The sequence below is a fragment of the Kurthia sibirica genome (assembly GCF_003143975.1).
Lineage (GTDB): Bacteria > Bacillota > Bacilli > Bacillales_A > Planococcaceae > Kurthia > Kurthia sibirica.
This window is the reverse complement of sequence record NZ_QFVR01000010.1, coordinates 1-57,671: the sequence shown is the minus strand read 5'-3', so window position 1 is coordinate 57,671 and position 57,671 is coordinate 1. Positions and strand designations below refer to the sequence as shown.

Sequence of the window (57,671 nt, the reverse complement as noted above, 5' to 3'; positions counted from 1 at the left end):
GTTCTTCTTTATTTTTAATAATCAATTCAACATAATCATCGCCACAACCCATTAATAGAAGGTTTTGCCCTTCATATTTTTTAGCTGTTTTCTTCATAATTGCGAGAAAATCCTTTTTCAGTTCAGGCTCCTCAAAGAAATGAAGGATGCTACTATTTTGTGTTGGCGTTAAATGTGCACGGCCTATTACTACTGCTTTAATACCGTATGCTTCATAAAAAGCTCGCGCCATACCGTATGCGTTCATATCTGAACCAATCAATATTGGTAAGAAAGATTGTTCTTCCACTTTCATCATCTGCCTTCAATTTATTTTTCAAGCACGATTGCTTGAGATTTCATGTCTGTAAAACTAGTAAAGAATTTTTTATCATCATGTGCTACATAGCCTTTTAGCGGATCCATTACGATTACTTTGCCGTCTTGGTAACCAGTCATAACAACGACATGCAAATTGCGATACATACGTATTGGTTTTTGTTGTCCATAAATTGTCCAACCTGTTTTCATTTTTGGTGCTGATAAATCTAATGTCACCCACATAATGACGGGGATTCCTTTTTGCACTTTAGCGATGATTTTTTCTTGTGAAGCACCTGTGAGGTTTTTCACTTTTAAGGCTGATTTTTCTGACGCTATATATTTTTTGGCGGCTGCTTCAATAACAGGTGCAAAAGCATACATACCATCATGCTCGTCTGCAGGATCACCCGCGTATTTTTTACTCGGGTCTGGGCCGAGCCACTTCCCATTTGTACGTTTGAATTCCCCTCGAGGTAAATAGCTTGCTGCCATCGTTTCCTTTGATACTTCTCGACCATAAAAATTCAAAACGGCTGTTAGCGCTGTGATTTCACAACCATGAGGAAATGCTGGATTTTGAAGAACGACCGGTATATTCGCACCTTTATGATCTCGTACATAGTACGTTTCTAAAACGATATATGTTGTCGTATCTGCAATTTTTACTAGCTGTGCAACCCCGTCAGCACTACCCGTTCCATCATCATAAATTGAAGATGGGACAAATAAATACTCCTTGTCACTTGTCAGCCGACTAATCGATACTTCACCTTCATCATTTGCTAATTGTTCATCTATAATCTGACCGCTTTCACTATCTTTAATTGTCACTTTCATATCAGGAATAGGGGTGCGACTCCCAAACTCAACAATCAGTATTTTTATTACACGTTCCGATTGCCCATCTTTTGCGGGTAAAATGCTCGCGCAACCACCTAATAGACCTACAAGCACTAAAATGCAAAAGAGGAGCAAAGACAATTTCGCTTTACTACTCTTATACACTGCTATTTATCCCTTCAATTCGGTTTAGCCGAAATATTTTTTATACCAAACTAAGAATACGTAAATAGTCCAAACCTTACGTTGGTTTTTAGCTTTACCTTCATAGTGATCTGTCAATAATTTTACGATTGCTTGTTGATCAAAGAATTTCGCTGCATAATCCGACTCAAACGTTTCTTTAATTTGGTTATAGTATTTTTCTTCTTGCATCCACAGACGAATTGGTACTGGGAAGCCGATTTTTTTACGTTTAGACCATTCCTCTGGTAAGGCACGTTCAGATGCTTTTCGGAAAGCATATTTTGTATTCTCAGGATGGATACGGTAGCGTGAAGGTACTTTAGAAGCTACTTTCATTACTTCACGATCCAAGAATGGTACGCGCAACTCAATTGAGTGAGCCATTGACATTTTATCTGCTTTAAGTAAAATATCGTCCACTAACCAAAGATTTAAATCGAGTAATTGTTTTTTCGTTAAATCATCTTCATTTGGATTTTTACGATAAACAGGCATAACGATTTCCTCAACCGAAGGTGCATCATTAAACGCTGGTTTTAAAATACTTGCTGATTCGTGTTCCTCGAAAATATGGGCTTGACCGATGAATGTTTTTTCAACTGGTAAACCACCCTTCATTAGGAAGTGTTTACCACGAACTTCTGGTAATGCCGATGCTACTGACGCTACTGGGCGACGTAGGAAACTCGGTACTTTTTTATATTTTTTCATAGATGGTGATTCATCATATTCTTCGTAGCCACCAAATAATTCATCAGCGCCTTCACCTGACAATACGACTGTTACATGTTTACGAGCAAGCTCTGCTAGGAAGTAAAGCGGTACGATTGACGGATTTGAATGTGGTTCATCCATCATATATTGGATTTCTTCTATTTTATTGAAACATTCTTCTGGATCTAATACTTCACTAATGTTCTCGATACCTAATTCAGCAGATAATTCTTTAGCATTGTCCACCTCAGAAAATTTCTTCGCTGCAAAACCGACTGAAAAAGTTTTATCTGGTTTTAGAACAGATGCCACATAACTTGAATCAACACCTGAAGATAGGAATGATCCTACTTGAACCGCTTTATCAGAGAATTCATGTGCTTTAATTGATTCGCGAACAGTTGAATCGATTTCTTCTACGATTTCATCCAATGGGCGTTCTTCTGGATTGAATTTTGGTTCCCAATAACGAGTCATTTCGATTTTACCATTTTCATATGTCATATAATGGGCTGCTGGCATTTTGAAAACACCCTTAAAGAATGTTTCATTAAGTACAGGGAATTGGAAAGTTAAGTATGGTTTTAACGCTTTTTCATTTAATTCTTTTTTGAAGTCTGGATGTGGTAAAAAGCTTTTAATTTCAGAACCGAACATTAATGTGCCATTCATCTCAGCATAATAAAGTGGTTTGATACCAAATTGATCACGTGCAGCAAATAGTTTTTTGTTGTTTTTATCCCAGATAACAAATGCAAACATTCCACGTAATTTTTGGACTAATTGTGTACCATATTCTTCATAACCATGGATTAATACTTCACTATCTGTATGTGTAGTAAACACATGCCCCTTCGCTACTAAATCAACACGAATTTCTTCAAAGTTGTAAATTTCACCATTGAAGATTAACACAAGCGAGCGATCTTCATTGTATAACGGTTGGCTACCGTGAGCCACATCGATAATACTTAAACGACGGAAACCAAGTGCTGCCTGCCCATCTGTATACGCGCCAGCTGAATCTGGACCGCGGTGAATAATTTGGTTCATCATATTTTCTAATACTGTATCCGGGTTCGATACTTCTCCTACAAATCCTGTAAATCCACACATAAATTTATATTCTCCTATCTCTTACGTTCATTGTTATATTCAATCTATAATTCTATCACTTTTTCTGTATTTCTTCTCGTTTTTTATTATACTATTTATGAATATTAGCTCTTTTGTTTTTTATACTCCAAAAGTAGCTCACTTAAAGGTACTTGATAAAGTTGCAAATCATTAATTTTATAAATACCTAACTCCATTAAATGGTCAATAACATCTGTTTTTACTGCCTCTTGTTGTTTATAATTATTTTCTGTCATGTTGAGAAACTCCTTCATACTAATAAATACTCAACAAATAAATACCCTCATATTCACTTTATGAAACGAAAATATAGAAGACTTTACCAGTTATCAGCTAGAATATCCTGCCATACACGCTGACTATCTAATAGGACAATCTGTTTTACTTGAGGTTGCACTTTTATTCAATATTTTACTGAGTTCTCTCTACTATTTTATGCTCCAAGCCCTTTCAGTACAACCTTTTATGTAGATTATTACCGATATAGGTATTTAAACCTATTTTTTAATGAAGATAATTCCTTTTTGTTGTCTTATTTCCTCCATTATTTTGGTAATAATCTTTTTATCATAACCGGTTTATATAAGATCAATAAGAGAAAGGGTAGGCATCATTTATAGATGCCTACCCTTTAAACTTCTATATTTAGTTTTTGACGAGTAAATAGACAAAGTAAGGTGCACCAATAATTGCAACGACAATCCCAACAGGAATTTCTAATGGGGACATGACGACGCGACCAAGCATATCTGCCATAACCAAAATAATTGCACCAAATAATGCGCTAAGTGGTAAAACTTTTTTATGATTAGCACCAATCAATTTACGGACAATATGCGGCGCAATTAGACCAAGAAAGGTTATACCACCACCGACTGCAACACAAACACCAGCTAATGTAACCGCAATTAGTAAAAAATTACGGCGCTCTCGATTAATATGCAAACCAACTGAAATAGCGGAGGCTTCACTCAATGTCATAATATCTAAAACCTTCGCTTTGTAGACCGCTAAAGGAATTAACACAACTAACCAGGGTGTCAAAGCCCAGACGAATGTCCAATTTGAACCCCAAATCGTTCCCGCTAACCAGACAAGTGCCTTCGTGAAATCCATTGGATCCATTTTCAGTTGGAAAACGATGAGTAATGCACCACAAAATGCGTTGATACCAATACCGACAAGTAACATACGAGTTGGATTAACCGCATTCTTTTTCCATGCGAGTACATAAATAACCGTTGCTGCCAAAAAAGCACCGCATAACGCAACAATTGGCATAAGAAAAATAGAAAGAAAACCTTGTGCCATAAATGCACTTCCTTGTAGGAAGAACATATATAACACTACACCTAAACCTGCTCCTGCGTTAATGCCTAATACACCGGGATCTGCTAGAGGATTTCGTGTAATCCCCTGTAAAATCGCACCTGACACCGCAATTCCCATACCAACTAATGCTGCCATGAAAATACGGGGTAATCGGAAATCAAAAATTGTCAAAATATTATCTTCCGTACCATTACCAAACAGTACATCTATTACTTCATCAAAGGGAATTTTAATAAAACCTGCATTGATACTTAAAAACATCATCATGAGCAAAAGAAGGAAACCACCAACGATGAGCCCAAAAAATTTGCGATCTTTCATCATCAAAACCCCCTCCCTTCTTTACGTGCTAAATAGAGGAAGAATGGTACGCCAACAAGCGCAGTAATCGCACCAACTGGCGTTTCAAATGGTGAATTAATCGTCCGAGCTACAATATCAGCTAAGAGTAGTAGTATGCCACCAAAGACAGCTGATACAGGAATAATCCAACGATAGTCAACACCCACAATCAAGCGGACAATATGTGGGATGACTAAACCTACGAAACCAATTGTACCCGCTACGGATACTGCAGCTCCCGTTAATAGCAATACTGCAATCGTTCCTATAATTTGGATGGTCAACGTATTTTGCCCGAGTCCCTTTGCAACATCCTGCCCTAAACTCATGACAGAAATCGAACGGCTTAGTAAAATTGCAATGACTAAACCAACTAAAATAACAGGAACAATATATTTTAATTGCTCATCCTGCATGGTAGATAATCCACCTGCATACCAAAAACTTAAGCTTCTTGACACATCAAACTTCATACCAACACCTGTCGTAAGTGCTGTTAAAAAGGCCGTAATTGCTGAACCTGCCAACGCTAGTTTTACTGGTGTCATACCACCTTTAGAAATCGTCGTTAAGGTAAACACTAACGCGACACCTAGACCCGCACCGATAAATGAGGCAATCATCGTTACCCACATCGAACCATCTGGAATAAAGGCTAATGACAGGACGACGAAAAAGGCTGCGCCTGCTGTTACCCCTAATATAGAAGGTTCTCCTAATGGATTTCTAGTCATCCCCTGCATAATGGCACCAGATACGGCTAGTGCCGCACCGATTAACATCGCTGCAAATGCTCTTGGAAAGCGTAAACTCATAATGATAATATGTTCTGGATTTTCATCATCAGTATGAATAATGGCTTCCCCTATTAATTTGAAATTTAAATTAGTTGCCCCTAATCGAATCGATGCAAATAAAAGCAATACGAGGACGATTGATCCAATTACAAGCATCAATGTAGGTATGTTACTATTCTTTTTTTCTATATAGTTGGATAATTTTTTCTTTGCCACAACACGTGCTCCTTTTTTATGAGTTGTATTTAGTATACTCTGAAATTTTAAGTACTGTTGACAAATTGCTCATAAAAGAGTAAATTGTATTGAGAATGATAATCATTAACAATATATCACAATTTCAGGAGGATCAACATGTCTAAATCGAAATACGCTTCATCTTTTTTAAAAATTGCTGGGGCTAGTTTTTTAGCTCTATCGTTAGCTGCATGTGGAAATAATGACTCAACTAAAGACACGAATAAAGCTGAGCAAGCAACTAAAGACACACGTACAGTTACAGATGCGATGGGTAACAAAGTTGAAGTACCAGTAAACCCTAAACGTGTACTCGCTTCTTATTTAGAAGATAATTTAGTAGCGCTTGATGTTAAACCAATTGCACAATGGAGTGTCAATGATGGGGCTAGCATCCAAGACTATCTACAAGGTTCACTTGAAGGCGTTGAAACTATTAACTATGACCTTCCTCTTGAAGCCGTACAAAAACTAAAACCAGACTTGATCATCATGGACTCAGCAACCATGGTCGAGGGTGATAAATATAATCAATACAAAAAAATTGCACCGACTTATGTCATTGGTAAAGAAGTGAATAATGACTGGCGTGATGAATTACTACGCGTTGGTGAAGTGTTCGATAAAAAAGCTGTGGCTCAAGAAAAATTAGACGCATATGATGCAAAAGCAAAAGCTGCTAAAGAAGAAATAGCGACTAAATATAATGATCCTTCAGCAGCAGCGATTTGGATTGTTGGCGGTAAAGCATTTATTGTAGGCGATAATCTTTCGGCCGGTGCTGTCATGTATGGCGATCTAGGTATGAAAGTTCCTGCTCTAGTAAAAGAAGTTTCTGCTAAAGCAACAGGTAACTGGAGTGAAATTTCTTTAGAAAAACTTGCTGCTCTTGATGCAGATCAACTTTACGTTATTAATAGCGATGGTAAAAATGATAAGGTGACATCAAGTAAAATTTGGAAAACGATTCCTGCTGTAAAAGCTGGTAATGTTCATAACTACGGTCCAGAAACAAGTTGGTTATACACAGGTACAATTGCAAATACACAAATGATTGATGCTATTTTGAAGTCATTATCTAAATAGGACTTCTCTAAAAATGTTTACCCTATGAGCCTGAGACAAACATATTTTCAACAGAGAACATCCCGTATGATTTTTCAAAATCATACGGGATTTTTCATTTCAATCAATTTCCGCTTCGAAAAACACTTTCCTCGGACAGGGCTTCAAACGCTTCGTCACCGCCTTCCTGTGGGGTTTTCTGCGCGTTCAATTGATTTGATTATTTGTATGGGAGACATACTATTTTGTTCTGTCCAGGCTCTTTTTTATTTTAATTCTAGTCGTTTAGTAATGAACTAGTACTAAAGACAAAAAAGCATAACTTCACCTAATCAACTGTACTTAAAATACAAAGTAGTCAGTCTAAAGGTCAGCTACGCTATAGGAATGGTAAAATATGCCACTAAGGCATTCTATCTATCAGAATTTCTCTTCAACACATCTAAAAGTAGATTACTGGTATTAATAACGAACCATTAATCTTCTTTTTTCTGCGGTTTTCTATATTGCTCCGTTAATCCACGGATAAAGTTGCGCGCAAAGCGATCGCCACATGCCATATAATTACGATGTGATGGATTACGGAAAATCGCACCTAACTCTGCTTTTGATACTTTTACGCCACCATCAAATAATGTTGCGAGTACATCATCGCTCGTCATGGATAAAGCAATTTTCACTTTTTTCAGCAACATATTATTCGGGTGGTCTTTTTCTGTTTGTACAGGTGCTGCTTCTTGCCCTGGACGTGGTTTTTGTGGCCCACGTTTGAAGGTAATGAGACCATTTAAAAATGCTTCAAACATGTCATTTGTTACTTCAATATATCCTGCTGGAGGTGTTTCATCTTCAGCTACTTTTATCAACATATTGAGTACATCTTCTTTTGTGTACTTCATACCACCAAGTTTGAACATTTCTACAACGTCCATATTTTTAATATCGAGTGCGTAGCGCAAACGAAGAATCATATCGTTATTTGTCATCGTATCCTCCTATAGTTGATGTCTATTTTATAGCGCTTAATTGATCGAAATCACGAAACTATATAGTTCATTTTAACATATTATCACGATGATGTTGAGTTGTTTACAAATTGGCAATTTAGTCAAGGACAAGTAGCAGACAGCCAGTAATCTATAGAATGCTACTATATTCTGTTAACGTATCTTCCCAGGCTCTTATTCCATAAAAAACAATATTCTTTTTCATAAAGGAAGAGCCTGGTCTAACTACCGCTCTCTACTAAAGAGAGGGATGTCACTTTTCGTAAGTTCCTTTTATATGGTATGATGTAATTAAATATTTAGAATTATTAGAAAAGAGGGAGATCATGAATAAAAAAATGTTAGGGCTATTACTGATTATCCTTGCCTCCATGATTATTTTGAGTACCTTCTCCACTTTTTTCAATACGTATACCTACATCAAAATTACCATCACTTTGTTACTGATCCTCTTTACAGCTTACTTCATTTATCATAATGTAAACGAAGCTGACTCCAAATAAAAACGTCTAGTGCACCGATTCACTCTGTGTACTAGACGTTTTTTATTAAGCTAAAATTTTTCGGAATGTATCTAGATTTGCTGCCATTTGTGCTTTAATTTCAGCATCTGTCATAGCCGCCAAATCAGCAGTGAGAAGATCTTTTACGAGTATAGCAATAATGCCCTCATAATAGTCCGGTTGCTCTTTTTCTAACGTAGGGAAAATACTTTGCATAACGTCATCCGCGATTGGGAATAACTTATTTAAATCTTGTTCATTCAAGTTGAAAACCTCCTATTTATGATCTTGCTCTTTTTACAAAAGTTAATATGCTCATGACTAAAATAGTGGCGTAAATAGATACGAAAACAATAACACTATTTCTGAATTGGTAGGGTTCTTGCCTGTTGAAACCACTGCTTGCAAAATAATTGCCTCCCATGCCTTCTAAAGCATACATCACACCCGACATTAATACAAAAGTTGAATTTAAAAATAAGCTGTATTTATACTTTAAATTTACGTATTTCATCTTGTAATTGTTGTGCATTTTCGCTTAATGATACAGCGACATCACTTACTTGTTCCATGGTAGATGATTGCTCTACAATAGATTCTGCAATCAATCGTAAATGTTCACCCGAATCGTTCGCCCCGTGTGCTATTTCGGTCACAGAAGCTGTCACTTCTTCAGCACTAGCTGATATTTCTTGTGATGTAGCTGATACTTCTTCAATCTGCCTTGTAATATAGTTAACTGATTTGGAAATCCCCGCAAATGATTCACCTGCATCACCAATAATTTTGACTCCATCTATTACAGATTGCATAGACATGGTAACCGCTTTTTCTACGTTAACTGTATCTGCCTTTATATCATTTGTTAGCTGGACAATTGAGTTCGCTGATTTCTTCGATTCTTCTGCAAGTTTACGCACTTCATCCGCGACAACAGCAAAACCTTTACCATTCTCACCAGCACGTGCTGCTTCAATTGCGGCATTTAATGCCAATAGATTCGTTTGATCCGAAATAGCTGTAATTACTTGTGTAATATGACTAATTTCCTCAGTTTGCTGTGCAAGTTTTTGCACAAGTGTATTGACGCTATTCGTCGAAGTATTGATATCCTGCATTTGCGTTTTTGCCTCATCAATTATTTGACCGCCAGACATCGCAGAATGATTTGCATCGACTGCTTTCGACAACAGATCTTGAGTAGATTCTGCTATACGTTGTACACCAACAGCCGTTTCTTCCATCGCATGAACACTTTCGTTCGCTGCTACACCTGAATTCGTCGCTGCCGTTGATGTTTGATTTACGCGCATCGAAATATCTGTTGAAGTGGCTGTCACTTCCTCTGTACTTGCAGATAATTCCTCAGCCGATGCACTTAGCTGCTCTACATTACTTTGAATATTTCGGATGAGGAATGCTAAATTATTTTTCATCGTATTAAATTCTTTGCTTAACTGACCAATTTCATCATTTGTTTTCACAAGAAGGTCTGCTTGTGATAAATCACCATTTGCAATAACTCCGGCTTCTAACACTAATTTTTTAATCGGCGCCGTTAACGTTCTTCTCAGATACATACTCAACCAAAGCACTTCGACTATGCTGATTACGAGTATAATAATAGCGATTGTTTTTGAAGATTTTATTTTTGATTTTGTATCTTTACTAATTATTTTCAGTTGTGCCTGTTGATATTGGTCAATACTTGTTGTCGTATCTAAAATACCTACATTTGCATCTTTTATAGCGGTATTAACAATGTGAATAGCTTCTTTTTTCTTATCTGCTTCTACACTTTCCAATACTTGGTCCACTGCACTATTAAAGTTTGTCTTATACTTTTCTAGCTCTAACATATGTTTTTTCATCGTATCGCTACGTACTAAAGTGCCTAAATATGTAATTTGATCATGTAAATCTTTTTGATAAAATGCAAGCTTTTCTTTATTATAATTCGTTTCATCAATCATAATTGCGCGTGCATATAATCCTTGCATCCCGACATCAAAGCGAATGGTATCTACGACACCAATTTGTTTCACTCTATTATCTAATGCTTCATCTGTTTTCTTTTCTATACTATTCAGATTTAAAAATGTTACGCCTACGATCACACATAGTAGTAACCCCATAGCCATAAAACCCAAAGTTAATTTTCTTCCTATACTCATGATATACCTCTTTCTAATGAACTACTTTTCTCATTAAATATTTTTAATATGTATTACATTAGACATAAAATACATATAAAACAAGGGATAAAATACCTATTAATATAGAAAAAATCATACTATATACTTATTATGTATCGTACACTAGCTATTTTCTTTAAAAATATATATTTTTAGCTTTCCTAATTAATATAAACTAAAAAACTGCACCTCCATTTGTTAGATTATGTCTAACCACTGGGGTGCAGTTCAAATTATACGCTTTTTTGTATTCACATTTGTATGATTACAATAAAATTATACGCGGAATTTACGTATTTCATCTTGTAATTCTTGTGCATTATCGCTTAAACTCACAGCAACATCACTTACTTGTTCCATGGTTGTAGTTTGTTCATCCATTGAAGAGGCAATCATTTTCAAATTGGTAGCAGCATTGGCAGCTCCACTAGCAATTTCACTAACTGAGGCAGTTACTTCTTCTGCACTTGCTGATAATTCTTCAGAAGTGGCAGAAATCTCTTCAATTTGTGTTGTCATTTTACTAACTGCATAAGCAATTGTGGAGAATGATGAACCTGCTTCTCCAATAATCTGTACCCCATCTGTTACCGATGCCAGTGATTCTGTCACTGCACGCTCTACATTGACTGTATCTGCTTGAATTTCCAGCGTCAAACTTACAATTGAATTAGCTGAACGCTTCGACTCTTCTGCAAGTTTGCGTACTTCATCTGCGACAACGGCAAAACCTTTGCCATGTTCACCTGCACGTGCCGCCTCTATTGCCGCATTTAACGCTAGTAGATTCGTTTGATCTGTTATAGCTGTTATTACTTGCGTAATATTGCCAATTTCATCTGTTTGTTGGGCTAATTTTTTTACAAGTTCATTAACTGTCATTGTCGAATCATTAATTATTTTCATTTGTGTTTTAGCATGTCCAATAATTTCATCGCCATGTTTAGCAGAATCACTGGCATCGACAGCATTTGATAATAATACTTGTGTTGATTCAGCAATTCTTTGCACACCAATAGCCGTTTCTTCCATTGCAGAAGCGCTTTCTGCGGATGAATCTGTTGAATTTTGAGCAACTTGAGCTGTTTCTTCTACATTAGAAGCAATTTCTTGTGTCGTTGCAGTAATTTCTTCTGTACTCGCTGACAATTCTTCTGCTGATGCGCTTAGATGTTCTACATTTGACTGTACATTACGTATTAAGGATGCTAAATTGTTTTTCATCGTGTTAAATACTATTCCTAGTTTTCCAATTTCATCCTTTGTTTTAACAAGTACATCTTCCTGTGTCAAATCTCCATTAGCAATATTTTCTGCCACATTAACTATTTGATTTAATGGTTTTATAATCGTTTTTCGAATATATAAAATAATTAATACGACAATTACTACACTTACTATTAAAATAATAATAGCTGAAATTTTAGAAATACTAATTGTATCGGCCGTTTCTTCATTTATCAATTTTAGTTGTTCTTCTTGATAGTGAATAATCTTCGTAGACGTATCTAAAATACCAGCATTAGCTGCTTTTATTGTCGAGTTCACAATCGCAATAGCTGCTTTTTTTCCTTTTTCATCATATACTGCTAACATTTCTTTTGTACTTGCATTAAAGTCATCATTAAATTTTGCTAAATCAGTCACAAATTTTTTCATTTCATCACTTCTTGATCGCGATGCTAAAAGCTCCACTTGATGATCCAAATCTGAACTATATTTCACTAAATTTTCTTTGTTGGATGCTTGCTCCTCCAACATCAAAGCACGCGAGTAAAGTCCCTGCATACCAACGTCAAAGCGAATTTGATCAATTATCCTTATTTGCTCCACTCTATTATTTAGTGCTTCATCTGTTTTCGTTTCAATTTTTTTAAGGTTAATAAATGTTGTAGCAACCACAATACACAACAGAAAAATTATTCCAAAAAACGATAAATTCAACTTTTTACCTATCCCCATAAACCATACCTCTTCCTATAGAACTATTTTTAACGGTAAACCGCTCTATTAAACACATTAATCATAATGTAAAATAAGAACAAGTTACTTATTACCTATATAATAAAAAATACATTAAAATTTAGCTATTTACATCCAAATAATAGATACTTTTACCTTATATTAACAAATAAATGATTATTTTTTCATTAAAATAAATAAATAGCTATGCCAATTCACACTTGTGACTAGCATAGCTATTTTTTATACTTCTAGAAATATTTGTGTATCTTTTTTTAAACTCATTAATTGTTTTGCTTCATCTACTAAGCTATCCATTGTCCGTAATTCCTCATCACTTATTTCAACTAGTTCTTCAAACATTTCGACAGATTCACGCGAGATAAACGAAATATCTTTCATTGCAGCCATTATTTGAATAGCACTTGAAGATAATTCCTCCGTACTAGCTGATGAGTTAGAATTATTCTCTGCAATTACACGCGTTGTCTCTAAAATTTGACCAAACATTTGGCCAACCTCTAAAATAGTTGCATTTGTTTGAGCAAATTCTGAGGTCCCCTGTTCCATAGATACGATTACACGGCTTGTTTCTTCTTGAATATTTTTGACAATACTTGAAACTTCTGAAGCCGACTGGCGTGATTGTTCCGCTAGTTTACGTACTTCATCAGCAACTACAGCAAAACCTTTACCATGTTCGCCTGCGCGTGCTGCTTCAATAGCAGCATTTAATGCTAACAAATTTATTTGTCCAGAAATTCCTGTAATTACTTTTACGATCATACCAATTTCATCGGATTTTTTCCCGAGTACATGAATAGCATCAAAGGTTGTATTAATCGTATCATTAAATTGTTTCATTTTCCCCATTGAATCTTTAATTTTTTCGTCACCATCTAGCGTTAATTCTAATGTTGTATTAGACTGCTCTGAAATCTGATGCGAGCGAATGGATAATTCTTCAATTGCTTCCGTTATATCTTCAATAGATAATGTACTCTCTTCTGTTGCAATCAGTTGTTTTTTTAAACCTTTACCTACTTCATCAATAGCTGCACGTACAATATCAGCTTTTTCAGCTGCATATTCTCCATGCATATGTAAATTTTCACCCTTTTCATTCACTTTATGCGCAAAAACACGAATTTTATCACGAATCGTTTTGAAAAATGTCGCTAGTTTATTAAATACTTCTTTATCTTTACTAGTACCTTTAATGGCTGTAACGGCTGTCCCTTCAGATAGGGCATGCATACCATCTACAACAGTCTTATTTATATGATCAGATTTTTTTATTGAAAAATAACGATAACCAAAATAAATAGTCGTTCCCAATAAAATTAAAATTATGAGTACCATAGTGCTAATCATTAACAAATTCCTCTCTTCCTATCATTTTATAGTTCTTTTAGAATAATATACGTACCATCTGCTACTGTTGTCGGTATAGCTTTTAAACACGCATTTTCAGCATATGCATGCATAATATATTGACCTTCCATATCTCTATACTTTGTCAAACCATGAAATTTCTCCAATAAACGCATTGATTTAGGATTTGTTGCTTCTGCTAGTATATGTTTAAGACCTGCTTCTCGTGCTTTTGAAATAAGCATATCCCCTAATTCTTGAACAATTTCATGACGCCCCTCTTCAGCCATCACGCCTAATAAAAATAAATGTAAAATTTCTCCATCATTCATTTTTTTAGCGTATTTTTTTTCAAAATCAATCACAAATTTTTTATCAACATCCTCTAATACCTGTGAAATAATGTTCATATCTTTAAATGAACCTTCGAATAATTCACCTTCGATTACTTCCAACTTATTGGTATCACCACAAAAAACGCCTACTACATGATCATCATCATTTAAAGCGACTGCACTGTAACCTTGTTTAACGGTTGCTATTAAATATTCTTTAGCAAACTGATAAAAATCTTCGTATTCTAAATGCAAGTAACCAACCATCGGTTCTTGAATGAATTTATCTCCTACTTTAATACCAACGAATGTGTGGCCCAAACAAGCGGCCGCCTCCGCTATCAATTCATGTTGATCTTCTGTTAAAAAAACATATTTATAAGTAGTGGCTGTCTGCATAATTTACTCCCTTTTGAATGAAAAATTAGTATTCTAAACTAGCTCTTAGTTCTTCAATTGTGTTAAATACGGTTCCTGGAAAATCAACATTTTCTAAAGCATTGCGCACTTGTACATAGGCAATTTTAGATTTGGGGTTAATGATATATAAATCTTTAAATCCTAATGTTGCATAGAGCATAATTGTTGGTCCTAACTCTGCAGTTACTCTAGATGGTACTGGTGATTGATAAGTCGCATCAACTACAAAAACATAATTTCTTGGTATTACTGTAGCAACAGTTGTCTCTAAATCCGCAATATAGCCGGCAACCATATCTTCTTTAATAAAGCCATGTACTTGTACATGCACCTCTTTTTGAGTTTCAAAAACCGACATTTTGTATTTTTCTCTATCAATAACTATCATCTAATTTCTCCTTTTCTCACAAGTCAATTTCACATTAAAAAAGCTATCCAACTTCTAAAAGAAGGACAGCAAAATAATTGCTTTTCATTCATAATTTAATACGTATAATGATAATTTTTTCACTATCTACCTTTATATCATTATTTTCAAATAATTTTCCCTACCATGTTCCCTCATAAAGGTAAGTATATACTCACAATAAAACCGATATATTAATAGTATAAAATACTTACTAGCTTTTTTCTACAATAGTATTGATTTTTAAAGAAAAAACTAATAAATAAAGAGAATATATTTCAACTATCTGCTTTTCTGGTTTAAAAAAGATAGTATACAATCACAAAATGGTTTCATATTTTTCCGAATCAGTGCAAGAATATTCTACTTTTGGTGGCATTTAATGGTCATGACAACATTAATAGTCTTTGGTGAAGTCTTCTGAATTCATTAAATCCTTTAATATCTGACATTACATGGTCTAAAATTAAACCTTTCCACTTCCCACCAATACCCTCTATCATGATTTCCACCGGATCAGGATGGCTATCTCCGTGCCTTATTATTTTTTACTCTCATGCACAATTTATATAATATACAACCTAATTGTGCATATTTTTGTTTTGATTATATACAAAAAGCATGAGGATGGATGTGAATTTATTGGCACTATTAGCAGGATAAGTATCAGTTCATCCTATATAGGTTAGACATCAACGCGTGCTAGAGGATAGGAACAAGACATCTATATTCAACTAGTACTGAATGATTCGGTTATTCCTTTAAGAATCATAAAAAACACATCACCTAGGGAAATATCTCTCTAGGTGATGTGTTGTTTACTATTTACTGTCGTAGTTCATATACTGTAGAAAAGCTCATCCACTTATTAAATGATTAGATATATATATTAGACCAACTCAAGCCAGGCCACTACTTCACAATGTGCTGTGTGTGGGAACATGTCGACTGGTTGGACTTGCTGTGTTTTGTAGCCACCATCTTCGAGAATGCGTAGGTCACGTGCTAAGGTTGCTGGATTACATGATACGTATACAACCTTGCGCGGTTTTTGCTCGATAATCGTTGTTAGTAATGCTTCATCGCAGCCTTTACGAGGTGGGTCAACCATTAATACATCGGCTGTTTTCCCCTCTTTATACCAACGTGGAATCACTTCTTCTGCTGGACCTGCTTCAAAAAATGTATTCGTTAAATGATTAATTTCGGCATTACGTTTTGCATCGGCAATGGCTTGAGGGACGATTTCGACGCCCATGACCATTTTCGCTTTTTTCGCCATGAATAATGAGATTGTACCAATACCACAATAGGCATCAATTACTGTCTCCTTACCTGTTAATGCAGCATAGTCCAAGGCTTGTTCATATAACACTTCCGTTTGAATTGGGTTTACTTGGTAGAATGAACGCGCTGATATTTCAAAGCGTACGTCACCAATATAGTCTTCAATGACTTCTTTCCCCCACAGTAATAGCGTATCATTACCGAAAATAACGTTGGTATCTTGTGAATTTATATTGTGCATAATCGATTTCACATTTGGAATTAACTCGATAATCGCTTTTATAATCGCTTCTTTTTCTTTTAGTTTACGCCCTTTTGTAACCAGTACGACCATTACTTCGTTTGTTGTACGTGCTTTACGGACAACAACATGACGTAAAATACCACGTTGTGAAATTTCATCATATGGCGTTAATCCTAACGACCACAATTTTGGTTTTAAGCCCATTAAAATAGCATCTGCTTCTTCACCTTGGATGAGGCAACGATTCGTATCCACGATATGATGTGATTTTGTTTTGTAAAAACCTGCGATTGGTACATCGCCATCCACACCAAACGGGATTTGCGCTTTATTGCGATAATGCCAAGGGTCTTGCATCCCTTTTACAGGTAGGACAGGCACATCGATTTTACCGATGCGTTTCATCACATTTTCAACCATATTTTGCTTCCACTTCAATTGACCTTCATATGACAGATGCTGTAACTGACAGCCTCCACATTGATCAAAAATCGGACAAGGTGCTTCAACGCGATCAGGCGATGATTCCTTTATGTCGACAATTTTTGCAAAACCGTAGTTTTTTAATGTTTTCACTACATGTACTTCTGCTGATTCATTCGGTAATCCACCTTGAATAAATAATGGGTAGCCATCCACTTTTGCTACGCCAGCTCCGTCATGAGTTAAATCTTCTATATGAACAATTAAGCGGTCATTCTTTTTTACAGGTGCAGTCATAATAGTAACGTCCTCCATTTCAATTTCTCTATTGTATCATGAATAGATGCGTTCGGACAGTTAAGAAAACGACAAAACGAGGGTGTGTCATAAAGACAGTCCCCTCGTTTATCACCTACTCAATCATTGATCCTTTTGTTGACGCTTTCTAATCGGTCCATCCATTCCTGCTACCCAAAATCCGATAACAACAGCTAAGATGACGACGATAAAAGGTGCATAAAAAATCATAAACATTTCCATATAGTATATCCTCCTTATACATGGGTATCATTTTTACCTTTTGCATAATCTTTATTGAAGATGAATAATTTCATAATTAGCCACAACGCTGGTAGCAATAAAAGTAAGCCTAATACAAAAGTTACGACTAAAGCGATGGCCATTGATTGATTGGTAAACGAATCATAAATGGTTAAGTGTGGATACATTAAATATGGATAGTGCCCGATTCCATATGCAAAGAAGGCAAAGAGAAATTGTCCAATAACCAAGCCGATTGCGACACCAAATTTTTTATTGCTCCACAGCAGATAAATCGTACCGATAAACATCAGCGCCGATAGCACTAATAAATACCACATATCCATCATGCGATTATAGTGCAGTGGATTATGACTTCTCAATTCCACCATAATTCCGATTACCGCCACTACTAATGGAATTGCCCAAAAGAAGGCATATTTTTTCAATAGTTCACGTGCTTCCAAATCATTGGCTTTATTGGCATACCATGTGAGGAAGGTTGCTGAGATAAAGAGACATGCTGAGATGGAGAGTACGACGACACTCCAAGTTAGTGGACTTGTAAATAGCGCTTTAAAATCCAGCTCCGGTCCACCCTTTCCGATGCTGACAAAACCACCTTCTGAGATTGTCAGTGTGATGGATAATGCTGCTGGAATCAAGACACCCGATGCACCGTATAATGTTGCGTAACCTTTATGTCCCTTCGTACCGTAGGATTCAAAGGCATAATATGAACCACGAATACACAGTAATATAAGAATAATACTTCCTGGTATTAACATCGGTTGACCAAAATACACGGCTGTTTTCGGGAAAAATCCGATAATACCAACAAAGAAGAATACAAAGAAAACATTTGTCACTTCCCAAACAGGGGATAAATAGCGTTGGATAATCGTCGATAATATACGCTGTTTATTTGTCAAAATACCATATGCATTAAAAAAACCTGCGCCAAAATCGATGGAGCCAACTATAATATATCCAAACAGGAAAATCCACAAGACGGAAATACCTAAAATTTCAATATTCATTTATGGTCACTCTCCTCGTTATGACGTTCTTCTAGCTCACGTTCAACTGGATTGTTTTTGAACATTCTCCGAAGTACTACAACGCTACCTATACCTAAAATAACATACAGAATAGCAAATAACGCTGCCATCAACCCAACATTATCACTCGTAGTAGCTGCTTCTGAAACCTTCATATAATTGACGAGAATCCAAGGTTGTCGCCCAACTTCTGCGAGCCACCAACCAGCTTCTACTGCCAAGAAGGTCAATGGTCCGCCCGCTACAATGATCCACTTAAACCAACGTGAATCGACGAGTCTCCAATTACGCCAAATGCCAAGTAAATAAGCCAATCCAATGACAATCATTAACACACCTACTGATACCATAAAATCAAAGAGATAATGAATATAAAGAGGTGGTGTTTCATCTTTCGGGAAGTCATTTAATCCTTTCACTTCTGCATTAAAATTATCACTTGCTAAAAAGCTAAGCATCTTGGGTATTCGTATTTCATATTTTATTTGCTCTGTTTTTTCATTTAGTACACCAAATAATATAAGATCGGCACCCTTATCGGTCTCAAAATGCCACTCAGCTGCTGCTAATTTTTCCGGTTGATATTTATTCAAATATTTACCGGAGAAATCACCAATTATGGCTGTTGCAATGGCGAAAACAAGACCTAATTTCATAAATAAAAAGAGTGATTTTTTATGATAAACATGCTTGGAACCTTTTAACATCTTGAAAGCTGCAATTGCTGCCAATAAAAAGGCTGTTGTCATATAAGCTGTAACGAGAACATGCCCTACTTTTGTTGGCATAGAAGGTGTTAACATCGCAAGTATAGGTTGCACATTTGTCAGTTGACCATCAACAAGGTCAAAACCTCGTGGTGAGTTCATAAATGCATTTACCATCGTTATAAATATAGCAGATGCCGATGAACCAATGGCCACTGGTATAAGTAGTAGGAAATGTTTTTTCTGATTTTCAAATCGATCCCATGTATAAAGGTAAATCCCTAAAAATATAGCTTCAAAGAAAAAAGCAAATGTCTCCATAAAGAGTGGTAGAGCAATAACATTGCCTGCTAATTCCATAAAGTTTGGCCATAATAATGAGAGCTGTAATCCAAATGCTGTTCCTGTAACGACACCGACTGCTACTGTGATGACATAACCACGAGCAATACGACGTGCTAATAAAATATAATGTTCATCATTCTTCTTGATCCCAATCCATTGCGCAATCATGATCATCAGGGGAACCCCTACGCCAATCGTTGCATAAATAATATGGAAAGTTAATGTAAATTCCGTCAGTAAACGACTAAAAAACACTGCACTTTCATTGGACATTTTATTTCCTCCTTATTTAAAGAATATATCTTACAACAATTGTTGTAAGCATAACGACCGATACTATTGCACATCCGATAATGAGCAAACGCTCCTGTCGCTTATACATATGCAACCTCTCCTTTACCCCAATAGTATACCCTCAATATTTACCATTAAATCCTACCAAACTTGTAAATATTAGTACGTATTCGTGAGAGAAGTGTGAAGTAATCTTTACTTTTTGAATGATGAAATCATAAAAAAGACAAAAAAAAACTGCTTGAATTACTCAAGCAGTTCCTGAATTCTATCTTCTTCTCTAATATCTTCAAGCGGTACAAATAGTTCAATATGGCGTTTTAAGTTTTTAAATGTTGCCGGTGCATCGCCACCATATTCTCCATCTAAATTCAATTGAATTTTATCATCTGAATAGACTTTAACTTCTTTTGCTTTAGCATAAATAACATGGGGATCTTTTAAATGCTCGCCTCTAACTGCTAATGTAATAAGTTTAATAAAATCTGCTATATTACATTTTTTTAAGATAAATACTGAAAATAAGCCATCGTTAATACTGGCATCTGGTGCAAGTTTTTCAAAGCCGCCTACTGAGTTTGTTAGGCCGATCAAAAACATCATCGCTTCATCTTCAAATACCTCGCCATCATACTCAATATGCATTTTCGTAGGTTTGATTGATGGTAACATTTCAATGCCTTTTAAGTAATAAGCTAACTGACCAATGACGGTTTTAAGTTTACTTGGGACCTCATACGTCAACTCTGTAATACGGCCACCACCTGCGATATTAATAAAGTATCGATCATTAGACATTCCTACATCCACTGGTAATGAGTCACCTTGCAATATAATATCAACTGCTTTGTTGATATCCCTAGGTATTCTCACGGCTCTAGCGAAGTCATTCGTCGTACCCATTGGTATCAATCCGATTTTCGGGCGGTTTTCAAACTCACTCACGCCGGCGACAACTTCATTTAGTGTGCCATCTCCACCAACTGCGATAATCATATCGAAATTGCGGTTTACTGCATCTCTAGCAGCGATGGTCGCATCTCCTTCAGCCGTTGTTGCATGACAAGAAGTTTCGAAACCAGCAATCTCAAATCTTTCTAATACTTCAGGTAGCCTTTTTTTGAATGCTTCACGGCCTGAAGTTGGATTATAAATGATTCGTGCTCTTTTCATATGTTTACCTTCCTACTTCTCAATATTTCCCCTGTTACATATAACGCTTTAATTTCCATTTGGTTCCAAAAGATACGCTAAAATTACAACAACTTATTGTAGCCCATCAGACCCTTTATTGCAAAATATACTAGCGAATTGCTGCGAGTAATGCTTCTTTTTGATTGGCATATACCCAATTCCAAAACTGCTCATTGGATGCATTTTCTTCACCTATCGCCATATACATTTCCTTTTGTGCTTCATCAAAATCTGGCGCATCTTTTTCAGGTAATAATTCTCTCATTTTCATAACATAGGCCTGTAGTTCAGGCGCGCGTGGCCCCCATTGACCAATCACTTCACCCGCATCTGATAAGAAAATATAGATGGGAATTGCACGTCCACCATTTGTTAAATAAGCATCGATCAGATCGAGATTTTGGTCGCGTAATACGGTACGAACGTCTAAATTAGCCGCTTCCGCAATTTTGCGTAAAATTGCATTATTAATCATGGCATCGCCACACCAGTCTTCCGTAATGACGAGGATTTTTGGGTTTTTTTCTTGTAGTAGTTGCATGAATTCTTCATCTGTTGGTAGATCAAAACCATTAAATACTCTATACGAGTTATCCTTGAGCATTGTCATTTGATCCATATATTCAGCAAGTGGTACACCTTGTACAAAATAATCCAATTCTGTTTGCATGTCCATTCCCCCTCTAATAATCTTTCTATATTGTAACAAATAACCGCTTTAATAACTATTTCGATATGTTTCTACTCTTTCTATTGCCAAAATAATCGTGTACACTAAATCAGACTGATTTTCTGGAAGGATTTGATCATATTCAAAAAACATTATTAAAAAGCTATAATTTTATGTTCTTCGGTTTATTGGCGTTATTCATACCATTTCTACCTGTCTATATGACCGCACAAGGACTCAATGAATCTGAGGTTGGTATCATCATTGGTGCAGGTGGTTTCATCACCATCATTGCCCAACCATTTTTCGGTATGATTAGCGACCGCTTCAAAACTGTACGTAAAGTGATTCTTTTACTCATACTACTCACAACAATTGGTGGTTTTGCACTTTATCAATTGTCCTCATTTACCATGATCATCGTCTTGACACTTGTTGTTTACGCTTTTTTAATGCCCTTAGATCCTCTGACGGAGTCTTTGAGCTTCACTTCATCCGAAGTATTAAAAATCAGCTATGGCTCTGTAAGAACATATGGTGCATTAGGCTTTGCAATTATGTCTCTTATTGTTGGTTATACAATGGACTGGTTTGGTATGTCGAGTATTTCTTATTTATTTGCCATTCTAGGTACAGTTGGCTTTATCATTGTCTTCTTTTTACGAGATGTTCCAACAACCGTCGTACCCATTTCTAAAGCTGGCTTAAAAAAATTGCTCTTCGATAAAGAAATGATTTTATTTTTAATTTTAATTTTCATCTCATCGATTCCTGCCCGCATGAATGATACTTTTTTAGGTATACATATCGGATCCTTGAACGGTGATACAAAATTAGTCGGTATTGCCTTCTTTATATCAGCAGCAACAGAAATTCTTATTTTCGCTTTGAGTTTTCTCTGGTTGAAAAAGGGACGTGAGTTACAGTTAATCACAATTGCCATTTTCTTTTATGCTATTCGCTTCCTACTTTCGGGTATTGTCGAAAGTCCCTATGCTCTAATTGCCGTTCAAGTATTACAAATGGTGACCTTTCCTATCTTTTATACTGCCGCTATCCAGTATTTGTATCAGATTGTACCAGCCGAATGGCGCGCTACAGGTCAAACAATTCTAGCACTGCTATTTTTCGGAATATCTGGTATTATTTCATCAGCGCTTGGTGGTTATATTTACACTATTTTTGGCGGCCATATTTTTTACTATATGCTGAGCATCATTTCTACTATTGCCTTTCTCTATGGCGTTGCACTCGTTATTCGTCAACACCGTAAATCACTTGCATAAGTATTGCAACTTCCCTTAATGAACAAAGCCCAATCCTTTTTAGTACAGGATTGGGCTTTTATATTGTGCTATTTATTCCGATTACATATACTCATCTACTCAACAGTTGTAGAAAAAAGTATGATTAATCATGTTTATAAAAATCATCCATGGTTTGGTCTAGGTAAACCCAGCCCTTCCAACCAATATGCAATGTATCTGTTAAGAAATACGGGTCATCCTCATGATTGGTATAATCCACATAGGCATGACCAGATTTTTCTAAAACCATATCCATTTTTTCATAGTAGGCATCACGACGATCCTTATCAAAACCAGCATAGTCATACCACTTACCATTTAATGGGATAGATACGAATAAAGGCTTCGCTCCTGCATCTTTAAAGGCATCCATCACAAGTTGAAGATCCTCATATTCAGGGGATTCTGTATATTCTTCTTCTGATTTATAGTCCTTTAATAGAGCCAGTTTTGGTTTTATTTTTTTATTATAGTAGTGAGAAGAAATACCGTAATCATTATTGACACGCTCACTACCATATTGTTCTGACGCTTTAATTTGCTCAGCAAATGTACGGTCTTCCACTAGTTCCGGCTGTGCTTTCAAATCTCCTTTGAAATCACCTACAAATAATGAATAATAAATATCCTTTTTATGTTGTAGTTGACGGGTGAATGAACCGACAAATTTTGCTGCTCTTCCTAAAATTTTGCGCTCTTTATGATCGGATAATTCGTACTCATACATCGTTCTTAAAATGTGATCTCGTTGTACTGTATCAAATTGCAATAAACGCTCCATCCCGCGTTTTCTTAACGATCGATCCATCGTTTTATTGAAAGCTAAATCATATGATTGCAACATCGAATAGTTAGGCGAAAAATGAAATTCATCCAAGCCCTCTTTCACAAACCATTGAGGTGAAATAATGAATACTACCTTTTTACCACGTAAATCTTTTCCTTGCTCAGCGATATTCATAAAATGAGTCAAGCTTTGAGTACCGCCACGCCCAACTAAGTATGTGTCATATGGCGTATCGGCTGCCTTCGTATAATTATATGGGTGGAATGGGTCAAAGCGTACTAATTCAGATGAGCCAAATATTGGCATCATATTATCCCCTTTTAGCATACGCGATTGCATATAGGCACCTTGATAAACGAGTGGATTCATCTCCGTTTTAGCGAGTTCAACTCGGTCATCTGAAATCCATTTTTCTATTATTTTATTCGGAAAGAATAAAAATACGAGAAAGAGTACTACCGCAATGAACAGCGGTATGAACGTTATTTTCTTCATGCAAGCTCAGCAAGCTTCTCTGCAATATTATTTGGTGTATTCCATTCTTCACGATTGAACACAGTAATCGGTACATTAATACCTAATTGATCTTCGAATTCTACTAATAGGTTAATCGTACCAAAAGAATCCAATAAACCTTCTTCAAATAAATCAATGTCGTGCTCCTCTAATACAACATCATCTTCACAAATGTCAGCTAATATAGCAAATACTTTTTCTTTATTCATAATAAAATCTCCCTTTAATTAAAATAGTGTACCTGAGAAAATATAAAAACCAAAACATACTACATGGAATGTAATGATAATTCCCAGTGCATGTGTCCATTTATTATCTTTCCAGATTTTTTTCTTTTTATTCCATCGTTCGAATTTATCGAAGCAAATGATGAGTAGTGCATGGTACAGTCCATAGACAACAAAATGAAGTTCGAGACCATGCCATATTCCCATCAAGAAGAATAACAAGAAATAACCAATATATGAAACGACAAAACGATTTTTAATCCACTTCTTCTTAGTCATCCAAAAAACGAAGCGCATATAAACATAATCACGGAACCAAAAGGACAAACTCATATGCCAACGGTTCCAGAAATCTTTAATATTTCGACTGATAAACGGTAAATTAAAGTTCTGAGGTGTTTTAACACCCATAATATAGCTGACACCAATGGCGAAACAACTATAGCCGGCGAAATCAAAGAATAAATGTAAACTGTAGACATACATATACATTAAATGACCTTCAAAGAAATTTAAATTACCGAATGTACGATCTGGTAAATACATTAATACTTTATTGTAGAGCAAAAAGGCAACGATAAACTTATAGAAAAAACCTAAGAAAATGCTATTAATACCTTTGTATAACATCTCACGATAAGCGTCCTTCGTTGGAATCGTTTTAAAATCCTTATCAAATCGCTTCCACCGATCGATAGGACCTGATGACACTGTCGGGAAAAACAAGAGGAAATAAATAAGTTCTGAAATGGCAATGTTTTCTTTTTTCATCATGCCATCGCGTGTTTCCATAATAATTTGAACCGCTTTGAACGTAATATAGGATACCCCTAAAAAGCCAAATACATGCAAGTCAAAAAATGGTAGCACTTTTACAAGCACTAATGGTAAAATCCCCAAAATTACGGCAAGGACAAAAATAGATGCTGTATTTTTAGTCATACGATATTTATGATAGCACTTAATCAAGAGTACTTGGAATACTGTAAACAGAGTAATAGAGATGAACGATTTCCAATTGATTGAAAAATCACCCATTCTAACACCAAAGATTAGCGCAAGAATAATAACCGAAATAAACATATTATATTTTTTCGATGAACGTCCTACTAACCCTAATATAACGGATGGTATTAATAAAATACCGATAATATAAAAGAAGGTAAAGTCACTATACGGAATCATAAATCTGTTTCAACCGCCAATCTTTTTCGATCAATCTTACCATTAATATTTAATGGCATCGCTGCTAAATACGTGAATTTTTTAGGCACCATATAACTTGGAATGGATTGTAACAATAACGCTTTTAAATGTTTTGTCATTTTGAATGGTTTGTCTACCAATTCATCGTGCAAGACAATCATAGCCGTCAGTGACACAACTTCTTCATCCTTTTTAATAGGTAATACAGCACAACTTGCCACTTCTTTTAAGGCTTCGATTTTTTTCTCAATCTCTTCAATTTCCATGCGATAACCATGTAATTTTACTTGGAAATCTGAGCGTCCTGCATAAAAAATATAACCATCCTTCAAATAACCAAGGTCACCGGCTTTATAGATACGCTCACCATCAAAATCTTTAAATACTTCTTCACTCTGCTCAGTGGCATATAAGTAGCCTTCAGAGCTAACTGTATCGCCAAAGATCACCAACTCACCTTTTTGCCCATCTTCTACTGATTGAAGCGTATCATTTAATACTTTCAATTTTGACGATGATGCTTTTGCGATTGGTAATTGTTCGTACTTAGTTAATAGTTCAGTCGTTACTTCCACCGCAGTGACAGCCACTGTTGTTTCCGTTGGACCGTATAAGTTAAAGACTTTCGCCTGTGGGAATCGAATTAATAATTCTTTTGCTACACTGTTTGGTAATACCTCTCCACAAAATAAAAACGTTTGTAAATTTGGCATCATTTGTTCATTCCACTCGGGATTCATTAAACAAATTTTTGCAAATGAAGGCGTCGTCGTCCAAACAGCGATTTTTGATTGCTGTAATTCTTCAAAAAGACTAGCGGCATGTTCAATCTGTTTTTTTGTTAGCGCATGAAGCTCATTACCTAAAGCTAAAGCTGGGTAAAGGTCCATCACTGATAAGTCGAAGGAGTATGGTGCTTGATTTAAAAAGACACCATTTGGAAGAGAGCATTCTTCCCCTAGCCAATCAACAAAGTGAGATAAATTTGCATGTGAAATTTGAACGCCCTTTGGTTTTCCAGTGCTACCGGAAGTATAGATAATATAAAAAACTTGATCTTCCTCGATCCATGTAGCCGTGTCGTCCTCTGCGTGTTCACCTTTTTGTCGCATTTCTTCTACTGTGTGGTGCGGCGTAGCTACTTGTAAATCCAAGTGCTCTGTAGAAAGTAGTAGTGAAGATTTCGATGCTTCCAAAATATGCAATACGCGTTCATTTGGAATCGAAATATCAAGCGGAATGTAAGGATGACCAGCTTTTGTCGCTCCTAAAAAGGCAACGATTTGCTGTGGTGACATATGTCCGTAAATCGCAATGGGACTATTTTTTTGAGATTGCTCGCACGGATTGCGGCTGCTACCTCATTTGATTGTTGCCAGAGATCGCCATAGGAAATAACTTCCCCTTCAGATCTGTATGCTATTTTCTCTGGACTTGCTGCCGCGATAGTAGCGATTTGCTGCAGCATATTCATACGTAACACTTCCTTTCTTAAAACTCAGCATAAATAAATGGACCTGCATTCATATCATGGAAACCATAAATTAATACGAGCAATACTAAAATACTAAAATAAAATAAAGTTCTACTGATGAAACCTAATGTACTATTTTCTTTCATTTTCATCATTTTACTTGCTCCTTCCAACATATTACTATTAACGTGTTTAGCTTATAAAAAGTTTCACTGCCATTAAAACTATATCATTTATTACGACAATATAAAGTTTATATTACAATGATACAAAAAAACAGGGTGAAATGGTCTATAAAATTGGACGAAGAGTACCAAAATAGGAAAACCGCTCATAATCGACCTTCATCGACTATAAGCGGTTTAATTTCACGCAAAATTTAGCGTTTGTTTATTTCCTCAATTAGCAACTTATTAACCATTTGTGGGTTAGCTTGACCACGTGATGCTTTCATAATTTGACCAACTAAGAAACCAATCGCACGATCTTTACCATTTTTGAAATCTTCAATCGATTGCGCATTTGCATCTAAAACATCTGTTACCATCTTCAATAAAGCACCTTCGTCAGAAATTTGCACTAAGCCTTTTTCTTTGACGATTTTTTCTGCCTCGCCACCATTTTCAACTAACTCTTTGAAAACTTTTTTAGCGATTTTAGAAGAGATTGTGCCAGCAGTAATCAATTTCACCATTCCAGCTAAGCCTTTTGGTGTTAATTCAGTTTGCTCTAATTCTTTTTGTTCAGCATTTAAATAGGCACTTACTTCACCCATTAACCAGTTTGAAGCAAGTTTTGCATCTGCACCTTCTGCCACAGTAGCTTCAAAGAAATCTGCCATTGTTTTAGATAATGTTAAGACATGTGCATCATATGCTGGTAGACCAAATTCAGCTACATATCGTACTTTACGTGCATCTGGTAATTCAGGAATTAGTGATTTTTCACGTTCTAACCACTCATCAGAAATTACGATATTCACTAAATCTGGTTCAGGGAAGTAACGATAATCATCTGCACCTTCTTTAATGCGCATTAACAATGTCTTACCCGTTTTTTCATCAAACTTACGTGTTTCTTGTTTGATTTCGCCACCGGCATTTAAAACAGCTGCTTGGCGTTCTTCTTCATACTCAAGACCACGACGTACAAAGTTGAATGAGTTTAAGTTTTTAAGCTCCGCTTTTGTACCAAATTCCTCGCGACCGTATGGACGGATTGAAATATTGGCATCACAACGTAGTGACCCTTCTTCCATACGTACATCTGATACGCCAGTATATTGGATGATTGCTTTGATTTTTTCAAGGTACGCATACGCTTCTTCTGGTGTGCGGATATCTGGTTCAGAAACAATCTCTACTAGCGGTGTTCCTTGACGATTATAATCGACTAATGATGAGTTTTTGCCGTGCGTTAGTTTACCTGCATCTTCTTCCATATGAAGACGCGTAATACCGATTCGTTTTTTCACGCCATCTACTTCAATATCAATCCAACCATTTTCACCAATTGGTTTATCAAATTGTGAAATTTGATACGCTTTTGGATTATCTGGATAAAAATAGTTTTTGCGATCAAACTTAGTATTTTGGTTAATATCCATATTCAATGCAAGAGCTGCACGCATAGCATAGTTTACCACTTCTTTATTGACTACAGGTAATACGCCTGGATAGCCTAAATCGACAACTGACGTATTTGTATTTGGTTCAGCACCAAAATGGTTTGGTGATTGTGAGAAAATTTTAGATTGTGTTTTTAATTCTACATGGACCTCTAAGCCGATGACTGTTTCGAAATTCATATTATTTTACCTCCCAAGTTTGAGGTGTTTTCGTGTGGAAGTCTGTCGCTTTTTCAAACGAATCTGCCACATTGTAAACTGTACCCTCTGCGAAGTAGTTACCGATAATTTGTAAACCGATTGGTAGGTCGCCATCAAAGCCACATGGGATTGAGATCGCTGGTACACCGGCAAGGTTAATCGGAACTGTTAAAATATCATTCGCATATACAGTCATTGGATCTTGTAAGTTTTCGCCTAATTTGAATGCTGGCGTTGGTGTTGTAGGTCCAACAATCACATCATAGTTTGCAAAAACATCATCAAAATCTTTTTTGATTAGCGTACGGACCTGTTGTGCTTTTTTATAATATGCGTCATACGTACCAGCACTTAATGAATAAGTACCCAACATGATACGACGTTTAACCTCATCGCCAAAACCTTGTGCACGTGTTTGTGTATATAACTCCTCTAAATTTGCAACATTTTCAGCACGGAAACCATAGCGGATCCCATCAAAACGCGCAAGGTTAGATGAAGCTTCTGAAGAAGAAAGGATATAGTATGCTGCTAAGGCATATTTAGAATGCGGTAATGATACTTCATCTACAGTTGCACCTAAACCTTTTAGTGTGTCGATTGCTTGTTGTACAGAATTACGTACAGCGTCGCTGACACCTTCAGCTAAATATTCTTTTGGTACAGCGATTTTCAGACCTTTGATATCACCTGTAATAGCATCAACAAAACTTGGTACTTCCACATTTGCTGAAGTTGAATCATGCTCATCAACACCTGAGATTGCTTCAAGGATTAAAGCGTTATCACGTACATTACGAGTGATTGGTCCAATTTGATCTAGAGAAGATGCAAATGCTACCAAGCCAAAACGTGATACACGACCGTATGTAGGTTTCATACCTACTACACCACAATATGCTGCTGGTTGACGGATGGAACCACCTGTATCAGAGCCTAATGTGAATGGTACTTCGCCAGCTGCTACTGCTGCTGCTGAACCACCTGAAGAACCACCTGGTACATGGTTGAAATTCCAAGGGTTGTGAACAGGCTTGATGCTTGAGTTTTCGTTTGCAGAACCCATTGCAAATTCATCCATATTCACTTTCCCTACAGTAATCATGCCAGCTGCACGTAATTTTTGTACAACAGTTGCATCATAAATAGGGTTGAAACCTTCAAGGATTTTTGAAGCACAAGTTGTTTCTAATCCTTCTGTAACGATATTATCTTTCACACCAATTGGTAAACCAAAAAGTGGTCCACGCTCTGAAAATGGAACTTGATCCATTTCAGCTGCTTGTGCAGTTGCTGTTTCTTTATTCAATGCTAAAAATGCGCCTACTTCGCCGTCTAATGCGTCGATGCGAGCAAATGCTTCAGCAGTTAAGTCTGCAATTGATACTTCTTTATTTTTAAGAAGCTCTTGCATTTCTGCTGATGTATGTTTAAACAATGACATCCGATATGCCTCCTTGGTTTGTTCTTAATCGTTCATAATTGGTGGAACTTTTACTAAACCATCTTGTTGTTCTTTTACGTTTTTCATCATTAGATCGCGAGGAAGTCCTTCTGCAGCAACGTCTTCACGTAGTACGTTTACTAGTGGAATAACGTGAGTAGTCGGTTCTACGTTCGTTGTATCTAATTCATTTAATTGAGCTGCAAAATCAGTTATAGCACCTAATTGCTCTGCGAATTTTTCTGCTTCTGCTTCTGTAATCGCTAGACGTGCAAGATTTGCTACGTGTTTTACTTCATCAACTGTAAGTTTTGCCATGTTTTACACCTCCAAATTCGATAACCATACGTACAATAATATCATTTCTGCCCTACTGTAAGCAAGATGCTTTTATGTAGTAAAGCGTTAGAGACCACTTGAAAATAAAGGGTTTTCACAAAATGGTAACTTCCTTTTCTACGCCTCTTCGCTCAAAAAGTGCTTGAAGCCTTCTATAACAACTGTTGATACAGAATAAACAGGATGGTGATCCATGTATTTTATAGTTGTGAGATTTTAACCCTTATTTTTCACATATGGATTCGTTTCTTCATGTTCAACTACGATTGGAGAAAAAGCAACAGGAATTCCTATTGTTTTTAATAGCGTATGATTTATTTCTTTCCTTGTAATTACAACAATCTTGATGAATCGATTACTCGATTTTCACTGTAACACTTGCGTTATAAGTCAACTATGATTCGTTTCGTGAGCCATCATAACAAGAATCAGTCATGCAACCACCTAGTTCACTTCTTACATAAACAACGATCCATTCTTCGTTTTTCAACATTTTTGATACATCCAGATCACTTACGATGTGATTTACATGTACTCCCTATAAATCCTCCTTTACAATAGAACTAAAAAACGCGCAAGAATCATATGATTCTTGCGCGTCGTCTATCCTATATTAATCATTGTATAAGTGTACATATGTTTCCGTATCATTACGTTCTTTGACAACCAACGCTTCCGGTCCATTCACAGATGTAATACTCACTTCTACTTTCATATTTTTCGGAAATTGCTTTAATACTTCACTTGAGACATACTGTGCAAAACCAGTAATTTCAGCTGAACCATAAAATTTAATCGGCATATCTATTTTCAATGTTTCAACAGTATCATCCGTATAGTAACCCGTACCGATAATATTGGCAGAGTTAGCAAAATAATTATCGATATTCGTTTTAAACACAGTAAAATTATCATTTACTTGTCTAAACTCATCCGTTGGATTTTTCATTGGGAAGAGTACAAATTGTTCTTTGATTTTTTTCCAATCTTTAATGCTCGCTTTGCCTTCTCCTGTTTCGCCATATGCAATATATGAACCAGGTACGATTGCGCCGCGTTCTTGTTGTTTAAATAAACCTACCGTAATTGGTACATTTGCTAAGCCGTCAATATCTCGCATACGTTTTACAATTTGATCAGCTATTTTTTGTCCATTTTCTAAAACTTTTGCATCTGGTATAGGTTCTTCAAATGTTGCACCAAATGCTTCTTTTTGATAGTAGTAAATAGAATTAAGCGCTAGACCAATTGAAATACCAGAAAGTTTCACTTTATTTTTCCCTGATTGTGTCAAATAATCTTGTTCAATAATATGAGCTAGATAAACAGGTGCTTTTGTTGCTCGGTCTTTAACCGATAAGCCTTTGTCACTTGGATTCAAACCATCCTCTGTTTGGTTGCTACGCGCAAGCCAACTAGATACGGTATCTTTGTCTAAATATTGGCCCTCTTGAAAGAAATAATCATCTGGACTATACATTTTCCGCGAAATACGCGTCAAACCATTTTCGACTTCTTTCACATCATACTTCGAATAGACATTCGATACGATTAAGCCACGGCTTAAACTTTCTTTATATGGTAAAAGAGTGCGGTAGTACTGTCCATCAATTGTCGTATTCGGAATTATTGTTGTTTCCTCATCATTTTTGTTCGACGACACGACCTCTTTCGTTTCTTTAGAAAGTGGTGATGTACACCCAGCAAGCATGACAGCAGTTAACACTACTGGAATCCAGCGGAGTTTTTTCATTTTAGCAATGGCTCCTTTACTTTGTAAATTTATCGACGAGATGCTGTATGAATGTCTTGAACATCAGAAACTACTTTTAACAGTAATCATTTTATCTTTATAACAATAAATGACGTTATAAATTGTAAAACGTTCGCTTTATTCATGCATTATTTCAATTACTATGACATCTTTATTTATATTATGCACTATTTTTTCTATAGTAACTATGAAAAAAACAAGCAAAATGATTCGCTTCAGTAAATTAATTGTCTCTTACTGTAAAAATACCTATGGATTGTGCACGACCATACGTGTACTTTCCACAGGTAATAGTTCTTCCATCATCTATTTGTCTATTTCAGTTCATTTACGAGACGATTTTCATCCCATACTTCAATGCCTAATTGCTCCGCCTTTGCTAATTTTGAACCTGCTTCTGTACCGGCTATGACAAGATCTGTTTTCTTGCTAACACTCCCCGTTACTTTGCCACCAAGTTCTTCAATTTTCGCCTGTGCTTCTTGACGAGTCAGCTGTTCTAATTTACCTGTCAGAACGATGACTTTACCGCTAAAGGCACTATCGATATCTGCGCTATTCACCTTTTTTCCAGTATACGTCAGATTAACACCGTAACCTTTTAAACGCGCAATTAAATCATGTACCTCGTCATTTTCAAAATACGTAATAATCGAATCGGCCATCTTCTGACCAATCTCATCAATTGCGATTAACTGCTCTTCTGTTGCTGTCATCACCGCATCCATCGTTTCAAAATTCTCAGCTAATAACTTCGCTGCTTTTGCACCTACATGACGAATACCTAAGCCAAATAATAATTTTTCCAGCGAGTTACTTTTAGATGCCTCGATTGCAGCTAATAAATTCGTCACAGATTTTTCACCCATACGTTCGAGTTCTAATAATGTCTCCTTTTGTAAGGCATAAAGATCGGCAACGTCGGCAATTAGTTCTTCACGTAATAATTGTTCCACCACACGCTCTCCTAAACCATCAATATTCATAGCATTACGAGATACGAAATGTGCGACACCTTCAGAAATTTGTGCAAAACACTTTGGATTAATGCAGCGAATAGCCACTTCTCCTTCGATACGAACAAGCTCACTGTCACAAACAGGGCAATTTTTCGGCATTTCAAAAGCGACTATATCCGTTGTACGTTGATCGAATAATACCGATACAACTTCAGGAATAATATCACCCGCTTTTCGAATAATAACCGCATCACCAATACGAATATCTTTTTCGCGAATAATATCCTCATTATGCAAGGTCGCTCTTTGAACAGTCGAACCGGCAACTTGTACAGGCTTCAATATAGCAGTCGGCGTCACAACCCCTGTCCGTCCAACTGTCAAATCGATATCTAATACAACTGTTTCAACTTCTTCAGCAGCAAATTTATAAGCGATGGCCCATCGAGGAGCCTTCGCTGTAAAGCCGAGTTCATCTTGTTGATCATAGCGATCCACCTTGACGACAATGCCGTCTATTTCATATGGCAGCAACTCACGTTTTTCAGTCCATTCTGTAATATACGTTAGGACTTCTTCAATCGAGGGGCAACTACGGCGCTCATGATTTGTTTGGAACCCTAAGCGATCCAAATAGTCCAATGCCTCGCTATGACTTGATAGGTGATAACTTTCACCACTGCCACCAATCGCATACATAAATGTCGATAGATTACGGCTTGCTGCTATTTTCGGGTCTAATTGGCGTAAAGAACCCGCCGCTGCATTGCGTGGGTTGGCAAAAAGTTCTTCTTCTTCCGCTGCTCGTGCTTTATTTAAATTCGTGAAGGAACGTTTTGGCATATAACATTCGCCACGTGCTTCAATTGATACTTCTTCAGTTAGTCTCAATGGAATGGCATGAACGGTACGAAGGTTTTCTGTAATATCTTCTCCGATTGTACCGTTACCACGCGTTGCTCCTCGAACAAATAAACCATTTTCATAAATTAACGATATGGCTAGACCATCTATTTTCAATTCACAGACATAGGAAAACTTATTGCCAACACTACCGCGAACACGTTCATCAAAGCTACGCAAATCTTCTTCATTAAAAGCATTTCCTAAGCTAAGCATTGGGTATTGATGCGTTACTTTTGTAAAACCCTTCAATACTTCGCCACCCACTCTTTGTGTCGGTGAATCCGGATAGATTAATTCTGGATGCTGCTCTTCAATTTGAATTAGCTCATTGAGCATCTGATCGTATTCAGTATCTGTAACGACCGGCTTGTCTAAGACATAATAAGCATGGCCATATTGACGTAGTAATTTATTATACTGCGCTACTTTTTCTTGTAATTCTTTATTTGCCATGATGTTCCTCCATCGTCCTACTAAACTTTTTCAATTGGTGCGAATTTCGCCAATAAACGTTTAATGCCTACTGGGCTCGGGAATGCGATATCCAACTCCATCTCTTCACCAGTTCCTCTTGCACTAACAACTGTACCGATGCCCCATTTTTTATGGGATGCTTTATCGCCAGTAGTCCATGATAACTTATCGCCACCTGACTCTTTAAGAGCAGTCGTCGTTTGCAGTTTTTTACCTGTTGGTGCTTGGCGATAACCGGATGGTGCGCGACGAGTGGAACTTTTAATCATACCATTACCCGGTTCCTGTCCAGCATTTTCAATATTTTGGACAATTTCGGCATCAATTTCTTCTATAAAACGTGATGGTTTGTTAAAACTACTGCGTCCAAAAATAGTACGTGTTTGTGCACATGTAATATAGAGTGTTTTTTCTGCACGTGTAATCCCTACATATGCTAAGCGACGTTCTTCTTCCATTTCATCTTGATCTTGCAAAGAGCGTGAATGTGGGAAAATATTCTCTTCCATACCGATGATGAAAACTACTGGGAACTCTAACCCTTTTGCTGAGTGCATCGTCATTAATACAATTCCTGCACCCTTTGGTTTTTCTTCCTCATCCTTACCTAATGAATCAATATCAGCAATCAATGCTAAATCCGTTAAAAAGGCGACCAGGGTTTTATCTTCACTTTGTGCTTCAAAGGTTTTTGTTACAGATAAAAATTCTTCGATATTTTCTAGGCGACTTTGCGCTTCAATTGTCTTATCCATACGCAACATTTCACGATAACCTGACTTATCTAGAATTTCTTCTACAAGTTCTGTCACAGACATGAATTCCTGCTGGTCTGTTAGGCGCTTAATCATGCCATGGAAAGCAATTGCTGCATTTGTTGCTTTTCCTGGTAGTCCCATGAAATCAACATCTGCTAGTGCATCAAATATCGTACGATCTGCTTCGAAAGCATTCACCGCAATCCGATCAAATGAAGTTGCACCTATACCACGTTTTGGCTCATTGATAATACGTGCCAACGATAGATCATCATCATTATTAGCAATCAAACGTAGATAAGCTAATAAATCTTTAATTTCTTTACGATCATAGAATTTTGTACCGCCAACAATCGTATAATCCATATTGGATTTTACGAGCATTTCTTCCATGACACGCGATTGAGCATTCGTACGATATAACACAGCGAAATCTTCCGCTGGACGATTGTCGCGTAACATAATCTCTTGAATCGTTTTTACGACAAACTGTGCTTCTGTCTTTTCATTATACGCACGATAAAATGAAATTTTATCCCCGTCATCATTTTGTGTATGCAGTTCTTTTGGAAAGCGACTTGAATTATTTTTAATGACGTCATTTGCTGCTTTTAGAATTGTTTTTGTCGAACGATAATTTTGTTCGAGCATAATTGTTTTTGCCCCAGGATAATCTTTTTCAAAAAAAAGGATATTTTTAATATCTGCTCCACGCCAGCGATAGATAGACTGATCTGAATCACCTACAACGCAAATATTTTGAGATTTTTTTGCTAATAGTTGTACAAGTTCGTACTGTGTATGGTTTGTATCTTGATATTCATCAACATGAACATATTGGAAGCGGTCTTGATAATACTCCAACACTTCTGGTACTTCTTTAAATAGACGAATCGCAATCATAATCAAATCATCAAAATCTAATGATTGGTTTTTACGCAATCGTTTTTGATAGCTGTCATATACTTTACTAACCGCTTGTTCATATGGATTATTTGCACTAGCTTGCGCTTGGAAATCCGCAACAGATACACCTTCATTTTTTGCTGAGCTAATGGCATTTAACATCGTTCTTGGATCAAATTGTTTCGGATCAATATTCAATTCTTTTAACGAGCTTTTAATAACGGATAACTGATCCGTCGTATCTAAAATTGAAAAGTTCTTATTGTAGCCAATGCGATCAATATCGCGACGTAAAATGCGGACACACATTGAGTGGAATGTCGAAACCCACATGCGGTCACCCGTACCATTCCCTAGAATTCCATCGATTCGTTCACGCATCTCGCGCGCTGCTTTATTCGTAAATGTAATGGCTAAAATATTGGTAGGACGCACTTCTTTTTCAATGACTAAATAAGCAATACGATGCGTAAGTACACGTGTTTTACCTGATCCTGCACCCGCCATTATAAGCAAGGGGCCTTCCGTTGTTTTTACTGCCTCCGCTTGCTGAGGATTCATACCTTTTAGTAAGTTATTCGTTAGTTGATTCATCTTGCACCGCCTTTTCACAAACATTTGTTCTTAATTATACCGTATCTTTCACTGCTTTCACAGTGCTTATTGCTTCTGCTAAATCGTTATAAATAATATTACCAACGACGACTGTATCTGCAAACTGCGCCATCTCTTTTGCTTGCTGCGCATTACAAATACCTCCACCGTAAAAGAGTTGCGTATATTCCAACTCATACTTTACTGCCGCAACTAAATGAACATCTCCGTACATACCGCTATATTCAATATATAAAATAGGTAATTTAAAATAATGCTCTGCCATTCTAGCATAAGCAATCACATCTTCCTCGTCGATCAGCGTATTGGCAGCAGTTAATTTCGCAGCTTTACAATGCGGATTCAAAATAATATAGCCTTCTGCAATCAGCTGCTGCCATTCGATAAAATCACCAAATTCTTTAATCGCATTATGGTGAATATCTTTCACCCACTTCGTATCGGTACTATTAAGGACCGTAGGAATAAAAAAATAGTCATAACCTGGTGTCACAGATTCAACTGTCGAAACTTCCAGCACGACCGCTATATTGAATTTTTTTATGCGCATCAATAAATCGACAACGCCTTCCGCGGTGACATCATCTGAACCACCCACGATAATACCATCCGTTCCTGACTGGCAAATCCGTGCCAAATCATCGTCATGAATGAATTTTGCCGGGTCCAGTTTAAATACATGCTTCCAGCTTTTAAAGTCCATCGTCGATCCACCTTTTCAAAATATATTTTCTTCTACTAGTATACAAAAACAAACGTCTTACTACTACTGTAACGCAAAGACAAAAAAATGCCCTCAAGGCTCTATTTTTACCTTGAAGACATATTTTCATTATTTATTTTCTTGCGGCATCAAATGGTTGTTCTTCTGGATATAGGCGTCCAAGCATTTCATCATAAGTATCGTTACCATAGTCAAAGCAACGGCGTACACGAGAAATAGTTGCAGTAGATGCACCCGTTTCATTTTTGATTGTTTCATATGTTTTTTTCAAACGTAGTAAATGAGCCACCTCAAAACGTTGTGACAATGATTGAATTTCACTCATTGTACATAAATCATCGAAGAATTTATAACACTCTTCTAAATTTTTTAATTCAAGAACCGCTTTAAACAGTTGATCTGTCTGATGGCCTTTAATTTTTTCGATTTGCATAGTATTTGTCCTCCTCCCAAAACTTCATTAAATAAAATCCAGTCGTTTTCTTAACAACTCTATTTTATCATCTGAATCGGTGATTAGACAGCCTAAACACTTCTATTCTTTAAATCGGTGAAGTGTTTTAACGCATAACCGATGGAAACAGTACTTGTTTCTTTAATACATCAAATATTCCACGCTGTGTCACACGAATATAAGGTAGATGCGTTGATTGTAAAAAGAGCAATGTATAAATTGCGTCACCATGTTTGAAACCACGCTCTTTTAATGCTGCTTTTAATCTATATTCTTGTTCAATAATCGTTTCTACTGGCTCAGCTGATAGTAAACCGCCAATCGTAAGTGGAATCGATGCAATCACTTCACCGTCTTCTACGAGAACAAGGCCTCCGCCCATGCGTTTCATCTCATTAAATGCCAACATCATCGCATCTACATTTTTACCGATGAGAATAATATCACCCGTTACTGAGTAAGATGTCGCAAATCCTTCAATAGCATCAGCAAACCCTTTAATCAATGTATTTACTCGCCATTTACCCTCTCTATCGACAAGCATTAAATAACATTCATCGTGGTCTTCTGCTAAATCGCCGTCACTCGTATGCAAATTCGTACTATAAGGCTTCGTAATGACATCGTTAACCATCTCAATTCCAAAGGGCATTGAAAATTGGAAATCATCTTCTGTCAAATTAACATTGATCGCCATGTTATCAAATTTAGAAAAATCGATTTTTTCTAATGAATGTGTACGTTCATTATTGCGTTTCAGCCAAATACCTTTCGATAATACATCGACTGGCGTCGGATTCAATTCATCTTCTAAAAAGTTTAAGTCAGCGTAGCGCCCTGTGGCAATAACACCATGAAGATGTGTCACATCATAGTAATTTGCTACATTATAAGATGCCATTTGATAGGCTTTAATTGGTTCGACACCCGCTTCTAATGCTACACGAATACATTTGTCGACGATACCATCCTCATAAAAAGTTGGCGTCGCACCATCTGTAGTCATCATAAGCTGATCAAAGACATCCAGCTCTCTAGAAAGAATATCCTTCAGTAAAATAGGGAGATCCGGGCGAATCGAAGAGTGACGTAAAGTAACTGCATACCCATGTAGTAAACGATCTTCTACTTCTTCAATCGTCATCGACTCATGGTCGCCATCTCCCCCGAATAATTTCATCTTCGCAAGCGTTCTTGATGAGGCTCCCGGTAAATGCATTTCAATTTTTTTATGGTTTGCGCGCGCAGCTTGAATCCAATAAAGCATCTGATCATCACCGGCTGTTAATCTTGGCCACCCTGTCAGTTCACCACCGAGCAAGACATCCTGACGCTCTCCCCATTCTTTAATTGAAGCTGATGTAAACAAATTATGTTCGCGAATTAGCTCTGTTTGAGAGTCAAAGCGCATCCACCAATAAAAGCTAAATGGTAATTCTTTTAACTCATCCAAAATAGCAAACGCATCTGTATTATTTAATGCGAGGAAAAACATCAGATTATCTGATAAAAATGTTGTCGTACCTGTCTGACCAGCATAATCTGCTAACGAATGTGGATTATATAATTGAAATGGGTGAACATGAGGCTCAATATAACCTGGAACAATTGTTTTACCAGCGGCATCAACAATTTCTGTTCCCTCCATATTTGTTGGCATTTTAGGACCTGCATACACGATACGATCACCTAAAATCCAAATATTCCCCTCAATCCATTTTTTTAAAATACTGTGTAAATAGCGGGCATTTATGATCACCATCGAAGGAGATTTTTTCCCGTCTATTACTTTTATTTGTTGACGTATATCTTGAATTTTCCAATTTGGATGTTGCAAAGCAATACATCTCCTTCCTATGAGTTTCACGCATGAATAATCTATTTTTAATGATTATAGTGCATGAATGATACTATCCTATCATAGAGACTAACAGGACAACAGTCATTTCATGAATTGTACATTAAATTGTTGAAATTACGCTGTTTTCTTAATATTTATCCCTATTTGACTCACTTATCTCCTTATAACTGAAAACGCTATCATAATTTTATTATGCCATAAAAAGGAATTATTATCAGTTAAAAAGTCTCATGAATATTTTTTTCAGCAAACTACTTCTTGATGTTTGAATCTTTGCATCCCTTTACTTCTACGCTAAAATACCTATCACTAGTTACTTTTAAAGAATATTTTCTACGTAATCTCTACTATTTAAATTAGTTTTTCCCTTTTTTAGGTTCGCAATAAAAGGTGAGAAATCGCAATGAATACGATTTCTCACCTTTTATTAATCATCCACAAAAAATACTTATTGATCCACGATGCGCCAACCAATATCATGACGATAGAAGAACTTCGGCCATTGATAGGCATCTAAACCTGTATACACCATTGCCTGTGCTTCTTTTAAGCTCGCACCTTTTGCTGTTACGAGTAAAACGCGCCCACCATTGCCGCAATAATTGCCGTATACTTCTTTTGTGCCTGCATGATACACAGCAAATTCTGACTCTAACTCCGTAAGGTCCGGTAAATTATGTCCTTTTTCAACATAGGTTGGATAACCTTCCGCAGCGATGACGACACCTAACACCGCTTCATCAGACCATTGCAGGTCAAATGGGCGCTCATCAAGTAATGCCATGAGAAATTCACCTAAATCTGATGTCATACGTTGCAGTACGACCTGGGCCTCTGGATCGCCAAAACGCGCATTAAATTCAATCACCTTCGGACCATTTTCAGTCAAAATAAGTCCTGCATATAATATACCTGTGAATGGTGTACCTTCTGAATCCATTGCAGCAACAGTTGGTTTTACAATAGTTGACAATGCTTCATCAATCACTGATTGTGGGATTTGTGGTACAGGAGAATACGCCCCCATACCACCTGTATTTGGTCCTTTATCGCCATCATATGCACGTTTATGATCCTGAGCAATAACCATGGGATAAATTTGTCCTGCATGGACGAATGACATAAATGAAAACTCTTCACCATCCAAAAATTCTTCAATGACAACGCGTGACGAAGAATCACCAAAACGCTGATTCCCTATCATGTCTTCCACTGCAGCAATGGCTTCTTGCTCCGTTATGGCCACGACGACCCCTTTACCCGCAGCAAGTCCATCTGCTTTAATGACAATGGGTGCTCCTTGTTCTTTTATGTATGCCACCGCTTGTGCTACATCTGAAAAAGTTGCATATTTTGCAGTTGGAATACTATATTTCGCCATTAGTTCTTTGGCAAATGCTTTACTTCCCTCGATTTGAGCTGCATTTTTACGCGGGCCAAATACACGTAATCCCGCCGCCTCAAAAGCATCGACAATTCCTTCTGTCAATGGCTGCTCTGGGCCAATAAATGTTAAAGAAATTGCTTCTTGTTGCGCAAAGGTGATCAACTCTTCTACCGATGTTTGTGCGATTGGTACAATCGTCGCGTCCTGCGCCATTCCATCATTACCCGGTGCTACAAAAACCTGCTCAACTGATGATGCCTTTTTAAACTGTTTGACGATGGCATGTTCCCGACCACCACTTCCGATTACTAAAACCTTCATTACTTTTCCTCCTAGAATAAAATGCCGACAAGACTGACTTGTCGACATTCTTAATATGTGCTACTCGGACAAGCTTATTCTTAGTGTTTGAAATGACGAACGCCTGTCGTTACCATCGTGATCCCTGCTGCATTTGCTACATCAATCGACTCTTGATCTCGCTTCGAACCACCCGGATGGATAATCGCAGTAATACCTGCTGCAATCGCTGTTTCTACTGTATCAGGCATCGGGAAAAATGCATCTGATGCTAAAGCTGCACCAATTGCTTTTTCACCGGCTTGCTCTAATGCAATTTTAGCAGAACCAACTCGATTCATTTGCCCTGCTCCGACACCTACCGTCATCTTATCAGTTGTTACGACAATTGCATTCGATTTGACATGCTTAACTACGGACCAGCTCAATTTAAGTGCTGCCCATTCTTGCTCTGTCGGTTGACGCTTCGTAACAACTTGGATTTCAGCTTCATTAAAGCCAAAGCGATCGGGCTCCTGTACAAGTAAGCCACCTTCAACTGATACTATATTAAATTGATCTATAGCATGCTGTTCGAAAGAAATCGTCAGTAAACGAATATTTTTCTTTACAGTTAATAAATCAATTGCTTCTTTAGAGAACGCAGGTGCAATAATAATCTCTAAAAAAATAGTGGCAAGTTTTTCAGCCGTTGCTGCATCTACTTCACGATTTAATGCTACAATCCCACCAAAAATCGATGTTGCATCTGCATCATACGCTGCTTGGAAAGCCTTTGAAATAGTGGTATCTGTACCAACGCCACAAGGATTCATATGTTTTACTGCGACAGCTGCTGGCTCTTTAAACTCTTTACTAATTTGTAATGCCGCATTTGCATCTTGAATATTATTATATGAAAGCTCTTTTCCATGAATTTGTGTCGCATAGGCTACTGAGAAATCCGAACCAAGACGTTTTTGATAGAAAGCTGCTTTTTGATGTGGGTTTTCACCATAGCGTAAATTTTGTTTTAGTTCATATGTTAATGTTAGGGATTCTGGGAATTCTTCACCTAGTTCCGCTGATAAGTAATTTGAAATATACGAATCATATGCTGCTGTATGACGGAAAACTTTTGCTGCTAAACGTCGACGTGTTTCTACTGTTGTTTGACCTGCTGTTTGTAGTTCAGCTAATACGGCTGGATAATCTGTCGCATCGACAATTACCGTAACATATTTTTGATTTTTTGCTGCTGAACGTAACATCGTTGGTCCACCAATATCGATATTTTCAATCGCATCTGCAAATTCCACATTCGCTTGAGAAATAGTTTCTACGAATGGATACAAGTTCACACAGACAATCTCGATTGGTTCGATTCCATGCTCCTTCATCTGAGCTTGGTGTTCTGCATCATCATATTTTGCTAATAGACCACCATGAATCATCGGGTTTAATGTTTTCACACGTCCACCTAATATTTCTGGAAATTTCGTTACTTCATCTACAGATGTTACAGCGACACCGTTATCTTGAAGATGTTTTTTTGTACCACCCGTCGATAAGATCTCATAGCCTAATTCCACTAACTCTTTCGCAAAATCTAACACACCTGATTTATCAGAAACACTTATTAACACACGTTTTGTCACAATATTTTCCTCCTCAAAATGGACAGCCAACTTGATTGGTTGGTTTATGTAAAGATTAGTTTAATAATTTTTGTAATGCTGCCGTATACAATTCATGCTCTACCGCGTGGATCGCACCCTCTGTTTTGTCACGATCTTCGTCGATTATATCGACCGCTTTTTGCATAATAATTGTCCCCGTATCCATTCCTTCATCTACAAAATGTACAGTCACACCTGTTATTTTAACGCCATGAGCCATTGCTTGACCAATTGCATCTTTCCCAGGAAATGATGGTAGTAGCGAAGGATGTATATTCACAATATGTGAAGCGTAAGCCCCTAGTAATGTCTTGCCAATTAAGCGCATATACCCTGCCAAAACAAGCCATTGCACTTTTTTCTCCCTTAATACTAATATGATTGCATCCTCATAGCATTCTTTAGAAGCATAATTTTTCGGATTGATTGCAAGTACTTGAATCCCCTTTGATTCAGCACGTTGTACAACAAATGCATCGGGCTTGTCTGTTACAACAAGTTCGATTTTCGCATTGATTTTCCCCGCTTCAATTGCTTCGCAAATCGCTTGAAAGTTGGAACCACTACCAGACGCAAAAACTGCAATCGGTATCCTTCCAATCATTATACTAAGCTCCCATCATGTTCGCCATTAAAGATGACACCCTCACCTTGAATAACTTTTCCGATTTCATAAGCCTTTTCACCATGCTTATTAGCGATTGCTATAATTTTCGCTGCCTCTTCTTTTTTAACTGCAATCACAAAGCCTATGCCCATATTAAAAACATTAAATAAGTCTTTGTGAGCCAGCTGCCCTTTTTGTTGTAGGAAATCAAAAATTGGTAATATAGGCCACGAACCTAATTCAATCTCAGTTGCTAAACCATCAGGCATCATACGTGGTAAGTTTTCGTAGAAACCGCCACCTGTCACATGGGCCATCCCATGTACATCAACTTCTTTTAGCATAGCCATTACCGATTTTGCATAAATTTTTGTTGGTGTTAATAACGCTTCACCGATTGGACCCAGGTTTTCGAAACCTTCAACTACAGCATCTGTTGCCATTTCATGATCAGTGAAAACGATTTTGCGCACAAGAGAATAGCCATTCGAATGTACACCGCTTGAAGCTAATCCTATAAGCACATCGCCCGCAACGATTTTTTCTCCTGTAACTATAGCTGTTTTTTCAGTAGCCCCCACAGCAAATCCTGCTAAATCATATTCATGTTCTTCATATAATCCCGGCATTTCAGCTGTTTCGCCACCGATTAATGCTGCACCTGACTGTACACAACCATCCGCCACACCTTTGACAATTTGCTCGATTTTTTCTGGAAAAGCTTTTCCTACCGCTACGTAATCAAGGAAATAAAGTGGTTCTGCGCCTTGCGCAACGATGTCATTAACACACATTGCCACACAGTCTACTCCGATTGTGTCATGCTTATCTACCATAAATGCCAGTTTCAATTTCGTACCAACACCATCTGTACCTGAAATTAATACGGGCTCTTTTAAGTTGAGCTCAGATAAATCGAACATACCGCCGAAGCCACCAAAAGTACCCATAATTCCTTTGCGTGCTGTACGTTCAACATGTGATTTCATTCTTTGAACTGCTTCATAGCCTGCTTCAATATTTACCCCTGCTTGCTCATATGCTTTAGACAAAATCGTATCCTCCTAGAGTTGTAGTTCTTTTTCATGCGGTAAAATGGTATCTGAGAAAATCTCAGTCGGGTAATTGCTTGTAAAGCATGCTAAGCAAAGCCCTTTATTGTCATCTTCGTACGGACGATCAATGGAATTAACCATCCCCTCTACCGATAGGAAAGTTAATGAATCAGCGCCAATTGTGTCACGAATTTCTTCAATGCTCTGACTTGAAGCAATTAAGTCTTCCGCAGTGGACGTATCAATACCATAATAACAAGGATGCGTCATCGGCGGAGAACTAATAACGACATGTACTTCAGCAGCACCAGCATCTTTCAACATTTTAACGATGCGTCTTGATGTCGTACCGCGTACGATTGAATCATCAACCATGACAACACGTTTCCCCTTCACAACTTGCACGACTGGCGATAATTTCATCTTCACGCCACGTTCACGTAATTCTTGTGTTGGCTGGATAAATGTACGACCAACATATCGATTTTTAATCAAACCTAGTTCATATGGTAAACCCGTTTCTTCAGCAAAACCAATTGCTGCAGAAATACTCGAATCTGGCACACCAGTAACAACGTCTGCTTCAATATGCATACATTCTTTTGCTAAAGCTTTTCCCATACGCTTACGAGCCATATGGACATTAATCCCGTCGATGTCTGAGTCTGGTCGAGCTAGATACACATACTCCATCGCACACATTGAGCGCGTTTGCTCTTCTTGATAGCGTACAGAACGCATCCCTTCTTCATTGATGATGAGCATTTCTCCTGGTTCGATTGAGCGGACTGTTTCCGCACCGATTAAATCGAAGGCGCATGTCTCAGAAGCAACGACATAGGCATCGCCCAATTTACCAAGCGCTAAAGGACGTAGACCATGACGGTCACGCGCCACGATCAACTCATCCTTCGTCATAATTAAAAATGAGTAGGCTCCTTCTAATAATGTGAGTGCATTTTTTACTTTTTCAGAAAAAGGTGCATGCGTACTCTTCTTAATCAAATGCGCTAACACTTCCGTATCAGAGCTTGAGTGGAAAATGCTCCCTTGGCGTTCTAAATATTTTTTTAATCGATTGGCATTTACAAGATTCCCATTGTGGGCAATCGATAGACTTCCTGTTGATGAGTGGAATAATAAAGGCTGTACATTTTCAATTCCTGCACCACCAGCTGTTGTATAACGTACATGGGCGATAGCGGATGTACCTTCAATTGATTTTAATTTTTCTTCGTTAAATACGTCATTCACTAACCCTTCGCCTTTTACTGCACGAAGATGTTTGCCATCTGATACGACGATTCCTGCACCCTCTTGTCCACGATGTTGTAGTGCATGTAAGCCATAATAGCTAAGTTGCGCTGGGTTTGGATGATTCCAAATTCCAAAAACGCCACATTCTTCATTTAGTCCTCTGATTTCAGCAAGCATGGTATTGCCCCTTTCCAAGCATCTTGGAATTCTGCTACCGTACCTTCAACTAATGTTGTCGCGTCCGACGCAGTAATGATAATCGTTGCTTCCGCAGTAACCACACCTACTTTTGTAGCATCGATTACTACTTCTTCAAATCGTGCTGTATGTTCCGGAGCTACCGTAAGAATAAAACGAGATTGTGATTCACTGAATAGAGCAGAAGTTGCTGAACCCTTAAGCGTCGCTTGTATACCCAAATTCGTACCAAATGTTTTTTCAGCTAAAGCTACAGCAACGCCACCTTCAGCCACATCATGTGCTGATTTTACTAAACCGGCTTGAATCGCTTGTAGTAGTGCCGCTTGACGTGCTTTCTCTAAATCTAAATCGATGAATGGTGCTTTACCGAAAATACGATTATTATTCAACATTTTTTGTAGCTCAGAGCCACCAAATTCCGTATGTGTATCACCGATTAGATAAACGATATCACCAGCCGTTTTCGCTTGTTGAGTTGTCACATGAGCAAGATCCTCGACCAAGCCAACCATACCGATTGTTGGTGTCGGATAGATTGCTTCATTGCTACGTTCATTATAAAGAGAAACATTACCACCAATTACTGGTGATTCTAACTTGCGACATGCCTCTGCAATACCATCAGCTGATTTTTCAATTTGCCAAAAAATTTCCGGTTTTTCAGGATTACCAAAGTTTAAGCAATCTGTAATGGCTAATGGTCGCCCACCCGAGCAGACAATATTACGTGCTGCTTCAGCTACTGCAATTTTACCGCCCATTTCTGGATCTAAGTAGATATAGCGGGAGTTGCAATCAGTTGTCATCGCTAAGCCTTTATTCGTACCACGCACACGAACGACTGCAGCATCAGAACCTGGTGCCACAACAGTACTCGTGCGTACTTGATAATCGTACTGATTGTAAACCCATTCTTTGGAAGCGATTGTTTCTTGTTTAAGAAGGTTAATCAATGTTTCTTTGTAATTCGTCACAGCTGGCTCTTCATTTTCCATCTGTTGGAATTCGATAAAGTGAGCTGGTACCGCAGAAGGCTTATGATATACTGGTGCGTCCTCCGCTAAAGCATCAGCAGGAACATTGGCCACTACTTCCCCTTTATGCGTTAATTTGAACATTTTATCATCCGTAACTACGCCAACTTTTACAGCGTCTAGACCATACTTAGAAAACAGGTCAACAATTGGCTGTTCTTGCCCTTTTTTCACGACAATCAACATGCGCTCTTGTGATTCTGACAGCATCATTTCATATGCTGTCATACCCGTTTCACGTTGGGGGATTAAATCAAGATTCATTTCTAACCCTGATCCAGCTTTAGAAGCCATTTCTGCTGCAGATGATGTTAAACCTGCTGCACCCATATCTTGAATACCGACTAATGATTCAAATTGCACAAGCTCTAAACAAGCTTCCAATAATAATTTTTCCATAAATGGATCACCAACTTGAACAGCTGGGCGTTTTTCTTCAGCATGTTCATCCAGCTCTTCAGAAGCAAATGTCGCACCATGAATTCCGTCACGTCCAGTTTTAGCTCCCACATACATCACTGTATTTCCTACACCTGAAGCAATTCCCTTTTGAATATCCTTATGATCGATTAAACCAACGCACATAGCATTGACTAATGGATTACCTGCATAACATGGGTCAAATTGAATTTCGCCACCTACAGTTGGAATACCAATACAATTTCCGTAGCCAGCAATTCCTGCTACAACTTCTTCAAACAAAAAGCGTACACGTTTTGATGTATTTAAATCACCAAAACGTAAAGAATTCAGCATGGCAATTGGGCGAGCCCCCATCGAGAATACATCGCGGATAATACCGCCTATACCAGTTGCAGCACCTTGATAAGGTTCGATTGCAGAAGGGTGATTATGTGATTCCATTTTGAAGACAACCGCTTGCTCATCACCTATGTCTACAATTCCCGCACCTTCACCAGGTCCTTGTAAAACATGTTCACCTTCAGTTGGGAATTTACGCAATATAGGTTTCGAATTTTTGTACGAACAATGTTCTGACCACATAACAGAAAACAAACCTGTTTCCGTCCAGTTTGGCGAACGACCTAAAATTGATTCTACTAATGCAAATTCTTCATCCGTTAAACCCATCGAAGCATATAACTTTTGCTCCTTAATTTGTTCAGCTGTTGGCTCAAGCTTCGTTGACATTTGATTCCCTCCACTGTTTCACTATTGATTTGAAAAGAGCGAGACCATCCGCTCCACCGATCAGTTCATCTACTGCGCGCTCTGGATGTGGCATCATGCCAAGTACATTACCACGTTCATTTGTAATACCAGCAATATCCGCTAAACTACCGTTTGGATTATCACCTGAATAAGTAAAGACGATTTGATTATTGTCTTCCAATGATTTTAATGTGGCATCATCACAGTAATAGTTCCCCTCACCATGAGCGATTGGCACAGTAATCACTTCGTCTTCTTTATATTGATTTGTGAATAATGTATTATGATTAACAACTTTTAGTTGAACTGTACGACATATGAATTTCAAGTTTTTATTGCGCAATAACGCTCCAGGTAATAAACCCGCTTCCGTTAAGATTTGGAATCCATTACAAATACCGATGACTGGCTTACCGGCATCCGCTGCTTTTTTCACTTCAGACATTACATTGGATTGATTGGCCATCGCCCCACAACGTAAATAATCACCATAAGAGAAACCTCCAGGAATTAGAATTCCGTCGAATGTACTCAAATCTTTCGTATCATGCCAAACATATTCTACTTCTTCACCTAGTTCATCTTTGATGGCGTGGTACATATCAAGATCACAGTTTGACCCTGGGAATACTAGCACTGCGAATTTCATGTTAGTTGGCCTCCTCGACTTCATAACGGTAGTCTTCGATTACTGTATTGGTTAATAGTTTATCGCAAATTTCTTTGACGATTGTATCAATATCACGCGCTGACTCTTCAATTTGCACTTCTAAAAATTTACCGATACGAACATCTGAAATTTCTTCATAGCCCATATTATGTAGTGAGCCTTGTACTGCCGAACCTTGTGGATCAAGAATGCTTTCACGAAGTGTTACGTAGATTTTTACCTTTTTCATTTAGAATGTCCTCCTAGACGATTTAATATAATTTCATAAACTTCTGTTAGATCTCCTAGACCACGACGAAATACGTCTTTATCTAAGTGTTGCTTTGTTTCTTCATCCCATAGACGACAAGTATCCGGTGATATTTCATCCGCCAGTAAAACGTCTCCATTAAGATCGCGACCGAATTCGAGTTTGAAATCAACTAATATAACACCAATTTCTTTGAAAAACGGACGAAGTACATCATTAACTTCTAGACCTTTTGTATAAAGGGCCTCGACCTCTTGTTTTGTTGCAATATTGAGTATTTCAATATGCTCCGTCGTAATCATCGGATCCCCCAGGTCATCATCTTTGTAATAAAATTCAACGATTGGACGTGCTAACTCGGTACCCTCTTCAAATCCAAGGCGTTTTGCAAGGCTGCCAGCAGCGATATTTCTCACGACTAATTCAATCGGAATAATCTCTACTTTTTTCACAAGTTGTTCATGTTCAGAAATTTTCTCTACGAAATGAGAAGCGATTCCTGCCTCTGCCAACTTGTCGAATAGCAGTGAAGTAATGCTATTATTTAGCACGCCTTTACCAGCGATTTCAGCCTTCTTTTCTCCATTAAAAGCTGTTGCGCTATCCTTATAAGCAACATATAAAATTTGCTCATCCTCTGTTGCATACAATCTTTTCGCCTTACCTTCATACAAAAGTTGACCTTTTTCCACGTTGATTCCCCCGGTATTTGATTTAGATTATTGCGTATTTTCCAAATATTTTTTTAATTAAAGAGGTGCGTGAATTACCACACACCAACTTATATTTTTTATTTATTTAGACCAAGACGTTCGAAAATCATTTCTACATTTTGTAAATGGTAATTGTAATCGAAACAATCATCTAATTCTTCTTTTGTCAGAAGGTTTGTGATTTTTTCCGATGCATCTACTAGTGGACGGAATTGAATTTGCTCATCCCATGACTGTGCTGTCAATGGTTGAACCGTATCATATGCTTCTTCGCGTGCTAAACCTTTATCAATAAGTGATAGTAATACACGCTGCGAGTAAATTAAACCAAATGTACGTGTCATATTACGCTTCATATTCTCTGGGAACACCGTTAAGTTTTTCACGATATTGCCAAAACGGTTTAACATATAGTTTAATGCAATTGTCGTATCAGGTAGGATTACACGTTCCGCAGATGAGTGAGAAATATCGCGTTCATGCCATAGAGCAACGTTCTCAAATGCTGTTAACATGTGACCACGGATTAAACGAGCTAAACCAACCATGTTTTCAGAACCAATTGGATTACGTTTATGTGGCATTGCAGACGAACCTTTTTGACCCTTTGCAAAAAATTCTTCTACTTCTCGTGTTTCTGATTTTTGGAGACCACGAATTTCAGTTGCAAATTTTTCAATTGACGTAGCGATTAACGTCAGTGCTGCAATATACTCCGCATGGCGGTCACGCTGCAATGTTTGTGTTGAGATTGGCGCTGCTGCTAATCCAAGATTTTCACAAACATACGCTTCAATACGTGGATCGATATTTGCGTAAGTACCAACTGCACCAGACAATTTACCTGTTTCAATTGTTTTACATGCTGCTTCAAAACGCACTTGGTTACGTTTCATTTCTTCGTACCAAAGAGCTAATTTCAAGCCAAATGTAGTCGGTTCTGCATGAACGCCATGTGTGCGTCCCATCATAACAGTCATCTTATGTTCGTAAGCTTTAACGCCAATAATATCGATGAAATTTTGAATATCTTTACGCAGAATTTCATTGGCCTGTTTTAATTGGTAAGACAATGCTGTATCAACAACATCCGTTGACGTTAATCCATAATGGACCCATTTACGTTCATCACCTAAAGTTTCAGAAACAGCTCGTGTAAAAGCGACTACATCATGACGCGTTTCTTTTTCAATTTCTAAAATACGTTCTACATCAAATGTTGCATTTTCACGAATACGTGCAACATCTTCTTTTGGAATATCACCAAGTTCTGACCAAGCTTCACATGCTAAAATTTCAACTTCTAACCAGCTTTGATATTTATTTTGTTCTGTCCAAATTGCTCCCATTTCGGGGCGTGTGTAACGTGCTATCATAATCGATGTTCTCCTTTTAGTCTGTCCAAATGCCAGACTGTTTAATTTCTGTTAGAGTATCTTCAAGACAATCCGTCATTATTGTAACATGTCCCATCTTACGATTTTGCTTTGCTTCACTTTTTCCGTAAAGATGAATAGACCAATTGGGATATTTTGAAATCGAATTCGTTACTGATACGACATGCTGCCCAAGAATATTCACCATAATGGAAGAATTCCATAATTTTGGTTTTCTTAAAGGCCAACCACAAACTGCACGAATATGTTGATGGAATTGTGAAATATTACATGCTTCAAGAGAATAATGACCTGAATTATGCGGTCTCGGCGCAACTTCATTGACAATAATTTCGCCATTTTCTAATACAAATAATTCTACTGCTAAAGTACCCACCAAATGTAATGCATCTGCAATCTTTTCAGCTGCTGTAGTTGCCAGTGCTGCAGTATTATCAGAAATCCTTGCCGGTACGATTGTTTCATGCAAAATATGATTGACGTGAATATTTTCACCGATTGGAAGGCAATATGTTTCGCCTTGCATATTTCGTTGAACGATGACTGATATTTCCATTGTAAAAGGTACGAATTTTTCGATCACACAAATCGAATGCTCAAATAATCTTTTAGTTAAAGATAATTGTTGCGCATTGTGGAGCATTTGTTGACCTTTGCCATCGTATCCACCTCTTGCTGTTTTCACGACACATGGATAACCGATTATCTGTACTTTTTCAAGAAGCTCCTCATAGCTGCTCGCAGTCGCATATGTTGCAACTGGACAACCCGCTGACATGATTGCTTCTTTTTCAAGAACACGATGCTGTGTTATTTTTACAAGCTCAGCTCCCTGAGGAACATAGGCAATCTCCGTCAACCTTTTTAAGCCTTCAAAATCAATATTTTCAAATTCGTATGTGATCACATCACTCACTTCAGCCAATTCTTCCAAAGCTGTTTCATCATCATATGCTGCTACAATCCGAATATCGGCTACTTGACCACAAGGCGAATCCATCGATGGCTCTAGCACAGCAATTTTCAAGCCTGCTTCCCTTGCTGCTAACGCCATCATTCGACCAAGCTGACCCCCACCGATGATACCAATTGTTTGTCCTGGAAATATGATTTTACTCACCTAAGTCACCTGAGCTTTCCAAAGCCTTTATTTTCATTTCCTGTCTACGTACATCAATCTTCTTGGCGATGACCGCATCTGTAATTGATAGTATTTGCGCTGCTAATAATGCAGCGTTTATTGCTCCTGCTTTACCGATTGCTACTGTAGCAACTGGAACACCACCAGGCATTTGTACGATTGAAAGTAATGAATCTAAACCATTTAAAGCCTTGGATTGAACAGGGACTCCGATTACTGGTAATGTTGTCTTTGCCGCTACCATCCCCGGTAAATGTGCAGCTCCGCCCGCTCCTGCAATAATTACTTGAATACCACGAGCTCGTGCTTCATCAGCATATTCAAACATTAAATCTGGTGTTCTATGTGCAGAAACAACTTTTTTTTCATAAGCTATTGCTAATTCATCTAATACATCACAGGCATGCTTCATTGTTTCCCAATCACTTGAGCTACCCATTATTACGCCAATTTTCGGATTCATCTTTTTTCGCCCCTTTGAACAAATAAAAAATCCCTAACTAACCACTTCTCTCCACAGTTTTAGACTATGTTAGAAAAGCAGTTACCTAGGGACTTGTAGAAAAGATGATCATTAACTAAAACAATCTCAGTTCAGTCGTTGGTCCTCAAGACTCGTTGCTTCCCTCATAGTCCAGCCTTCCGGTGCTGGGTAGAGACACTAGAGCCAATCCTCTAGCATATATGTGGGATTTGTTGTTGTTTTCATTCATATTGTAACAACGTCAGCAATACAAGTCAATATAAAATACGAACAATTAAAATATAGTTTTTACCATCGTTCGTATTTATTTCGTTTTTTCATTATTTTTCAATCAAATTCCCCTTGAATTTGATAATTTGACGAATCGGTGTCGGTTCACCGTTCTTCATCTCGAATAATGGTTCCTCTTTTCTACCGACAGGTGCATAGCCCTCTTTTGCCATTCTTGCTAGACAGTCACTAATTGTTTCTGTTTCTTCTACTTCAAACCATATTGTTTTCTTTGCCATTTCATTCCACTTCCTTATATAACGAACTCTATTAAGTTCTTCTATTATATAAGAGTAATGATCTTCTGTGCAACCTCACTATGAATAGCAGCACGCATCACCGCAACCGCCACATGATCTGTGATATCAATTTCAAAAATATTCGGAATAATTACTCCATCATGAATTTGTTGATCTGTTACAAGATCTGCAATCGCATGTACAGCAGCCATTTTCATCTCATCATTTATATCGGTGGCACGAACTTCCAATGCTCCTTTAAAAATCCCTGGGAACGCCAACATATTATTTACTTGGTTTGGATAATCTGAGCGCCCAGTCGCAATTAAATTAACGCCCCATTTCTGTGCATTTTCAAATGAAATTTCTGGGTTCGGATTGGCCAATGCAAAAATAATTGGATTTGTCATCATAGATTTGACCATTTTTTCAGTTAAGACATCTGCAGCTGATACACCAATAAAAATATCTGCATCGATTATAGCATCTTCCAAAGAACCGCCGACTGCATCAATATTACTCATTTGCGCCATCAATTCTTTTTCTGCATTCATACCGTATGGACGCCCTTCATAAATAATCCCTTTTGAATCACAAACGATGAAGTTTTTATAACCAATCGTTAACAAAAGTTTTAAAATCGCTACTCCTGCTGCACCTGCTCCATTAATAACAATTTTGACATCTCTTCTACTCTTCCTCACGATGCGCATTGCATTTTTCAAACCTGCTGCTACAACGATTGCTGTACCATGTTGATCATCATGAAAAACAGGAATATCACATTCTTTCCTTAAACGATCTTCAATTTCAAAACACCTTGGAGCCGAAATATCTTCAAGATTAATTGCACCAAAGGTTGGCGCAATATTTTTTACAATTGAAACGATTTCATCAACATCTTTTGTGTCCAAACAAATTGGCATGGCATCTATACCTGCAAATTGCTTCAAAAGTAAAGCTTTGCCCTCCATTACCGGCATCGCTGCCTTCGGTCCAATATCACCTAACCCAAGTACAGCCGTTCCATCTGTAACAATTCCTACTAAATTACCTTTCATCGTATAATCATATACTTTATTTGGATCATTTTTTATTTCCAAACATGGTTCTGCTACACCTGGCGAATAAACTAAACTCAATTCTTTAGATGATTTCACATCCATTTTCGCTTGAATAGTTAACTTACCTTGCAATGCCTCATGTAGTTCTAAAGACTCTACTCTTAAATTTGTATTCATCATAGTATTTCTCCCTTTCTTATCGCATATGTCACTATTTGCTCGAACATACTTTTTTTCTGTTCCGTAATTCCATATACTATGCGATATATTTTTCATAAGCAACGATAAAGTATTATGATTCACTAAATTGTCAAATTTTTCCTTTCGTGAAATTAATCACAAGTTTTATTAGTTGCTTTTATCATTTGTGATTCGGTGAGCATGCACTTTTTAGTCTATTTTACTTACTTTGTGAAATTTTTAACATATTTTTGTGATTATAATCACATTCTTTTGTGTAAGGCATTTAGACCTATTTTCATTTTATGCATATGGATTCCTTTTTAAAAAAATTTGATAGGATTGACCTCTATTATTTCTTCTCTCTACTAATTATTTTGTAAACATAAAAAAGCCCATCACTTTTCTATTTGATAGTGATGGGCTTTTTTTCTTATTATTAAATTTCGTATTCTAATTTAACTGAATTACTACTACTTATACTTGGTGAAGGTTGCGAATGAAAAACGCGTGAATGAGGGACAACTGTATGCGTTAACCAAATATTACTGCCCAATACCGTATCATGACCAATTTTAGTTTTACCGCCTAAAATCGTCGCACCTGCATAAATCACAACATTATCTTCAATATCTGGATGTCTTTTTACACCTTTAATTGGATTCCCTTCATCGTCTAATGGAAAACTTAAAGCACCCAGTGTAACACCTTGATAGATTTTGACATTGTTGCCAATCGTACATGTTTCCCCAATAACAACACCTGTACCATGGTCAATAAAGAATGAGTGACCTATTGAAGCACCAGGATGAATATCAATACCTGTTAGCTCATGTGCATACTCCGACATAATACGCGGAATAATTTTCACATCTAATTTATATAATTCATGCGCAATACGATGAATACATACAGCTTGAATGGATGGATAGCTCAATAAAATTTCTTCTGTAGATGTTGCTGCTGGATCGCCATTATATGCTGCTTGTATATCCGTTTGTAATACTCGACGAATTTCCGGGAATTTGTCGACTAACGCCATCACAATGAGGTCAGCTTTCGCTCTAGCTGTTTTCTCACAGTTTTCGATATCTTCTTTACAATACAATAAAGCTTTCTCCAACACATCACGCAAATCCAAAGCGGATTTTCTTATATTATTACTGACTGCTACATTTAGTCGTACCTCATCAATTGGCTTTTGATCATAGATACCTGGAAACAAGGCAATACGGAAACTTTCAAGCACACGATAAATACGATCTCTGCCCTTAAATCCTATTGAGTTTTCAACATCAAAATGCTCTTGGTTTATGACTGTCAAATCTCCTGCAATTGCTGGTACTTTACTATTTAACCACTCTGATAATTCCATGTTGTACTGTTCCTCCCTTACCTGTTTCAAAACATATCATCAATATTTGCTTTCAAAGTAAAAGCTTATTCATTCATTTTAACCCACCTTTTACAACCTTCCAACTAAATTGTTTCCAACACTCCAAATTTCACTATAAACATAGATCATGTTGAACAATAGATACACCACACAATCTAGTTCAAACAGATAAAAACTATAAGGGAATGACTGGTTTTCTCCCACTAGCCAATCTATCTCCTGTAGATAAGAAACGAAGCGCGTGCATCGTATTCGATTGAATGATAGAAAAGTTCATACGGGCAGTGCGCGGTTCTTCCACTAAACAATGGCATCACATTCGATTGATTGACAGAAAAGTTCATACGAGCGGTGGACGGTTCTTCCACTAGATACTATTAAAAAACAAAAAAAGAAACCAAAATGTGGTTTCTTCATGTGCTTAGCCGTCCTACTCTCACTGGGGAAAAGTCATTGTTCACTGGAGCCGCGCATTTCTTCGTCAGCTTCCAGTCATTCGATCCTCACGTACTTATGTACGTTGCGTCCTCACTTCTGTCGCTTCCTCGAACTACTTGCTCCAGTAAACAATGGTATCGTATTCAAGTGAATGAACAGAGAAAATAAAAGGATGTAATACACTTATTTATCATCAAAAAAAAGAAACCACAACGTGGTTTCTTCATGTGCTTAGCGACGTCCTACTCTCACAGGGGGAAACCCCCAACTACCATCGG

51 protein-coding genes and 1 riboswitch (1 of these 52 running past the window's edge) are annotated in these 57,671 nt (G+C 37.3%); of the genes, 3 read left to right on the top strand and 48 right to left on the bottom strand.

What is annotated here, in order from left to right; translation table 11 throughout:
• The 6 genes from DEX24_RS09115 to DEX24_RS09090 form a co-directional block, all read right to left on the bottom strand.
• Positions 1–298: the 5' portion of a carboxylate--amine ligase gene (locus DEX24_RS09115; protein WP_186819608.1), read on the bottom strand. 926 nt of this gene lie to the left of the window's left edge; only the first 298 of its 1,224 coding nucleotides appear in the window; its start codon is at positions 296–298; its stop codon lies beyond the left edge, outside the window.
• A gap of 11 nt (positions 299–309) precedes the next feature.
• The gene (locus DEX24_RS09110; protein ID WP_109306118.1) at positions 310–1,308 is read right to left on the bottom strand and encodes a C39 family peptidase; all 999 of its coding nucleotides are present in this window, start codon (positions 1,306–1,308) and stop codon (positions 310–312) included.
• 24 nt (positions 1,309–1,332) lie between these two features.
• Complete coding sequence (gene asnB / locus DEX24_RS09105; RefSeq protein WP_109306117.1) at positions 1,333–3,159, bottom strand: asparagine synthase (glutamine-hydrolyzing); 1,827 nt, start codon at positions 3,157–3,159, stop codon at positions 1,333–1,335.
• A 104-nt stretch (positions 3,160–3,263) separates the two neighbouring features.
• Positions 3,264–3,416, bottom strand: coding sequence for a Fur-regulated basic protein FbpA (locus DEX24_RS09100; RefSeq protein WP_170112898.1), 153 nt, complete (start codon positions 3,414–3,416; stop codon positions 3,264–3,266).
• 409 nt (positions 3,417–3,825) lie between these two features.
• On the bottom strand, positions 3,826–4,836 hold the full coding sequence (locus tag DEX24_RS09095) for a FecCD family ABC transporter permease (protein WP_109306115.1): 1,011 nt from the start codon (positions 4,834–4,836) through the stop codon (positions 3,826–3,828).
• On the bottom strand, positions 4,836–5,807 hold the full coding sequence (locus DEX24_RS09090) for a FecCD family ABC transporter permease (RefSeq protein ID WP_109306160.1): 972 nt from the start codon (positions 5,805–5,807) through the stop codon (positions 4,836–4,838). The genes DEX24_RS09095 and DEX24_RS09090 overlap by 1 nt, the downstream gene beginning before the upstream one ends.
• A gap of 198 nt (positions 5,808–6,005) precedes the next feature.
• On the opposite strand from DEX24_RS09090, the gene DEX24_RS09085 reads away from it, so the two are divergent.
• The gene (locus DEX24_RS09085; protein WP_109306114.1) at positions 6,006–6,974 is read left to right on the top strand and encodes an ABC transporter substrate-binding protein; all 969 of its coding nucleotides are present in this window, start codon (positions 6,006–6,008) and stop codon (positions 6,972–6,974) included.
• Positions 6,975–7,429: 455 nt separating this feature from the next.
• Here DEX24_RS09085 and DEX24_RS09080 read toward each other — a convergent pair whose 3' ends face one another.
• Positions 7,430–7,939 carry a YehS family protein gene (locus tag DEX24_RS09080; RefSeq protein ID WP_109306113.1) on the bottom strand — a complete coding sequence of 170 codons (510 nt, stop codon included), beginning with the start codon at positions 7,937–7,939 and terminating at the stop codon, positions 7,430–7,432.
• Positions 7,940–8,286: 347 nt separating this feature from the next.
• Here DEX24_RS09080 and DEX24_RS17180 point away from each other — a divergent pair, with 347 nt between their 5' ends.
• Positions 8,287–8,463 carry a hypothetical protein gene (locus DEX24_RS17180; RefSeq protein ID WP_170112897.1) on the top strand — a complete coding sequence of 59 codons (177 nt, stop codon included), beginning with the start codon at positions 8,287–8,289 and terminating at the stop codon, positions 8,461–8,463.
• 45 nt (positions 8,464–8,508) lie between these two features.
• Here DEX24_RS17180 and DEX24_RS09075 read toward each other — a convergent pair whose 3' ends face one another.
• The 12 genes from DEX24_RS09075 to DEX24_RS09025 all read right to left on the bottom strand — a co-directional run bounded on the left by DEX24_RS09075 (position 8,509) and on the right by DEX24_RS09025 (position 21,920).
• Positions 8,509–8,727 (bottom strand): hypothetical protein, encoded by a 219-nt coding sequence (locus tag DEX24_RS09075; RefSeq protein ID WP_109306112.1) that lies wholly within the window; start codon positions 8,725–8,727, stop codon positions 8,509–8,511.
• Between the two features lie 224 nt (positions 8,728–8,951).
• Positions 8,952–10,637, bottom strand: coding sequence for a methyl-accepting chemotaxis protein (locus tag DEX24_RS09070; RefSeq protein ID WP_109306111.1), 1,686 nt, complete (start codon positions 10,635–10,637; stop codon positions 8,952–8,954).
• 297 nt (positions 10,638–10,934) lie between these two features.
• Positions 10,935–12,620 (bottom strand): methyl-accepting chemotaxis protein, encoded by a 1,686-nt coding sequence (locus DEX24_RS09065; protein ID WP_109306110.1) that lies wholly within the window; start codon positions 12,618–12,620, stop codon positions 10,935–10,937.
• A gap of 243 nt (positions 12,621–12,863) precedes the next feature.
• Entirely contained in the window at positions 12,864–13,994 is a 1,131-nt protein-coding gene (locus tag DEX24_RS09060) for a methyl-accepting chemotaxis protein (protein WP_109306109.1), read from the bottom strand.
• Positions 13,995–14,020: 26 nt separating this feature from the next.
• Positions 14,021–14,728 (bottom strand): hypothetical protein, encoded by a 708-nt coding sequence (locus DEX24_RS09055; protein WP_109306108.1) that lies wholly within the window; start codon positions 14,726–14,728, stop codon positions 14,021–14,023.
• A gap of 25 nt (positions 14,729–14,753) precedes the next feature.
• Positions 14,754–15,107: a hypothetical protein gene (locus DEX24_RS09050; protein ID WP_246131377.1), complete on the bottom strand. Its 354-nt coding sequence runs from the start codon at positions 15,105–15,107 to the stop codon at positions 14,754–14,756.
• Between the two features lie 937 nt (positions 15,108–16,044).
• Positions 16,045–17,406: a 23S rRNA (uracil(1939)-C(5))-methyltransferase RlmD gene (rlmD, locus tag DEX24_RS09045; RefSeq protein ID WP_109306106.1), complete on the bottom strand. Its 1,362-nt coding sequence runs from the start codon at positions 17,404–17,406 to the stop codon at positions 16,045–16,047.
• Between the two features lie 123 nt (positions 17,407–17,529).
• A complete protein-coding gene (gene cydS, locus DEX24_RS17825) occupies positions 17,530–17,649 on the bottom strand; it encodes a cytochrome bd oxidase small subunit CydS family protein (protein WP_373863564.1) in 120 nt (39 codons plus the stop codon).
• A gap of 14 nt (positions 17,650–17,663) precedes the next feature.
• On the bottom strand, positions 17,664–18,689 hold the full coding sequence (locus tag DEX24_RS09040; RefSeq protein WP_109306105.1) for a cytochrome d ubiquinol oxidase subunit II: 1,026 nt from the start codon (positions 18,687–18,689) through the stop codon (positions 17,664–17,666).
• Positions 18,686–20,035 carry a cytochrome ubiquinol oxidase subunit I gene (locus DEX24_RS09035; protein WP_109306104.1) on the bottom strand — a complete coding sequence of 450 codons (1,350 nt, stop codon included), beginning with the start codon at positions 20,033–20,035 and terminating at the stop codon, positions 18,686–18,688. Before DEX24_RS09035 ends, DEX24_RS09040 begins: the two co-directional genes overlap by 4 nt.
• A 267-nt stretch (positions 20,036–20,302) precedes the next feature.
• Complete coding sequence (locus DEX24_RS09030) at positions 20,303–21,229, bottom strand: diacylglycerol kinase (protein WP_109306103.1); 927 nt, start codon at positions 21,227–21,229, stop codon at positions 20,303–20,305.
• Between the two features lie 130 nt (positions 21,230–21,359).
• On the bottom strand, positions 21,360–21,920 hold the full coding sequence (locus DEX24_RS09025) for a thioredoxin family protein (RefSeq protein ID WP_109306102.1): 561 nt from the start codon (positions 21,918–21,920) through the stop codon (positions 21,360–21,362).
• Positions 21,921–22,042: 122 nt separating this feature from the next.
• On the opposite strand from DEX24_RS09025, the gene DEX24_RS09020 reads away from it, so the two are divergent.
• Positions 22,043–23,206: an MFS transporter gene (locus DEX24_RS09020; RefSeq protein ID WP_307725576.1), complete on the top strand. Its 1,164-nt coding sequence runs from the start codon at positions 22,043–22,045 to the stop codon at positions 23,204–23,206.
• A gap of 124 nt (positions 23,207–23,330) precedes the next feature.
• On the opposite strand, the gene dltD is transcribed toward DEX24_RS09020, so the two are convergent.
• From dltD to epsC, 29 genes are all read right to left on the bottom strand, one after another.
• On the bottom strand, positions 23,331–24,509 hold the full coding sequence (gene dltD, locus DEX24_RS09015) for a D-alanyl-lipoteichoic acid biosynthesis protein DltD (RefSeq protein ID WP_109306100.1): 1,179 nt from the start codon (positions 24,507–24,509) through the stop codon (positions 23,331–23,333).
• Positions 24,506–24,739 (bottom strand): D-alanine--poly(phosphoribitol) ligase subunit DltC, encoded by a 234-nt coding sequence (gene dltC, locus DEX24_RS09010; protein WP_109306099.1) that lies wholly within the window; start codon positions 24,737–24,739, stop codon positions 24,506–24,508. The genes dltD and dltC overlap by 4 nt, the downstream gene beginning before the upstream one ends.
• Before the next feature lie 18 nt (positions 24,740–24,757).
• The gene (gene dltB / locus DEX24_RS09005; protein ID WP_109306098.1) at positions 24,758–25,942 is read right to left on the bottom strand and encodes a D-alanyl-lipoteichoic acid biosynthesis protein DltB; all 1,185 of its coding nucleotides are present in this window, start codon (positions 25,940–25,942) and stop codon (positions 24,758–24,760) included.
• On the bottom strand, positions 25,939–27,261 hold the full coding sequence (gene dltA, locus DEX24_RS09000; RefSeq protein ID WP_249033884.1) for a D-alanine--poly(phosphoribitol) ligase subunit DltA: 1,323 nt from the start codon (positions 27,259–27,261) through the stop codon (positions 25,939–25,941). The genes dltB and dltA overlap by 4 nt, the downstream gene beginning before the upstream one ends.
• Positions 27,262–27,454: 193 nt before the next feature.
• Positions 27,455–27,592, bottom strand: coding sequence for a teichoic acid D-Ala incorporation-associated protein DltX (locus tag DEX24_RS08995; RefSeq protein WP_109306097.1), 138 nt, complete (start codon positions 27,590–27,592; stop codon positions 27,455–27,457).
• 224 nt (positions 27,593–27,816) lie between these two features.
• Positions 27,817–29,244 (bottom strand): Asp-tRNA(Asn)/Glu-tRNA(Gln) amidotransferase subunit GatB, encoded by a 1,428-nt coding sequence (gatB, locus tag DEX24_RS08990; RefSeq protein WP_109306096.1) that lies wholly within the window; start codon positions 29,242–29,244, stop codon positions 27,817–27,819.
• Between the two features lies 1 nt (position 29,245).
• Positions 29,246–30,709, bottom strand: coding sequence for an Asp-tRNA(Asn)/Glu-tRNA(Gln) amidotransferase subunit GatA (gene gatA / locus DEX24_RS08985; RefSeq protein WP_109306095.1), 1,464 nt, complete (start codon positions 30,707–30,709; stop codon positions 29,246–29,248).
• A 24-nt stretch (positions 30,710–30,733) separates the two neighbouring features.
• A complete protein-coding gene (gatC, locus tag DEX24_RS08980; RefSeq protein ID WP_109306094.1) occupies positions 30,734–31,027 on the bottom strand; it encodes an Asp-tRNA(Asn)/Glu-tRNA(Gln) amidotransferase subunit GatC in 294 nt (97 codons plus the stop codon).
• Positions 31,028–31,661: 634 nt separating this feature from the next.
• Positions 31,662–32,801 carry a CamS family sex pheromone protein gene (locus DEX24_RS08975; protein ID WP_109306093.1) on the bottom strand — a complete coding sequence of 380 codons (1,140 nt, stop codon included), beginning with the start codon at positions 32,799–32,801 and terminating at the stop codon, positions 31,662–31,664.
• Positions 32,802–33,136: 335 nt separating this feature from the next.
• A complete protein-coding gene (gene ligA / locus DEX24_RS08970; protein ID WP_109306092.1) occupies positions 33,137–35,140 on the bottom strand; it encodes an NAD-dependent DNA ligase LigA in 2,004 nt (667 codons plus the stop codon).
• A gap of 20 nt (positions 35,141–35,160) precedes the next feature.
• Complete coding sequence (pcrA, locus tag DEX24_RS08965) at positions 35,161–37,419, bottom strand: DNA helicase PcrA (RefSeq protein WP_109306091.1); 2,259 nt, start codon at positions 37,417–37,419, stop codon at positions 35,161–35,163.
• A 34-nt stretch (positions 37,420–37,453) separates the two neighbouring features.
• Entirely contained in the window at positions 37,454–38,143 is a 690-nt protein-coding gene (gene pcrB / locus DEX24_RS08960; RefSeq protein ID WP_109306090.1) for a heptaprenylglyceryl phosphate synthase, read from the bottom strand.
• A 133-nt stretch (positions 38,144–38,276) separates the two neighbouring features.
• The gene (locus tag DEX24_RS08955) at positions 38,277–38,597 is read right to left on the bottom strand and encodes a YerC/YecD family TrpR-related protein (RefSeq protein ID WP_109306089.1); all 321 of its coding nucleotides are present in this window, start codon (positions 38,595–38,597) and stop codon (positions 38,277–38,279) included.
• A 127-nt stretch (positions 38,598–38,724) separates the two neighbouring features.
• Complete coding sequence (locus tag DEX24_RS08950) at positions 38,725–40,455, bottom strand: adenine deaminase C-terminal domain-containing protein (RefSeq protein WP_109306088.1); 1,731 nt, start codon at positions 40,453–40,455, stop codon at positions 38,725–38,727.
• Positions 40,456–40,927: 472 nt separating this feature from the next.
• Positions 40,928–42,187 carry a phosphoribosylamine--glycine ligase gene (gene purD / locus DEX24_RS08945; RefSeq protein WP_109306087.1) on the bottom strand — a complete coding sequence of 420 codons (1,260 nt, stop codon included), beginning with the start codon at positions 42,185–42,187 and terminating at the stop codon, positions 40,928–40,930.
• An 80-nt stretch (positions 42,188–42,267) separates the two neighbouring features.
• Positions 42,268–43,803, bottom strand: coding sequence for a bifunctional phosphoribosylaminoimidazolecarboxamide formyltransferase/IMP cyclohydrolase (purH, locus tag DEX24_RS08940; protein ID WP_109306086.1), 1,536 nt, complete (start codon positions 43,801–43,803; stop codon positions 42,268–42,270).
• A gap of 55 nt (positions 43,804–43,858) precedes the next feature.
• Positions 43,859–44,428 (bottom strand): phosphoribosylglycinamide formyltransferase, encoded by a 570-nt coding sequence (gene purN, locus DEX24_RS08935; RefSeq protein WP_109306085.1) that lies wholly within the window; start codon positions 44,426–44,428, stop codon positions 43,859–43,861.
• Complete coding sequence (gene purM / locus DEX24_RS08930; RefSeq protein ID WP_109306084.1) at positions 44,428–45,483, bottom strand: phosphoribosylformylglycinamidine cyclo-ligase; 1,056 nt, start codon at positions 45,481–45,483, stop codon at positions 44,428–44,430. The genes purN and purM overlap by 1 nt, the downstream gene beginning before the upstream one ends.
• Positions 45,484–45,495: 12 nt before the next feature.
• Positions 45,496–46,920 carry an amidophosphoribosyltransferase gene (gene purF, locus DEX24_RS08925; RefSeq protein ID WP_109306083.1) on the bottom strand — a complete coding sequence of 475 codons (1,425 nt, stop codon included), beginning with the start codon at positions 46,918–46,920 and terminating at the stop codon, positions 45,496–45,498.
• A complete protein-coding gene (gene purL / locus DEX24_RS08920; RefSeq protein WP_109306082.1) occupies positions 46,896–49,130 on the bottom strand; it encodes a phosphoribosylformylglycinamidine synthase subunit PurL in 2,235 nt (744 codons plus the stop codon). Before purL ends, purF begins: the two co-directional genes overlap by 25 nt.
• On the bottom strand, positions 49,114–49,800 hold the full coding sequence (purQ, locus tag DEX24_RS08915; protein WP_109306081.1) for a phosphoribosylformylglycinamidine synthase subunit PurQ: 687 nt from the start codon (positions 49,798–49,800) through the stop codon (positions 49,114–49,116). Before purQ ends, purL begins: the two co-directional genes overlap by 17 nt.
• Position 49,801: 1 nt before the next feature.
• The gene (gene purS / locus DEX24_RS08910; protein ID WP_109306080.1) at positions 49,802–50,050 is read right to left on the bottom strand and encodes a phosphoribosylformylglycinamidine synthase subunit PurS; all 249 of its coding nucleotides are present in this window, start codon (positions 50,048–50,050) and stop codon (positions 49,802–49,804) included.
• Positions 50,047–50,763, bottom strand: coding sequence for a phosphoribosylaminoimidazolesuccinocarboxamide synthase (gene purC / locus DEX24_RS08905; RefSeq protein ID WP_109306079.1), 717 nt, complete (start codon positions 50,761–50,763; stop codon positions 50,047–50,049). The genes purS and purC overlap by 4 nt, the downstream gene beginning before the upstream one ends.
• Positions 50,764–50,861: 98 nt before the next feature.
• The gene (gene purB, locus DEX24_RS08900) at positions 50,862–52,160 is read right to left on the bottom strand and encodes an adenylosuccinate lyase (protein ID WP_109306078.1); all 1,299 of its coding nucleotides are present in this window, start codon (positions 52,158–52,160) and stop codon (positions 50,862–50,864) included.
• Positions 52,161–52,176: 16 nt separating this feature from the next.
• Positions 52,177–53,301: a 5-(carboxyamino)imidazole ribonucleotide synthase gene (purK, locus tag DEX24_RS08895; RefSeq protein ID WP_109306077.1), complete on the bottom strand. Its 1,125-nt coding sequence runs from the start codon at positions 53,299–53,301 to the stop codon at positions 52,177–52,179.
• The gene (purE, locus tag DEX24_RS08890) at positions 53,294–53,785 is read right to left on the bottom strand and encodes a 5-(carboxyamino)imidazole ribonucleotide mutase (RefSeq protein ID WP_109306076.1); all 492 of its coding nucleotides are present in this window, start codon (positions 53,783–53,785) and stop codon (positions 53,294–53,296) included. Before purE ends, purK begins: the two co-directional genes overlap by 8 nt.
• A 147-nt stretch (positions 53,786–53,932) precedes the next feature.
• Positions 53,933–54,030, bottom strand: a riboswitch (purine riboswitch).
• Positions 54,031–54,126: 96 nt separating this feature from the next.
• A complete protein-coding gene (locus tag DEX24_RS08885; RefSeq protein ID WP_109306075.1) occupies positions 54,127–54,315 on the bottom strand; it encodes an NETI motif-containing protein in 189 nt (62 codons plus the stop codon).
• Positions 54,316–54,359: 44 nt separating this feature from the next.
• Positions 54,360–55,556, bottom strand: a complete 1,197-nt coding sequence (locus tag DEX24_RS08880) for an NAD(P)-dependent malic enzyme (RefSeq protein ID WP_109306159.1) — start codon at positions 55,554–55,556, stop codon at positions 54,360–54,362.
• A gap of 442 nt (positions 55,557–55,998) precedes the next feature.
• On the bottom strand, positions 55,999–56,934 hold the full coding sequence (gene epsC / locus DEX24_RS08875) for a serine O-acetyltransferase EpsC (protein ID WP_109306074.1): 936 nt from the start codon (positions 56,932–56,934) through the stop codon (positions 55,999–56,001).
• Between the last annotated feature and the right edge of the window lie 737 nt (positions 56,935–57,671).

Excerpts from the sequence above, each read along its gene's own strand:
- asnB (WP_109306117.1), bottom strand. The coding sequence starts at position 3,159 with ATGTGTGGATTTACAGGATTTGTAGGAGAAGTATCGAACCCGGATACA.
- DEX24_RS09100 (WP_170112898.1), bottom strand. The coding sequence starts at position 3,416 with ATGACAGAAAATAATTATAAACAACAAGAGGCAGTAAAAACAGATGTT.
- DEX24_RS09095 (WP_109306115.1), bottom strand. The coding sequence starts at position 4,836 with ATGATGAAAGATCGCAAATTTTTTGGGCTCATCGTTGGTGGTTTCCTT.
- DEX24_RS09090 (WP_109306160.1), bottom strand. The coding sequence starts at position 5,807 with ATGCTTGTAATTGGATCAATCGTCCTCGTATTGCTTTTATTTGCATCG.
- DEX24_RS09085 (WP_109306114.1), top strand. The coding sequence starts at position 6,006 with ATGTCTAAATCGAAATACGCTTCATCTTTTTTAAAAATTGCTGGGGCT.
- DEX24_RS09080 (WP_109306113.1), bottom strand. The coding sequence starts at position 7,939 with ATGACAAATAACGATATGATTCTTCGTTTGCGCTACGCACTCGATATT.
- DEX24_RS17180 (WP_170112897.1), top strand. The coding sequence starts at position 8,287 with ATGAATAAAAAAATGTTAGGGCTATTACTGATTATCCTTGCCTCCATG.
- DEX24_RS09070 (WP_109306111.1), bottom strand. The coding sequence starts at position 10,637 with ATGAGTATAGGAAGAAAATTAACTTTGGGTTTTATGGCTATGGGGTTA.
- DEX24_RS09065 (WP_109306110.1), bottom strand. The coding sequence starts at position 12,620 with ATGGGGATAGGTAAAAAGTTGAATTTATCGTTTTTTGGAATAATTTTT.
- DEX24_RS09060 (WP_109306109.1), bottom strand. The coding sequence starts at position 13,994 with ATGATTAGCACTATGGTACTCATAATTTTAATTTTATTGGGAACGACT.
- DEX24_RS09055 (WP_109306108.1), bottom strand. The coding sequence starts at position 14,728 with ATGCAGACAGCCACTACTTATAAATATGTTTTTTTAACAGAAGATCAA.
- DEX24_RS09050 (WP_246131377.1), bottom strand. The coding sequence starts at position 15,107 with ATGTCGGTTTTTGAAACTCAAAAAGAGGTGCATGTACAAGTACATGGC.
- rlmD (WP_109306106.1), bottom strand. The coding sequence starts at position 17,406 with ATGACTGCACCTGTAAAAAAGAATGACCGCTTAATTGTTCATATAGAA.
- cydS (WP_373863564.1), bottom strand. The coding sequence starts at position 17,649 with ATGGAAATGTTTATGATTTTTTATGCACCTTTTATCGTCGTCATCTTA.
- DEX24_RS09040 (WP_109306105.1), bottom strand. The coding sequence starts at position 18,689 with ATGAATATTGAAATTTTAGGTATTTCCGTCTTGTGGATTTTCCTGTTT.
- DEX24_RS09035 (WP_109306104.1), bottom strand. The coding sequence starts at position 20,035 with ATGTCCAATGAAAGTGCAGTGTTTTTTAGTCGTTTACTGACGGAATTT.
- DEX24_RS09030 (WP_109306103.1), bottom strand. The coding sequence starts at position 21,229 with ATGAAAAGAGCACGAATCATTTATAATCCAACTTCAGGCCGTGAAGCA.
- DEX24_RS09025 (WP_109306102.1), bottom strand. The coding sequence starts at position 21,920 with ATGCAAACAGAATTGGATTATTTTGTACAAGGTGTACCACTTGCTGAA.
- dltD (WP_109306100.1), bottom strand. The coding sequence starts at position 24,509 with ATGAAGAAAATAACGTTCATACCGCTGTTCATTGCGGTAGTACTCTTT.
- dltC (WP_109306099.1), bottom strand. The coding sequence starts at position 24,739 with ATGAATAAAGAAAAAGTATTTGCTATATTAGCTGACATTTGTGAAGAT.
- dltB (WP_109306098.1), bottom strand. The coding sequence starts at position 25,942 with ATGATTCCGTATAGTGACTTTACCTTCTTTTATATTATCGGTATTTTA.
- dltA (WP_249033884.1), bottom strand. The coding sequence starts at position 27,261 with ATGTCACCACAGCAAATCGTTGCCTTTTTAGGAGCGACAAAAGCTGGT.
- DEX24_RS08995 (WP_109306097.1), bottom strand. The coding sequence starts at position 27,592 with ATGATGAAAATGAAAGAAAATAGTACATTAGGTTTCATCAGTAGAACT.
- gatB (WP_109306096.1), bottom strand. The coding sequence starts at position 29,244 with ATGAATTTCGAAACAGTCATCGGCTTAGAGGTCCATGTAGAATTAAAA.
- gatA (WP_109306095.1), bottom strand. The coding sequence starts at position 30,709 with ATGTCATTGTTTAAACATACATCAGCAGAAATGCAAGAGCTTCTTAAA.
- gatC (WP_109306094.1), bottom strand. The coding sequence starts at position 31,027 with ATGGCAAAACTTACAGTTGATGAAGTAAAACACGTAGCAAATCTTGCA.
- DEX24_RS08975 (WP_109306093.1), bottom strand. The coding sequence starts at position 32,801 with ATGAAAAAACTCCGCTGGATTCCAGTAGTGTTAACTGCTGTCATGCTT.
- ligA (WP_109306092.1), bottom strand. The coding sequence starts at position 35,140 with ATGGCAAATAAAGAATTACAAGAAAAAGTAGCGCAGTATAATAAATTA.
- pcrA (WP_109306091.1), bottom strand. The coding sequence starts at position 37,419 with ATGAATCAACTAACGAATAACTTACTAAAAGGTATGAATCCTCAGCAA.
- pcrB (WP_109306090.1), bottom strand. The coding sequence starts at position 38,143 with ATGGACTTTAAAAGCTGGAAGCATGTATTTAAACTGGACCCGGCAAAA.
- DEX24_RS08955 (WP_109306089.1), bottom strand. The coding sequence starts at position 38,597 with ATGCAAATCGAAAAAATTAAAGGCCATCAGACAGATCAACTGTTTAAA.
- purD (WP_109306087.1), bottom strand. The coding sequence starts at position 42,187 with ATGAAGGTTTTAGTAATCGGAAGTGGTGGTCGGGAACATGCCATCGTC.
- purN (WP_109306085.1), bottom strand. The coding sequence starts at position 44,428 with ATGATTGGAAGGATACCGATTGCAGTTTTTGCGTCTGGTAGTGGTTCC.
- purF (WP_109306083.1), bottom strand. The coding sequence starts at position 46,920 with ATGCTTGCTGAAATCAGAGGACTAAATGAAGAATGTGGCGTTTTTGGA.
- purL (WP_109306082.1), bottom strand. The coding sequence starts at position 49,130 with ATGTCAACGAAGCTTGAGCCAACAGCTGAACAAATTAAGGAGCAAAAG.
- purQ (WP_109306081.1), bottom strand. The coding sequence starts at position 49,800 with ATGAAATTCGCAGTGCTAGTATTCCCAGGGTCAAACTGTGATCTTGAT.
- purS (WP_109306080.1), bottom strand. The coding sequence starts at position 50,050 with ATGAAAAAGGTAAAAATCTACGTAACACTTCGTGAAAGCATTCTTGAT.
- purB (WP_109306078.1), bottom strand. The coding sequence starts at position 52,160 with ATGATAGCACGTTACACACGCCCCGAAATGGGAGCAATTTGGACAGAA.
- purE (WP_109306076.1), bottom strand. The coding sequence starts at position 53,785 with ATGAATCCGAAAATTGGCGTAATAATGGGTAGCTCAAGTGATTGGGAA.
- DEX24_RS08885 (WP_109306075.1), bottom strand. The coding sequence starts at position 54,315 with ATGGCAAAGAAAACAATATGGTTTGAAGTAGAAGAAACAGAAACAATT.
- DEX24_RS08880 (WP_109306159.1), bottom strand. The coding sequence starts at position 55,556 with ATGAATACAAATTTAAGAGTAGAGTCTTTAGAACTACATGAGGCATTG.
- epsC (WP_109306074.1), bottom strand. The coding sequence starts at position 56,934 with ATGGAATTATCAGAGTGGTTAAATAGTAAAGTACCAGCAATTGCAGGA.